Raw genomic sequence first — 57,671 nt, forward strand, 5'->3', positions numbered from 1 at the left:
GCCGGTGCGTTCGCGGGTCTGGAGAAGATCATCCAGGACCGCGTCGGCAAGCGTGGTCTCGGCTTCGGTGCCGAGGTCCGCTCCAAGGCCGAGGTGGAGGCGTCGGACTTCTTCTCCGACTCCATGCCGGAGGACCTGATCAAGTTCGGCCTGATTCCCGAGTTCATCGGGCGTCTGCCGATGGTCGCCTCCGTCACGAACCTCGACAAGCCGTCGCTGGTGATGATCCTCACCGAGCCGAAGAACGCCCTGGTGAAGCAGTACCAGAAGCTGTTCGAGATGGACGGCGTCGAGCTCGAGTTCACCAAGACCGCGCTGGAAGCGGTCGCCGACCAGGCGATCCTGCGCGGCACCGGTGCCCGAGGTCTGCGCGCGATCATGGAAGAGGTCCTGCTCCCGGTGATGTACGACATCCCGAGCCGCACGGACGTCGCCAAGGTCGTCATCACCGAGCAGACGGTGAAGGAGAACGTGAACCCGACGATCGTTGCCCGGCAGCCCTCGCGCCGGGAGCGTCGAGAGAAGTCGGCGTAGCGCGCTCGCGGAGTGCGCTCGCCACGGACATCTCTCACGTGTTGTTCGGGGGACACCCCCGAACCCCCGAGGAAGAAGTCCGCGTAGTTTTTCGATCTCTGAAAGGGCGCCGGTGATCACACCGGCGCCCTTTCGGCGTTCTAAGGTGGAGGCATGTCGTTGCCTCACGTGCTCCTGATCCACGGCTACACCGGTTCCGGCCCCGGCCACTGGCAGCGCTGGCTGGCCCAGACGGTGTCCGAGCACGGCGGCCTCGCCGACATGCCGCACTTCAGCGACCCGGACCAGCCCGACCTCACCACCTGGCTGCGTGAGCTCGACACCCACCTCGAAGCCGCGCCGGCCGACCGTGAACGGGTCGTCGTCGCGCACTCGCTCGGGTGCTACCTCTGGCTGCACCACGCCGCCCGCGAGGGCATCGGGCACGTCGACCGCGTGCTGCTGGTGGCCCCGCCCGCGCTGGACCACCCCGAACCCGCCATCAAGTCGTTCTTCCCCGCCCCACTCGACCCGGCCGGCCTGCGCCGCGCCGCCACCGAGACCCGCCTGATCGCGGGCGAGGGCGACCCGCACTGCTCGATGCCGGCGGCCAAGCAGCTCGCCGAGGCGTTGCGGATCGAGGTCGACGTGCTGCCCGGCGCCGGTCACATCAACATCGACGCGGGCTACGGGGAGTGGCCTTCGGCGCTGAAGTGGGTGCGGTCGAAGACCGTGCCGCTCTCGCCGCGCTAGAACTTCACTTTCTGGGGGGAACGTGAACGAGACAGCCGGATGGCTGCGACGCAGGCTGCCCGAACTCATCGCGGAACACGGTGTCGTCGGCGCTCAGGTGGCCGTGCTGCACGACGGCGAGATCTTCGACGCGACAGCAGGAGTGCTCAACAACGTCACCGGCGAGAAGGTGACCGCGGACGCGATCTTCCAGATCGGGTCGATCACCAAGGTCTGGACGGCGACGCTGGTCCAGGAGCTGGTGAACGAGGGCCTGCTGGACCTCGACCGCCCGGTCCGCGACGTCGTGGAAGAGTTCCGGCTGGCCGACGAGCAGGCCGCGAGCGTCATCACGCCACGCCAACTCCTCTGCCACACGGCGGGGTTCGAGGGTGATCTCTACTACGACACCGGCAACGGCGACGACATGCTGGCGAAGTACCTGGAGCGCATGGCCGGCACGCAGCAGACGACTCCGCCCGGCGAGCTGTACGTGTACTGCAACAGCGGGTACGTGGTGCTGGGCCGGATCGTGGAAGTGTTGCGCGGCAAGCCGTTCAACACTGTTCTGCGCGAACGTCTCATCGACCGGCTCGGCCTTCACGCCGCCACGCGCCATGCCGAGTACGCAGGCCGGCGGTGCGCCTCAGGTCACCTGCGCGAAGACACCGCGCTGAAGCCCGTCGAGGAACAGACGACCGAGGGAGACTCGCCGGCCGGCTCGGTGCTCGCCATGTGCGCGCGGGACCTGCTCGCGTTCGTGCGGATGCACCTGGACACCACCGAGTTCGACGCGATGCGGGAGACCCAGGTCGAGCTGCCCGACTTCGGCTTCGGCGGCAGGCAAGGTCTCGGCTGGCTCCTGCACAACTACGAGAACGGTGTCACCGGGGTGGGGCACGCCGGTCAGACGCCGGGCTTTCAGGCGTACCTGCGGGTGCTTCCGGAGTCCGGCCTCGCTGTGGCGACGCTCACGAACGGGGGAGCGTCCCTCCCCGTCGCGCGGGCGGTGCACGAGAAGGTGCTGGGAGAGCTGACGAACGTCACCTTGCGCAAGCCTCCCAAGCCGCCTGCCGTCCCCGTTCCGATCGACGTCGACAAGGTCGCCGGGGTCTACCGCGCCGTGAGGGCCGCCGTTCACGTCACCGCGAGCGAGCACGGGCGGGTGAGGATGCGGGCAGTGCCCGTGGACGTCAACGCGGCGCCGGCGGTGATCGAGGAGTACGTGGGGTTCCGCGACAACGCGTTGATCGCCGTGGAGGAACAGGACGGCAGCCACGGAGTTGTCGTCCTTTGTGGACGTGATGAGCAAGGGAGAGTCAAGTGGCTGCACTGGGGGAGAGTGGCGGTGCGTCAGTGAACGACTGGATCACGCGCAGGCTGCCGGAGCTGCTCGAAGAGCACGGAATCGTTGGCGCACAAGTAGCTGTGCTGCACAACGGTGAAATCGTTGATGCAGCAGCAGGTGTGCGCAACAACGTCACGAACGAGCCGGTCACCAGCGACACGTTGTTCCAGATCGGGTCGATCACCAAGGTCTGGACTGCCACGCTGATCATGCAGCTGGTGAACGAGGGTCTGCTCGACCTCGACCGGCCGGTGCGCGACGTGCTGCCGGAGTTCCGGACCGCGGACGAGCAGGCGGCGAAGGTGATCACGCCGCGCCAGCTCCTGTGCCACACCGCGGGTTTCGAGGGCGACCTGAAGTTCGAGACGGGCTCTGGCGACGACATGCTGGAGAGGTACGTCGAGCTGCTCGCGGACGCCGGGCAGTTCAGCCCGCCTGGTGAGCTCTACTCGTACTGCAACAGCGGGTACGCGGTGCTGGGCAGGATCGTCGAAGTGTTGCGCGGCAAGACTTTCACGGCAGTTCTGCACGAACGGCTGGTCGATCCGCTCGGTCTGACGAAGGTCGCGGCGGCACGTGTCGACTACGCGGAACACGAGATGGCGGACGGGCACCTGGAAGGCAAGCCCGCGACCCAGCACATGCCGGAGTCGTGGGTGGCAGGTGGTTCGGTGCTCGCGATGCCCGCCCGCGAACTGCTCGAGTTCGTGCGAATGCACTTGGACACCACCGAGTTCGACGCGATGCGGGAACGCCAGGCCACCCACCCGGACTTCGGCACGGGCGAGTGGTGGTGGGGTCTCGGCTGGGAGCTGTCGAACTTCGACGGCGGCGAGGTCATCGGCCACACCGGCATGACCATGGGGTTCGTGTCGATGCTGCGGGTCGTTCCCGCGGCCGGGGTCGCCGTGATCGTGATGGCCAACGGAGGGAAAGCCCTCGGCCCGTTCTTCGCCGGGTTCTTCGATCATCTGCTCAGCGAGCTGGCGGGTGTGAGCAAGCGGAAGCTCCCCGACGTGCCGGCCGACCCGGCGCCGGTGGACCCGGACAAGGTTGTGGGGCTCTACCGCGACTCCGCGCTCGACGTCCACATCACGCCGGGCGAACACGGCACGGTCAAGGTGCGGCTGCTCGGTCGCGATCCACTCACCGCGGCGTTGATCTCCGCCGAGGAAACCGAGTACGTCCACCTGCTTGACGACCTGCTGATCGCCGTGGACAAGAGTTCCACGCTCCCGCTGGGCGGCCGGGACGAGCACGGTCGCGTCGGCTGGGTGCACTGGAGCCGCGCTGCGATGCGGATCTAGACAGCCTTCTTGGCGTACTTGGCGAGGAACTGCACGACGTCGGGCGTCACCTTGCGGTAGAGCCCGTCGTCGTGCCCGCCGCCCTTGACCACGCCCACCTCGGGCCGCACCTCGCGCATGTACCGGCGGGTGCCCTCGATGAACCGGTCGCGGTCGCCGATCCACACGCCGAGTGCGGTCGGGCCGGTCGACTTCGGGTGCCGCAGCGGGTCCAGCGAGGCCCACTCGCCCTCGTTCTTGAACGCCTTGCGCTTGGCCATCTCCGGCCACGTGGTGATCAGGCCGGGGGAGATGGCCGCGGCGGCCGCGATCGGGTCGCCGCGCTCGGCCCGGCGCCGCGCGTACAGCAGTGAACCGAAGCCGCCCATGGACACACCCGTGACCGCGAACGGTTCGCCGTAGCCCCGTTCCTTCAGCCACCGCGGGACCTCGTCGAGCAGCATGGTCATCGGGTCGTCGCCGGGGACGTTCTCGTGCCAGTAGTTGTCGCCGCCGTCGACCGCCACGAAACCGAACGCGGGAACAGAGCCCTTCGCGACGGCGGCGGTCAGGACCTCGGCGAGGTTGCCCACGGCGGCGTGCCTGGCGTCACCGTGCAGGCCGTGCAGCAGGATCGACATCGGCAGGCCGCGGGGGTTCGGGCCGGTCGGGACGTAGAAGGCGAGGGTCACCTCGCGGTGGCGGGCGGCCGAGTACACGCGCTCGAAGCGGATCGTCGGCTTGGCGGCGCCGGTGGCCTGCACGCGGTCCGCCGTGGCGATCTGCCGTTCCGTGGCGGTGGACGGCGACGACACGTACGTCGCGACGCCGGTGGCTGTCGCGATGACCACGCCGATCGCCGCGAGGAGGGTGCGGCGGCTGTACTTCGGATCCCCCATGCTCACCTCATCGCGTGGGTACCGTTCCTCGTTTCCTTCTAGAGGACGGAACGCACGCGTAATGAGGACAGTTCCTCGTCCGAATAGCCCAGCCAGCGCAACACGTGATCATTGTGCGCGCCGAGGGCGGGGACCGCACCCGCTGACCACTCGAAACCGGCGACCGGAGGCGGCAGCATCCGGGCCGTTCCGCCGGGAACCTGCACGTCAACCCACGTGTCGAGCTGCGGGTGCGTGGGCAGTTCGGTGATCGAGCGGGTCACCGCGGCTGGCACGTCGGCTGAGTCCAGAGCGGCCAGCAGATCGGCGGAATTCATGTCCGAAAAGGCCCGTTCAAGCAGTTCCTGCAGCTCGGAACGGTGCTCGACACGAGAGGCCACTGTGGCGAACCTCTCCTCGGCGCCCAGCCCGATCAGCCCGCACAACCGCTGCCACTGACCGTCGTTCTGGACGGCCAGGTGCACGGCCCCGTCCGCGCAGGCCACCGGCCCGTACGGCGCGATGCTCGGGTGGTGCGCGCCCGACCGCGGCGCGGCGGCCCCGGTCCCGGCGGCGTAGAGCATCGGCTGGTGCATCCACTCGGCCATCGCCTCGAACAGCGACAACCGCAGCCGCACACCCTCGCCGGTCCGTGCCTTCTGCAACAACGCCGCCAGCACCGCCGCCTGCAGCTGCACCCCGGCCGCGATGTCCGCCACCGAGATGCCGGCACGGGCCATCACGTCGCCCTCGCCGGTCAGCGACACCAGCCCGGCCTCGGACTGCACCAGCGCGTCGAACGCCTTGCGATCCGCGTACGGGCCGTCCCAGCCGTACCCGGACAACTCGCCGACGATCAACGACGCGGGCAGCTCCAGCCCCAGCCGTTTCCACACCCGCGGCGACAGGTTGCACAGCAGCACGTCAGCGCGAGAGACCAGCCGTTCCAGCACCTCACGGCCGTCCGGGTGGAAGATGTCGAGCGACACCGACTCCTTGCCGACGTTCGTCCACGCGAAGTACGACGACACCTCGCCGCACGACGAGTCGTAGTGCCGGGCGAAGTCGCCGGCGCCGGGCCGTTCGATCTTGATGACGCGTGCCCCGAGGTCGGCCAGCAGCCGCGTCGCGTACGGCACGGCGACGGCCTGCTCCAGGCTCACCACCACGACGCCGTCAAGCGGTCTCAACCACGCGCTCCCCACCGGTGTAGATGTTCATCGAGTCGCCACGCAGGAAGCCGACGAGCGTCATGCCCTGCTCCTCCGCCAGCTCGACGGCGAGCGAGGACGGCGCCGACACCGCGGCGAGCACCGGAATCCCGGCCATCGCGGCCTTCTGCACCAGCTCGAACGACGCCCGCCCGGACACCATCAGCACCGCGCCGCGCAACGGCACGAGGTTCTGCAGCACCGCCCAGCCCAGCACCTTGTCGACGGCGTTGTGCCGGCCCACGTCCTCCCGCACGACCAGCAGCTCGCCGTTCACGAACAGCCCGGCCGCGTGCAGCCCGCCGGTGCTCTCGAAGACCTTCTGCCGTTCCCGCAACGCGTCCGGGAAACCCGTCAGCGTCTCGGGAGTGACCCTGACCTCGTCCAGCGCGGGGGAGTAGCGCGTCTTGAGCTTCACGGCGTCCAGCGCGGCCTTCCCGCACACCCCGCACGACGACGTGGTGTAGAAGTTCCGCTCCACCCCGGTGTCCGGCGGCGGCACACCGTCGGCCAGCGCGACGTCCAGCACGTTGTAGGTGTTCATCCCGTCCGGCCCGGTGCCCTCGCAGAACCGGGCGATCGAGATGTCCCCGGAGTCGCCGATCACGCCCTCGCTGAGCAGGAAGCCGTGCGCGAGCTCGACGTCCTGGCCGGGCGTGCGCATCGTGACGGCCAACGCCTTGCCGTCGACCCGCAGCTCCAGAGGTTCCTCGGCGGCCAGCGCGTCCACCCGGCGCCGCCGACCGTTCGGCGACACCCGTTCGACCGCTCGGCGAACCGTCACTCGGCCCATGTGCACATCTCCTTCGGACCGCTATGTTCCCCACGACCAGGCTACGTGGGAGGGATCTCGGGGCATGGACGACGTCGTGATCGTCGGGGGCGGCCACAACGGGCTGGTGGCGGCCGCGTACCTCGCACGGGCGGGGAAGTCGGTCAGGGTGCTGGAGAAGCTGCCGCACGTCGGCGGCGCGGCCGTGAGCGCGTCACCGTGGGAAGGCGTCGACGCCCGCCTCTCCCGTTTCTCCTACCTCGTGTCGCTCTTACCGGACCAGATCGCCGCTGATCTGGGTCTGAACCTCACTTTGCGGTCCCGTTCCGCGTCGTCGTACACGCCGAACGGCAAGTCCGGGCTGCTGGTCGAACGCTCGCCGGGCGAGGCGACGCTCAGGTCGTTCGAGGCCGTGTGCGGGTCGCTCGACGACTGGGACCGGTGGCAGCGCTGGTACGCCGACCTGGAGTCGATGGCCGCCGCGCTGGCGCCGACTCTTTTGGAACCGTTGGTGTCACGCGAACACCTGCGCGTGCACGTCGACGCGGTGGTGCGCGGACGGCTGTGGGAACAGGTCTTCGAACGCCCGATCGGCGCGACGCTGCAGGAGCTGTTCGACAACAACCTGGTGCGCGGCGTCGTCGCCACCGACGCGTTGATCGGCACCCACTCGTCGCTGCATTCGTTGCGCGCCAACAAGTGCTTCCTCTACCACATCGTCGGCAACGGCACCGGCGAGTGGAAGGTCCCGGTCGGCGGCATGGGTGCCGTCACCGCCGAGCTGGAACGGGTCGCACGCGAGGCCGGTGCGCAGATCGTCACGGGCGCCGAGGTGACGTCCGTCGAGTCCGACGGCAAGACCGCCTCGGTGACGTGTGGTGACTCCGTCTTCGAGGCCAGGTACGTGCTGTCCAACGTGGCGCCTTCCGTGCTGGGACGGTTGCAGGGCAAGGAAGTCCACGACGCGCCCGGCTGCCAGCTGAAGATCAACATGTTGCTGCGCAAGCTGCCGGAGCTGAAGTCCGGAGTAGACGCACGGCTCGCGTTCGCCGGCACGTTCCACCTGGACGAGTCCTACGACCAGCTGGAGACCGCGTACCTGGAGAGCGCCGCCGGCCAGGTGCCGTCGGTGCTGCCGGGCGAGATGTACTGCCACTCGCTGACCGACCCGTCGATCCTCGGGCCGTCGCTGGCGGGCCACGAGACGTTGACGTTGTTCGGCCTGCACCTGCCCGCGTCGTTGTTCGAGGGCCGCAACGAACTGCTGCGCGACGAGCTGGTGCGGCGCTACCTGGACCAGCTCAACGCCCACCTCGTCGAGCCGATCCAGAACTGCCTCGCCGTCGACGCCGCCGGTAAGCCGTGCATCGAAGCCCGCACGCCACTGGACCTGGAGGAAGAGCTCGGACTGCCAGGTGGCAACATCTTCCACGGAGAGCTCGACTGGCCGTTCGCCGAAACCGACGACGAGATCGGCAAGTGGGGCGTGGAGACCGACGTGGACAACGTCTTCGTCTGCGGTGCGGGCTCCCGGCGCGGCGGCGGCGTGAGCGGCATCGGCGGCCACAACGCGGCGCGAGCGGTCCTGGAGCGCATCTGAGGCACATTTCGCTGACATTTATGATGGCACTTCGCGTCATCTCTGGTTACAGTTGACGGCGTGGGGGACTTTTACGGGATCGCGGAAATCGCCGACGCCATGGGGCTCAGTCGGCAACTGGTGGCTGTCTGGCGCAAGAGGCGCTCGCACGGCATCCCCGAGCCCGACGCCGAACTCGCGTCGGGCCCGATCTGGCGTCGTGAGACCGTCGAGCCGTGGATCGAACGCACCCGAGGCCGCTTGGGCCTCGCCGGCGCTCGCGAGTCGGCCAGCAGAAGCCTGCGCCTGCGCACGTGCCGCCGGGTGCTGCGCCTGGCCGCGCTGATGCTGGAGGAACCGCAACGGCCGCGCGTGCTCAACGAGGCGGCGGATCAGTTGCGCGACCTCATCCACGAGGTCGATCAGGCCGCGGACGACGTCGTCGGCGCACTCCTGCGTGAGCTCGTCGAGCCGGTGCGCGACCCGGACGTGCCCGCGGAGTTGCTGCGGGTGCCGGTCATCGAGTCGTTGCCGCTGGTGACCGCCGTCGCGCGAAACTCGCCAGACTGGTGACGAGCGCCCCAAGAGCCGCCAGCGCTATCGCGATCGCCCACTCCGGCAACTCGTAGAGCGCGCTCGTCGCGAGCACGATCTCCAGCGACCGCAACCACTTCTGCCGCAGCACCGCGGTCAGGCACACGCCGTACGCGAAGTGCACGAGCCGCTTCCTGAGCAGCCACAGCGCCATGATCGCCACGGCTGTCAACGAACTGTGCAACGCCTGTTCGGCGGGCCATGGCGGGTTGATCCACGTGACCGCCGCCAACGCCCCGCTTTATATCAGGATTTATATATCAAGGAACCTTGCTAAAGGTTTATTGATGTGGGTACCGTGGTGTCATGACGGACAGTCCGATCACCGACCCCAAAGCTCTCCGGGCGCTCTCGCACCCGTTCCGGTGGAAGCTGATCACGCTGCTCAGCGACGAGGGGCCGAGCACCGCCACCCAGTGTTCGGCAAAGCTGGGGGAGAGCGTTGCCAGCTGCTCGTACCACCTGAACATGCTGGCCAAGTACGGGTTCGTCGAAGAGGTGGAGGGGCCTGGCAGGCAGAAGCCGTGGCGGATCGTCAGCCGCCACCAGTCGATCTCCACGGAAGGGCTTGAAGGGGAAGCCGCGCTGGCCGCCGAGGCTGCCTCGCTCGCCTACCTGGACCAGGAGTACGAGCGGACCCGCGAACGCTTGCGGCAGTACGACCACCTTCCGTACGAGTGGCGTGAGCACGTCGGCTTCACCGGCGCCACGGCGTTCCTGACGCGCGAAGAGCTCAAGCAGGCGCAGGAGGAGTTGCGGGCGGTGCTGCGCCGGTATGAGGAGCGCATGGAGAACGCGGAGCTGCGGCCGGAGGGTTCCAGGCCGGTGCGGTTCTTCCTGAGCGCGACGATTTCACCCGAATAGCAACGAACTGAGGAGGTTCGCCATGTTCCCGCACCACGACGCGTTTGCTATCGCGAAGTATCGGCAGGGCGACTTCGAGGCCGACGCCGCCGCGCGCCGCCTCGCGAAGAAGGCGCAGGAAGTCTCGGCCAAGCCCGAGCGCCGCCGGTTAAGGCTGTTCGTTCGCGTACGACCGGCGTAACGTGTGCACTCGCCGCCGCTGTAAAGGTTTTCACCAACGTTTCACCTCGACCGAGGGGAGAACATCGGTGTTCCGGAGACTCGGCGCGGCGGTTCTAGCGGCCTTGCTCGCCACCACGGTGCTGGCGGAGCCGGCGCAGGCGGCGGTGCACAACGTCAAGGACTACGGCGCGGTCGGCAACGGCAGTGCGAACGACACGGCCGCGATCAACAGGGCGATCACCGCGGCGAACTCGGCCGGCGGCGGGACCGTGCGGTTCCCGTCCGGCACGTACCGCTCGCCCAACTCGATCCACCTGAAGAGCAACGTCACGATCCAGCTCGACTCGGGCGCGACGATCATGGGCGCGTCCGGCACCGGGTACGACCCGCCGGAGGACAACCCGTGGGACGACTACCAGGACTACGGGCACAGCCACTTCCACAACGCGATGATCTGGGGTGACCGGCTCACCAACATCGCGTTCGTGGGCAGCGGCACCATCGACGGCGGCGGGGCGCTCATCACCGGCAACCCGGGCCGGGGTCAGGCCGACAAGATCATCTCGCTGACGCGCTGCGAGAACCTCACGGTCAGCGGTATCAAACTGCGCCGTGGCGGGCACTTCGCGATGCTGATCAACGGCTGCAAGAACGTCACGTCCGACCGGCTGACGATCGACACCGCGAGCGACCGCGACGGCTGGAACGTCATCAGCACCACCAACGTGACGATCACCAACGGCAACTTCGCGGGCAACGACGACGCGCTGGCGTTCAAGAGCGACTACGCGCTCGGGCAGAAGCTCAGCAACGGCAACGTGAAGGTCTACGACACCAAGCTCAGCGCGGGGTGCTGCAACGCGTTGATGTTCGGCTCGGAGACGTGCGGCGACTTCACCGGGTACGACTTCCAGCGCATCGACATCAAGGGTTCCAACAAGTCCGGGCTCGGGCTCGTGTCGATGGACGGCTCGGTCGTCTCCGACGTGCACTACAAGGACATCACCATCAGCGGCGTGCGGTCGCCGATCATGCTCAAGGTCGGCGCTCGCAAACGCTGCGGGAACAGTCCCGGCGTCGGCACCATCAAGAACATCACCTACGACAACGTCACGATCAACGGTGCCTCGCCGTCGTTCAGCCCCACGATCATGGGTGACGTCGACGGTCACATCACCGATGTGACGTTCACCAACGTGAAGATCAACGTGCCCGGCGGCAACGGCACCATGTCGACCAGCCCGCCGAGCAACGAGCGCACCAACTACAACCCGAACAGCATCGGCACCCGGCCCGCGTACGGGTGGTACGTCCGGTACGCCGACCGCATCAAGTGGGTCGGCGGCAGCGCGGTGTCGTTCACCAGCAACGACGGCAGGCCCGCGGTGATCGCCGACAACTCCACCGACCTGACGTTCGACACGTTCGGCTGGGAGCGCGGCAGCAACAGCCCGACGGACTTCCTGTTCCGCAACACCAACGGGTTCTGCGTCCGCAACAGCGGGTCACCGCGGATCCAGAACACCGGCTCGACCGAGAAGTGCGGGGTGAACAACGACTTCAGCCTCGCGGTCGACCCCGCGTCACGCGTCGTCAAGCCGGGCGAGACGGCGTCGTTCACGGTCAGCGCGGCCTCGACGGGCTCGCCGGGGCCGATCAGCCTCGACGCCGACAACGTGCCCGCGGGTGCCGTCGTGCAGTTCAACCCGGCCACGATCAACGCCGGTCAGTCGTCCACGATGACCGTCGCGACCCTGCCGGACACCCCGCACGGCTCGACGAACATCAACGTCATCGGTACGGCGGGCCAGCTCACGAGGTCGGCGGTCGCGATCCTGACCGTCGGCGACCAGCCGGCCGAACTGGAGCTGAGCGGGCTTTCCGTTGCCGACACCGGAAACGCGGGTGACTGGTCGGTGCAAGCCAACCTGCGCACCGGCGTCGCGCAGTACGGCGACCGGGACTTCACGTTCAGCGCGGTGCCGGAGGAGGTCGCGGGCGCGAAGTGGATCCGCACCGCCAACGACTCGAAGTCGGCGACGCAGAACCCGTTGGCGCGCTTCACGATCAACCGCGACGCACTGGTGTACGTCGCGGTCGACACGCGGCTCGGCAAACGCCCGTGGATGGACGCGCTGTGGATCGACAGCGGTCTCCAGCTGGTCAACACCGAAGGGTCCGCGAAGACCTTCCGCCTGTACGCCAAAGGCTTCCGGGCGGGCGAGGTCCAACTAGGACCCAACGGTGGTGCCAGCAATTACAGCGTGATCGTCAAATAGCTTCCAAACGCACGATCACCGACTTGGAGGTCGGCGTTCCCGAGATGTCCGCCTTGGAGTCCAACGGCACCAAGGGATTCGCCTCGGGGAAGTACGTGGCCACGCATCCCCGCGCGGTCGAGTAGGAGACGATCCGGAACGACTCGGCGCGGCGTTCCACAACGCCCGTCGGGTCGTCCTTCCACTCCGAGATGATGTTGACCATCTGACCGTCGGAGAACCCCAGCTCCTTGATGTCGTCGGGGTTCACGAACACCACGCGCCGCCCGTCCTTCACGCCGCGGTAGCGGTCGTCCAGGCCGTAGATCGTGGTGTTGTACTGGTCGTGGCTGCGCAGGGTCTGCATCAGCAGCCGGCCCTCCGGCACTTCCAGCACCGTCAGCTCGTTCGCGGTGAAGTTCGCCTTGCCGGTGGCCGTCGCGAACTGGCGTGAGTCACGCGGCGGGTGCGGCAGCACGAAACCATCCGGCTGACGCACGCGCGTGTTGTAGTCCGCGCATCCCGGCACCACATGGGAGATGTGCTCGCGGATGATGTCGTAGTCCTTCTCGAACGTCTCCCACGCCACGGGGTGCGAGGTGCCGAGCACCTTGCGCGCCATCCGGCAGATGATCGAGACCTCGGACAGCAGCTGGTCGGACGCGGGCGTCAACCGGCCGCGCGAGCGGTGCACGACCGACATCGAGTCCTCGACGGTCACGAACTGCTCGCCCGAGTGCTGCACGTCGCTCTCGGTGCGGCCCAGGACGGGCAGGATCAGCGCGGTGCGGCCGTGGATCACGTGCGAGCGGTTGAGCTTCGTGGAGACGTGGACCGTGAGGGAGCACTGCTCCAGCGCCTTCTCGGTCACCGGGGTGTCCGGGGTGGCGCTGACGAAGTTGCCGCCCATCGCGATGAACACCTTGCCGCGGCCGTGGCGCATGGCGTTGATCGCGTCGACGGTGTCGAAACCGTGCTTGCGCGGCACCGGGATGCCGAACTCGTTCTCCAGCGCCAGCAGGAACTTCTCCGGCATCTTCTCGTAGATGCCCATCGTGCGGTCGCCCTGCACGTTCGAGTGGCCGCGCACCGGGCACAGGCCCGCGCCCGGCTTGCCGATCATGCCGCGCAGGAACATCACGTTCGTGACCTCGCGGATGGTCGGGACGCTGTGCTTGTGCTGCGTGAGACCCATGGCCCAGCAGGCGATCGTGGCCTGCGAGTCGACGAACATGCCGGCCACGCGGGTGATCTGCTCGCGGGTCAGGCCGGTGGCGGTGAGCACGCGCTCCCAGTCGAGCTCGCGCAGGCTCTCCGCGTACTCCTCGAAGCCGTGCGTGACGCTGGAGATGAACTCCTTGTCGATCTTGTCCCACTGCAGCAGCAGGTGCCCGATCGCCTGGAACAGCGCCTGGTCGCCGCCGACCTTGATCTGGACGAACTCGTCGCACAGCGCGGTGCCCCTGCCGACGATGCCGGCGACGTTCTGGGGGTTCTTGAACCGCATCAGGCCCGCTTCCGGCAGCGGGTTGATGGCGATGATCTTCGCGCCGTTCTTCTTGGCGTCCTCCAGCGCGCTGAGCATGCGCGGGTGGTTCGTGCCGGGGTTCTGGCCGACGACCACGATCAGGTCGGCGAGGTCGAAGTCCTTGATCGACACCGAACCCTTGCCGATGCCGATGGTCTCGTTCAGCGCGGCGCCGGAGGACTCGTGGCACATGTTCGAGCAGTCCGGCAGGTTGTTGGTGCCGAACGAGCGGACCAGCAGCTGGTAGAGGAACGCGGCCTCGTTGCTGGTGCGGCCGGAGGTGTAGAAGATCGCCTCGTCCGGTGACGACAACGCTGTCAGCTCGTCGGCGATGAGGCCGAACGCGGCGTCCCAGCTGATCGGCGTGTAGTGCGTGGCGCCGGGCCTGAGCACCATCGGCCCGGTGAGTCTGCCCTGCTGGCCGAGCCAGTAGTCGGTCTTGCTCTGGAGGCTCTCCACCGAGTGCTCGGCGAAGAACTCCGGGCCGATTCGTCGTTTGGTGGCTTCCTCGGCGACGGCCTTGGCGCCGTTCTCGCAGAACTCCGCCATCTTGCGGTGGCCCTGCGGCTCCGGCCACGCGCAACCGGGGCAGTCGAAACCTTCACGCTGGTTGAGCAGACGCAACGTCTTGACGGTCCGGCCGACACCCATCTGCTCGACCGCGCGGTCGAGCGACACGAGCACACCGGGAATACCCGCTGCCCAGGTCTTGGGGGTGCTGACTTCGAGCGCGGACTCGTCGACGTCGTGCTGCGGGGGCTTGCTGCTCATAGCTGCATTCTTCGCTGATCGACGTCGACGCCGCCAGCGCCCCCGAAGAACGCGGCGGCGTCGTCGCACGGGCCCCAAGGGGTTAGACGGTCCGTGATGGACAATTGTGATAGCCGTCACTCCTGCCCGGCACCTCTGAAAGGGTGATCAATCGCAGGTGTTCTCCGAAGGCATGCGTCCGTCCGTGGAGAAGTACTTCCGGTCGTCCTTCGCGACGCCACCACCCGGTTCGGCGGGCTCGGTGAACTGCGGCGCGAGGAACCCGTCCCGCGCCGCCCGGCACGCGATCGAGTACTGGAAGCCCATGGCGTCCGAGGGCCACAGACCCTCCGGGGTGACGGTGAACGTCACCTGCTGACGGCTGGCCGCGACCATCTCCATCTGGTTCGTCAGCTCGGCCGGATCCGGCGGCTCGAACGCGTAGGCGAACACGTAGTCCGTCAGCACGGCCGGGTAGCCGTTCTTCTCGCCCAGCGTCATCTGCCCGGAGACCTTGATCCCCAGGAGCTTGGTGCCGGTCTTGAGCCGCGTGGTCCAGCCGGGCAGATCGCGCGCCACCTCGTCGCGCACGTCCGGCGCGAGCATCGTCAGGAACCTGTCCGGCCGGTGCTCGCTGATCATCACCGGATCCGTCCGCGACGCGATGAGCGCCTGCCGCACCCGCTCGTAGAGAGGGTCGGCGTTCGGCACGCCGATGCCCTTCTCGCCGTCCTGCCACTGCTCGGCAGGCGTGCCGGCGAACGGAATCCGAACGTTCACCCCTGGCGCCCGAGCGCGCTGGCAGAGCCCGAACAGCACCGCGCCGATGATCACCAACGCGATCGCGGACACCACCTTGTTGTTCACGAGAACACCACGTTCGCGGGCTTGATCGGGTTGCCCGGGCCGTTAGCAGGTATCTCGATTCAAGTCGATACCCAAGCCTCCGTAGACTTGACAGCTGTGACTGAACTCGACACCGCAACCCAGCGTCCTGACCTCCCCGCCGCGTGGACCCCGGCGGAGGTAGAGGCGGAGCTGTACCAGCGGTGGCTCGACCGGCGGTACTTCGAGGCGGACGTCAAGAGCGACAAGCCGCCGTTCACGATCGTGCTGCCCCCGCCGAACGTCACCGGCTCGCTGCACATGGGCCACGCCATGAACCACAGCGTGATGGACGCGCTGAGCCGGCGTCGCCGCATGCAGGGCTACGAGGTGCTGTGGCTGCCGGGCATGGACCACGCCGGCATCGCGACCCAGAACGCCGTCGAGCGCGACCTGGCCAAGCAGGGCATGTCCCGGCAGGACCTCGGGCGCGAGAAGTTCGTCGAGCGCGTCTGGGAGTGGAAAGAGGAGTACGGCGGCAAGATCCTCGACCAGATGAAGCGGCTCGGCGACGGCATCGACTGGTCGCGTGAGCGCTTCACCATGGACGAGGGGCTGTCGCGCGCCGTCCAGACGATCTTCAAGAAGATGTACGACGACGGCCTGATCTACCAGGCCGAGCGGATCATCAACTGGTGCCCGCGCTGCCAGACGGCGCTCTCGGACATCGAGGTCGACCACAGCGAGGACGACGGCGAGCTCGTCTCGATCCGCTACGGCGACGGTGACGCGTCGATCGTCGTCGCGACCACGCGCGCCGAGACGATGCTCGGTGACACCGCGGTCGCCGTCCACCCGGACGACGAGCGCTACCGGCACCTCATCGGTACCGAGGTCGAGCTGCCGCTCACCGGCCGCCGCATCCCGATCGTCGCCGACGCGCACGTCGACCCGAAGTTCGGCACCGGCGCCGTCAAGGTCACGCCCGCCCACGATCCGAACGACTTCGAGATCGGCCAGCGCCACGGCCTGCCGAACCTCACGGTCATGGACGGCCGCGCGACGATCACCGCGCACGGCCCGTTCGAGGGGATGGACAGGTTCGAGGCGCGTCCCGCGATCGTCGCGGCACTGCGCGCCGACGGCCGGATCGTCGCGGAGAAGCGGCCGTACGTCCACTCCGTCGGGCACTGCTCGCGGTGCAACACGGTCGTCGAGCCGCGCCTGTCGCTGCAGTGGTGGGTCAAGGTCGAGACCATCGCCGCGGCCGCGTCCGCCGCCGTCCGCGACGGCCGCACCAAGATCCACCCGGCCGAGCTCAACAAGCGGTACTTCGACTGGACCGACAACCTGCACGACTGGTGCATCTCGCGTCAGTTGTGGTGGGGCCACCGGATCCCGGTCTGGTACGGCCCGAACGGCGAGGTCGTCTGCGTCGGACCGGACGACGAGGTTCCTTCCGGCGACGGCTGGCGTCAGGACGAGGACGTCCTCGACACGTGGTTCTCGTCTGGCCTGTGGCCGTTCTCCACGCTGGGCTGGCCGGAGTCCACTGAGGACCTCCGGAAGTTCTATCCGACCAGCGTTCTGTCGACCGGCTACGACATCCTGTTCTTCTGGGTCGTCCGGATGATGATGTTCGGTCTGTACGCGATGGACGAGGTCCAGCCGTTCGACCACGTCTTCCTGCACGGCCTGATCCGCGACCAGTACGGCAAGAAGATGTCGAAGTCCAAGGGCAACGGCATCGACCCGCTGGACTGGATGGAGCGCTACGGCGCGGACGCCACCCGGTTCACGCTGCTGCGCGGCACGAACCCCGGTTCGGACATGGCCGTCGCCGAGGAGTGGGCGGCCGGGTCGCGCAACTTCACCACCAAGCTGTGGAACGCCACGCGGTTCGCGCTGGCCAACGGCGCGACGGTCGCCCGTCCGCTGCCGGCCTGCGACGAGCTGACGGCGGCCGACCGCTGGATCCTCGACGAGCTCGACGCGCTGGTGTCCACTGTGGACTCCAACTTCGAGGCGTTCCAGTTCTCCCGTGCCTGCGAGGCGTTGTACAGCTTCACGTGGGACGAGTTCTGCGACTGGTACCTGGAGATCGCGAAGGTCCAGATCTCGGACGGCCGCGCCGAGGCCACGCAGTCCGTCCTGGGCCACGTCCTCGACGTCCTGCTGCGCCTGCTGCACCCGTCGATCCCGTTCATCACCGAGACGCTGTGGACGTCGCTGACCGGTGGCGAGTCGCTCGTCGTCGCCCAGTGGCCCGAGGTTTCCGGTGCCGAGCGCGACCTCGACGCGAAGGCGGAGATCGAGGGCCTGAAGAAGCTCGCGACCGAGATCCGCCGGTTCCGTTCCGAGCAGGGCCTCAAGCCGGGCCAGAAGGTCGCTGGCAAGGTCCGCGGCGCGTGCTGCGTCGGCCTGACCGACCAGGTCCCGTCGGTCCGCGCGCTGACGCGACTGACCGAGCCGGGCGACGAGTTCACCGTCTCCGCGACGCTCGAGGTCGGCCTGCCCAAGGGCGCGGTGAAGGTCGAGCTGGACCTGTCCGGCACGATCGACGTCGCCGCCGAGCGCAAGCGCCTGGCGAAGGACCTGGCCGTGGCGCAGAAGGAGCTCGAGGGCACGACGAAGAAGCTGGGCAACGAGGCGTTCCTCGCCAAGGCGCCCGCCGAAGTCAAGGCCAAGATCGAGGAGCGCAAGGCCACCGCCGAGTCCGAGATCGCCCGCATCAACGAGCGCCTGGCCGCGCTGCCGGAGGCGTAAGAACCGTGGAAACCAACCTCGACGAGTTCCTCGACGTCGAGAACGAGCTCAACCAGCGGTGGCCCGAGACCAAGCTCGAGCCGTCGCTGGACCGGATCAAGGCGCTCGCTCACGTGCTGGGCGACCCGCAGACGTCGTACCCGGTCGTGCAGCTGACGGGCACGAACGGCAAGACGTCGACGTCACGCATGGTCGATGCGCTGTTCACGCGCATCGGCCTGCGCACCGGCCGGTTCACGAGCCCGCACCTGCAGCTCGCGACCGAGCGGATCAGCCTCGACAACGAGCCGATCTCGCCTGAGCGCTACGTCGAGGTCTACCGCGACATCGAGCCGTACGTCGCGATGGTGGACTCCCAGTCGGAGATCCGGATGAGCAAGTTCGAGGTGCTCACCGGCATGGCGTACGCGGCTTTCGCGGAAGCACCGGCCGACGTCGCCGTGGTCGAGGTCGGCATGGGCGGCACGTGGGACGCGACGTCCATCGTGGACACCCGCGTCGCCGTGCTCACGCCGATCGGCGTCGACCACACCGAGTACCTGGGCAACCGTCCCGAGGACATCGCGGTGGAGAAGTCCGGCATCATCAAGCCCGGCTCGGTCGCGATCGTCGGTGAGCAGACGCCCGAGGTCATGAGGGTGATCCTGGAACGCGTCGCCGAGGTGGACGCGATGGTGGCCCGTTTCGGCAGCGAGTTCGGCGTCGTGTCGAGGTCGGTGGCCGTAGGCGGCCAGATGATCACGCTGCAGGGCCTCGGCGGCCTCTACGAGGACATCTTCCTGCCGCTGCACGGCGAACACCAGGCAGCGAACGCCGCGCTGGCGCTCGCCGCGGTCGAGGCGTTCTTCGGCGCCGGCCCCGAGCGCAAGATCGACATCGAGATGGTCCGCGAGGGCTTCGCCTCGGTCGTGACGCCGGGCCGCCTGGAACGAGTCCGCTCCGCACCCAACGTCTTCGTCGACGCCGCGCACAACCCGCACGGCGCAGCGGCTCTGGCCCGCGCGCTGGAGTCCGAGTTCGGCTTCCGCAAGCTGGTCGCCGTCGTCGCGGTCATGTCCGACAAGGACGCCGAAGGCATCCTGTCGGCGTTGGAACCGGTAGTGCAGGAACTGGTGATCACCACCAACTCCTCACCGCGCGCGATGGACCCGGACGTGCTCGCCGGCCTGGCCGTCCCGATCTTCGGCGAGGACCGCTTCGAGGTGCGTCCCCGCCTGGTCGACGCCATCGAGGAAGCCATCCACCTCATCGAGGACGAGCAGTCCGGCGGCGGCATCATCGTCACCGGCTCCGTGGTCACCGCGGGCGAGGCCCGCGCCCTGTTCGGAAAGGAGCCGGCATGACCTCCCCGGCCCCTCTCAAGAAGGACCCGATGAAGGCGTTCCGGGGCATCATGGCCGGCACGCTGATCCTCGAGGTCATCGTCGTGGCCCTGGCCCTCCCCGTGATCGCCAAACTGCACGGCGGCGTCACCTCCCTAGTCGGCTGGGTCGCCTTCGGCTTCATCGCGGTGTTCATCGCGATGTGCGCCTTCGTCCGCCGCCCCTGGGCCATCGGCGCCGTCGTGGGCCTGCACGTGCTGCTGATCGCGTCGTGGCTGCTGCTGCCCGCGATGGGCGTGATCGGCGTGATCTTCGGCCTGGTGTGGGCTTATCTGCTGTGGCTGCGGAAGGACCTGCTGAAGCGGATGGCGGAAGGTCGCCTGCCCGCGCAACAGCAACAGACAGGCTGATCAGGTCTGGTCGTAGGCCATCAACGCGTCGATGACCACTCGGACGCGTCGTTCGGCGTCCGCGAGATCGGACGTGAACGGCAGCCTCGGGTTGAACTGGCTCCGCTGCATCTCGAGGTTCCACACCGAACCCTGGCCAGGAATCTCGACCGTGTACTGGATGCGGTCAGAGGTGTCATAGCTCAGCTTGTCGTTGCGCACCGCCTTCCGGCCCTTGTACTCGGTGACCTCGCCGAGCTCGTTCGGCTCGACGAACCAGTCGAATGCGGGATTTCCGGGCCGGTAAGGCGACAGGTAAACGTAAAGACTGTTGTAGATTCCGCTCGACTTGTGCCCGCGCACCACTATTTGACAGTAGAACTTGTCGGTGACGACCCGCGCGACATCCGTCGATCCCATTGCGTTCTTGACTACGTCGTCATTCAGCGCGGCGCACCAGTAATAGGGACCCCACTCCAGTTCCTTACCGGTGCCGGCCTCGTCGTTGTTGATCCTCCGGACGTCGAAGAACCCGTGCGGCTCGGGTGCCGCCCATCCCAGACACCGCGTGTCCTCCATCCCGATGAGCTCGGCGCAGTCCGCCTGCGGTCCGATCGCCGGGGCTGGTGGTGCGATCTTCGGGGCGGCCACCGGCCTGGGCGTGGAGCAGGCGGTGAGAAGCATTGCGGCGCTGACGAAAAGCGCCAAAGAACGAAGCATGTCGCACTTCGTACCCGTGCTTGTCGCAATGCCGCGGTGACACTTCGCCTTGTTCACCCGATCGTGCTTTGAAACCACGACGAGGGCCGTGGCCTGGCGCTATGCTGCTAGGCGCACGAATCTGCAAGGAGGGGTACTGGGGATGAGCGGGACCAAGGTCGATCTGGAGACACTGCGCGCCGCGATCAAGGAGTACGAGTCGATCCGCGACGAGCTGATTCAGGCTGAGCAGTCCGGCAAGTTGCTGACCACTGTCCAGGGTGCTGGTCTGGACATGCCGAGCAAGGTCTACGCGAACTACGCGGTCACCGCGGGCCAGATGCATCAGCAGTCGAACAAGCAGCTGCAAACCACGCTGACCACTCGCATTGACAACCTGAAGGCCACCCTGCAGCAGTACGAGCAGACCGAGCAGGGCAACGCGGCCAACCTGAAGCCGAAGGACTGAGCTGTTGCGCATCCGAACCATCGTCGTTGGCGCCGCCGCATTCGCTCTGCTGGCGGGCTGCGGTTCTGGCGGCGGTACCACCGGCACGCCGACCAACGGAACTCAGCCGACCAGCACCAGCAACAGCGGCGGAGCGCCCAAGGTTCAGAACCCGCTCGACGTGAAAGCCTTCGAGGCCGATCCGTGCAGCGCGGTCACCGCGGCTCAGATCCAGGCGTTCGGGCTGCCCGGGGTCAGCGGCAAGGTCAACACCACTTCTCCCGGACCTGCCTGCACCTGGCTGGGTGCGAGCACAGCGGGAAAGATGACTCCTGGGCTGGGGATCCTTCCGGAGGGCACGAACCTCTCCACCATCCTGCCCAACAAGGACGCGACCTATCAGGTGTTCGAGTCGCAGCCTGAGGTGCAGGGCTACCCGGCGTACCTCGCCCTTGCTGTCGACCAGCGCAAGGACGGCGGTTGTGAGGTTCTCGTCGGGGTCTCCGACGAGAAGGCGATCCTCTTCACCTTCTCGAGCTTCAACGGCAGCCCCAAGTTCGCGGATCCGTGCGGCGCGGTCACCGAGTTCGCGAACCTGGCCATGACGACGATCAAGGCAGGTGCGAAATGACACGGCCAGCGCCCAGCTGCTTCACCCAGGACAACACTCGCGCCGACGGGTTCTCCGGGCACGAGATCTACGCCCAGATGACCGGCGGCCCCGGCACCGGATCGGCACAGGCGGCCGCGAACGCCGCCACCGCGTTGGAGCGCGGCTACGCCGGGATCGAGCAGCGGCTCAAGCGGGTCGGCGAGACCCTCGGTGAGACGTGGTCCGGCGCGAGTGCCGACGCCGCCCAGACCGCAGCCAACCCGATCAACCAGGCCATGATCCAGATGCAGGACGCCCTGCGCCAGGCCGACCACTCGTTGTCGAACCAGGTCTACCAGTTCAACTACAACAAGGGTCAGCTCAAGAACATGCCGGAGAAGAAGCCGGAGACGGGCTTCTGGGACGACGTGTCGCCGTGGGACACCGACACCGAGGACGCGGTCAACAGCTACAACTCCGAAGAGTCGCACAACCGCAAGGTCTACAGCGAGTTCCAGAGCGCCAGCAACACCAACCGCGGTGAGCTGCCCAAGGAGTTCCCCGGCGTCACGGCGGACACGCTGAACGTCGAGGTCATCAACACCGGTAGCGGCAACGGTGACGACAACACCACGAACGTCAGCAACACGGGTCGCCCATCCGGCAATCCCACCTTCCCGAGTTCGACCGGCTCGCCGCAGGGGCCGACCGGCACGACCTGGACGCCGCCCGGCACCACGACCGGGACCGGCGACCAGACCACCACCAGTGGCGTCGGCGGCGGTGACGACGGCAGGGGTGTCGTCCGGCCCGGCGACCTCGGTGGCAGTGGTGGTGGCAAGCCTCCCGCCGGCACCGTGATCGACCGGCCGCCGAACACGGGCATCCCGCCCATCGGTGTGCCCGGTGGTCCTGGCCTGGGTGGTCCCGGCGGGACCGGTGGCGGTCGCGGCGGCAGTGGTGGCGGCGCTGGTGGCAAGTTCGGCGGTGGCGGCGGAGCCGGCGGCAAGTTCGGTGGCGGCGGCCTCGGTGGCGTCGGCAGCGGTACTGGCAGCAGCGGCAACGCGGGTCAGCAGCCCGGCGGCAAGTCCGGTGTGTTCGGCGCCATGGGCGAGGGCGGGCCGAACGCCGGGGCGCGCGGTGGTGCCGCGGGTGCGGGTGGCCGGGCTGGTGCCGCCGGTGTGGGCGGTATGGGTGGCCAGGGTCAGAAGGGTCAGGGGGAGGACGACTTGGAGCACAAGTCCGCCGACTACCTGATCACCGAGGAGAACACGAACGAGATCATCGGCGACATGCCGATGGTCGCACCGCCGACGATCGGGGGGTGAGCGTGCTGCGCTCGTCCATTCAGCTGTCCGACCTCGCGTTCGACGTGCTGTGGAAGCAGGAGAAGCTGGGGGAGTACCACCCGGCGCTGCACGTCGACTCTCCCGGCGAGACCGAGGACGAGCGCGCGGTGATCGAGCGCGACGTCATCGGTGAGCTGCGCAGGGTCGGGCTGGACCACCCGGACGTGCGGGGCACGTTGCACCTGATCGCCAAGGCGGAGCAGGACTACTCGGCGTGGATCGCTGTCACGCCGAGCGAGACCAGGCCCGTGGTGGTCGCGGCGAACTCACAGCACGGTGTGCTTGCGGTGCACGACAACGGGTTCGTGCAGCTGCACCCGATCCGGCCGGAGAACGCGCCGGAGGTCCTCGCGATGCAGCTGCCGGACGTGCCGGCCGGTCGTGGCGCGTCGATCAACGTGCACGCGTCGGAGATCAACGTCCACCAGCCGGGCAAGGCGTCGCCGTCGATCTCGCTGCGCCAGTTGCTCGCCCAGCCCCGCAAGGGCACGGCGAAGCTGTACTCGGCGCGGCGCAACGGCGAGGGCAGGCAGCGGGCCAAGACCTTCCTCACCACGATCGACTTCGAGGACGGCCGCTGGCTCGTGGTCAAGTACACCGACCAGAACCACCAGACGTGGGTGCACGCCACGCCCGCGTCCCGGCAGATCATCACGGACTGGCTCAAGCGCCTGTCCTGAACGGGTTCACCGGGCGTCGCGGTCGCGACCGCCCGGTGAAGTTCACTTCGGGTTCTACGGCTGGTCAGAACCGGCGACTAGAAACCGCGCATGACCTTCGACCGTCGCACGTTGTTCAAGGCTGGCGCACTCGGCACGGCCGCGGCGCTGGTGCCCTCCGGCATCGGCCTCGCCAGGACCGACCGCCCGACCCTCACGCACGGCGTCCAGTCCGGCGACGTCACCTGGGACGGCGGCATCGTCTGGACCCGCGCCGACCGTCCGTCCCGGATGCTCGTCGAGGTGTCCAACGACCCGAAGTTCCGCTTCTCCCGCCGCGTTCGCGGTCCGTTGCTCACCCCGGAGACCGGCGGCACCGGGCAGGTCAGGGTCGGCCACCTGCTGCCAGGCCGTCCCGCGTACTACCGCGTCACGGCCGAGGACCTGCACGGCCGTACCTGCAGCGAACCGGTCACCGGCAGCTTCACCACCGCCCCGCTCGGCCGCGACGAGGTGCGGTTCGTGTGGTCCGGTGACGTCGCGGGCCAGGGCTGGGGCATCAACCCGGACATCGGCGGCATGCCGATCTTCAAGGCGATGGCCGACCGCAGGCCCGACTTCTTCATCCACAGCGGCGACAGCGTCTACTCCGACAACCCGCTCAAGGACACCGTCACGCTGCCGGACGGCCGGATCTGGCGCAACCTCGTCACGCCGGAGAAGACCAAGGTCGCCGAGACGCTCGACGAGTACCGCGGCCAGTTCGCCTACAACCTGCTCGACGAGAACCTCAAGCGGTTCGCCGCCCAGGTCCCGATCTTCGCGCAGTGGGACGACCACGAGGTCACCAACAACTGGTATCCCGGCGAGATCCTGGAACTCCCGCAGTACACCGAGAAGCGCGTCGACGTGTTGGCACAGCGCGCTTTCCAGGCGTTCCACGAGTGGATGCCGATCGATCAGAAAGCCGCCGTCGACGGCCGCGTCTACCGGAAGTTCTCCTACGGCCGCAACGTCGAGATCTTCGTGCTCGACATGCGCACCTACAAGGACAAGAACACCTCGCCCAAGGACCAGCCCGGCGTGATCCTCGGCGCGAAGCAGGCGCAGTGGCTCGTCCGCGAACTGGCCCGCAGCACCGCCACGTGGAAGATCATCGCGGCGGATCTGCCGATCGGTCTCACGGTCCCGGACGGTGCCGACATCGAGGGCGTCGCGAACGGCCTGCCGGGTGCGCCCAACGGCCGTGAGCACGAGATCGCCTGGGTGTTGCGGGAGCTCAAGAAGCGCCGCGTCAAGAACACCGTGTGGCTCACCGCGGACGTCCACTACACCGCGGCGCACCACTACTCGCCCGACCGCGCGGCCGTGGGCGACTTCGACCCGTTCTGGGAGTTCGTGTCCGGCCCGCTGCACTCCGGCGCGTTCGGCCCGAACACGCTCGACCCGACGTTCGGCCCGCAGGCCGTGTTCGTGCACGCCCCGCCCGCCGCCAACACCACGCCGCTGGACGGATTCCAGCACTTCGGCGAGGTCAAGGCGGACCGCGACGAGCTCACGGTCTGGCTGCGCGACGCGACAGGCGCCTCACTCTGGTCCAAAACGCTCAAGGCCGTCTGACGATCGCCGTAGTGTCGGTGCGTGCCCATCTCGTTCGACACCACCGGCTTCCGTCAGCTCGACCAGAACACCTGGCAGCATCCCAACGGTGACCAGGCCGATCTGGCCTACTACAACCTGGTGCCAGACCTGCCCGCCGGGCTGGACGACCTGCCCAAGCTCAGGCACGACCTCGCCCTGATCCACGGCGAGACCGGCTGCCTGATCGAGGCGCACGTCGTCCAGCTCGCCGGGGTGCCCGCGCTGCTGCGGATCGTCAAGATGCCGTTGCCGAACCAGCCGAACGGGCAGGTATTCCTCTGCTCCTTCACCATCCCCAAGGCGAACTGCAGCGCTGTCCTGCAACTCGGGGCGTTGGAGCGCGGCATGACGGGCGCGCGTGAGGCCGTGCTGGCGTCCGAGATCGGGTTCGAGCAGTGGGTCAAACCGCACCCCTACGCGCCGGAGCTGCAGGGCGTGCTGCCGTTCCACGCGGGCGACGATCCCCGCTACGACGCGAGGTTCCCCGACCACCCGTTGTCCCGAGTGCGGGCGTGGGCGCACCACGTCGTCCGCACGGCACGGGTGGACCCACCGTTCGCGTCGCTGCCGCCGTTCCAGGTGCAGGCGCCACCACCTCCGGTCGCACCCGGCCAGACCCTCGTCACAGCGCTGCCGAGCCTGCCGGTCAAGGACTTCGTCGGCCTGCAGATCGGTGACCAGACGACGTACTGGCGGACGACCGATCCGAAGCTGAAGGACATGCTCGGCCGCGGTCTCATGGGCCGGTCGCCGCTCACCGACACCCGGTTCCGCGACATGCTCCTCATCGACGTCAACACCGGCGAAGCGATGATCCCCGACCGCTTCACCACCGACGGCAACATGACCGCCCACGGCACGCACCTGGTCCAGGTCACGCTGCCGGAAGCGGACGCCGAGCTCTCCGACGACGACGTCATGAACGCGTTCCGGTGGGCCGGGCGGATGTGCGGCGAGGCTGCGGAGCGAGGGGAGTACCTCTCCCTCGAACCCGTCCAGAGCCAGGGCGAGCAGGCGGATCCGCACGTCCTGCTGGCCGTGCAACAGCGCGAAGGACAGCAGGTCGTCATCGCCCAGTTCTCGCCTCCACCCGTGGAGGGTCCGCTGGCGGGGTCGCCGAGCCGTAGCGCACCGGCGACGCCGGAGTCCGTCGAGGGCATCGGCGTGATCGCCGGAATGGCGGTCAACGAGTGGCGCTCGCACCCGCTCCGTCTAGCGATCACCTACAAGCGCCCGGCGGGCTGATCGCAAATATTTGCAAGCCCCGACGTATTGTTTCCCGCTGTTTGTCGTGGTTTCGTGCAGCAACCCTGCAAGAGTTTGCGACAAGGAGGTCGCGATGCGTCGGGTCGTCGCCGCGCTCGCTGCACTGGTTTTGCTTCCCCTCACACCCGTCCAGGCCGTTGCCGCACCACCGCAACGACTGGCCGTGGGGGAGGTGGTGGACATAGCGCCCGGTGTGCGCGACGGGGACGCGAGACTCGCGTTGCCGCCCAAGCGCGACGACCTGCGGGGCGAGCGCTTCTACTTCGTGATGCCCGACCGGTTCGCGAACGGCGACCAGGGCAACGACCGAGGTCGCTCGAACGCCGCCGAGAACGGGTTCAACCCCGCTGACAAGGGCTTCTACCACGGTGGAGACCTCAAGGGCCTGCACCGGAAGCTCGACTACCTCGACGGCATGGGCATCACGGCGATCTGGATGACGCCGATGTTCCTCAACCGCTGGGTGCAGGGCGATTCAGCCGGCTACCACGGCTACTGGACGCTCGACTTCACCAAGCTGGACCCGCACTTCGGCACCACGCAGGAGATGCGCGAGCTGATCCGCGACGCGCACCGCCGTGGCATCAAGGTCTTCTTCGACATCGTCGCGAACCACACCGCCGACGTGATCAAGTACGCGGAGAACAAGACCCAGTACGTCAGCACGGGCGCGCAGCCGTACCTGGACGCCGACGGCAAGCCGTTCGACATCGCGGACTACGCGGGCCGCAAGGACTTCCCGAAGCTGGATGCGCAGAAGTCCTTCCCGTACACCCCGGTGAAGGACGGGCCGACGAAGTTCCCGTTGTGGCTCAACGACTCCACGCTGTACCACAACCGCGGCGACTCGACGTTCTCCGGCGAGTCGAGCGAGCAGGGCGACTTCTCCGGCCTCGATGACCTGATGACCGAACACCCGCGCGTGGTCAACGGCATGAAGGACATTTTCACCAGCTGGATCGACACGCTCGACATCGACGGCTACCGGGTCGACACCGTCAAGCACGTCAACCTCGAGTTCTGGCAGGCGCTGGCGCCGCACGTGAAGCAGTACGCGAACCGCAAGGGCAAGAAGGACTTCTTCGTGTTCGGCGAGGTCTTCGACTCCTCGCCGGAGAACACCTCGAAGTACACGACGACCGGCAAGATGCAGGCCACGCTGGACTTCCCGTTCCAGAGCAGCGCCGTGAGCTTCTTGTCCGGCAAGGGTTCCCAGCGCCTCGGCGAGGTGCTGCTGGACGACGACCGCTACACCGACGCCGACTCCAACGCGTCGTCACTGCCCACGTTCCTCGGCAACCACGACATGGGCCGGATCGCGTGGATGATCCGCAACGACCGGCCGGGCATCTCGGACGCGGAGCTGCTGGAGCGGCTCAAGCTCGGCAACACCCTGATGTACCTGTGGCGCGGCAACCCCGTCGTCTACTACGGCGACGAGCAGGGTTTCGCGGGCACCGGCGGCGACAAGCTGGCGCGCCAGGACATGTTCGCCTCGAAAACGCCGGAGTACATGGCGGAGAAGCTGATCGGCTCCGACCGCACCGGCGCCCAGGACAACTTCACCACCTCGCACCCGCTCTACCAGCAGCTCAAGGCACTCGCCGCCCAGGTGGACCGCGACCCGGTGTGGCGTGACGGCAACCAGGTGCTCAGGTATGCCGACGCCGATGTGTTCGCCTTCAGCCGCATCCTCGGCCGCGAGCACCTCGTCGTCGCCAACGCCGGCACCTCGCCTGCGACCGTGACCGTGCCGGTGTCTTCCTCGGCTTTCGAGAACGCGCAGGTGCAGAACGGCCGTGTCACGGTGACCGTGCCCGCGCTGTCGACGGTGGTGCTCAAGGGAACCAGCGACGTCGTGAAGTCGAAGCCGTCGCCCGTTCTGGTCGCCCCGGCTGCGGGAACCGTGCTGGACAAGTGGGTCGAACTTCGCGCGGAGGGCATCGGCGCACCCAACGCGGCGGCCACGTTCGCCGCACGGGTCGAGGGCACGCGCGACTGGACCGTGCTCGGCACCGACGACGCTGCGCCGTACCGGGTCTTCGCTGACCTGTCGGCACTTCCTGGCGCCGCGGTGGGCAAGCGCGTCGAGCTGCGGGTGGTGGCGAAGTCCGGCGAGATCGGTGCGGACGGCGCGTTCGTGTCGCTGGTGGCCGCCCCGCCGATCCCGGATCCGGGCACCAAGAACCCGGACTGGCTGGTCGTGCACTACGCACGCGACAACTACGACGGCTGGGGCCTGCACGCCTGGGGCGACGTCGAGACGCCGACCGAGTGGAACGCGCCGCTGCCGTTCGCGGGCGAGGACACCTACGGGCGCTTCGCGTGGATCAAGCTGAAGCCGGGCGCCAAGTCGGTCGGGCTCATCGCGCACAAGGGCGACGAGAAGGACACGTCGATCGACCGGTTCGTCGACCCGAGCGTGACGCCCGAGGTGTGGCTGAAGCAGGGTGACGTCGCTGTGCACCCGTCCGAGCAGGCCGCCACCGGCAAGGCCGTCGTGCACTACGTCGGCGACGCCACCGGAGCCGTCGTGCGTGTTGCCGGACGTGCTGACGTGCCGTTCACCAACGGCGTTGCAGAACTCCCGCCCACCACGGACTTCTCCGTTGTGCGCGGCACGACCGTGGAAGCGACGGGCAAGTTCACGAGTGGCCACTCGTGGGTCGCAGGCGGGAAGGTGCACGCTACGAAAGCCGCGGCCGAGAACCGTGCGGTGATCCACTACAACCGTGCGGACGGTGACTACACGGACTGGACGATGTACCACTGGACCGGGTCCGCGGAGCCCTCACCGGGCTGGAACCAGTCGCGCGTGCCGGACGGCAGGGACGCGTACGGCGTCTACTGGTCGGTGCCGCTGGCCGCCGGTGCGGCGGGCCTGAGCTACATCATCCACCGCGGTGACGCCAAGGATCCCGGGCCCGACCAGTTCCTCGACCTGGGCCAGAAGGGGAACGAGGTGTGGCAGCTGCAGGGCAACGAGACCTACCTGCTGCCGACCAGTGTCGGCCCGGCCGCTGATGACGACCTGACCAAGGCCAAGGCGATCTGGATCGCGAAGGACAAGGTCGTCTGGGACGTGCCTTCGGTGCAGTCCGACGGCTACCGGCTCGAATACGGCTCACGTGTGCTGCGCTTGTCTCCCACGACCGAGGAGGTGCCGGCGCAGTTCCCGCACCTCAAGGGCAAGCCGGTGTTCGCCGTGCGCGGGTTCGTCGACGAAGCGTTGCGGGACAAGCTTTCCGCCGTGCACGTCGACGCGGGCGGCGCGATCCGGCACCGCACGAGCGTGCAGATCGCAGGAGTGCTCGACGACCGTTTTGCCGCTGCGGCAACGAAACTGACGTTCGGGCCGACGTTCGACCACGACCGTGCGTCGATCAGGCTGTGGGCGCCGACCGCTCAGAACGTGAAGCTGCGGCTGTTCGACGAACCTTCGGGTGAGCCGAAGAAGATCGTGCAGCTCAAGCGCGACGACGCCTCGGGCTCGTGGTCCGGCGCGGGCAACTGGAAGAACAAGTACTACCAGTTCGAGATCACCAACTGGCAGCGCACGGTCGTGGTCACAGACCCGTACTCCGTCGCGCTTTCGGTGAACTCGACGCACTCGCAGTTCGCTGACCTCAAGGACGGCAAGTCCATGCCCGCGGGGTGGTCGAAGGACGTCGCTCGCGGGATGGGCAGCGCGATCACCGAACTGCACGTGCGCGACTTCTCGATCAACGACCAGTCGGTGCCTGCTGCTGATCGCGGCACCTACAAGGCGTTCACGCACCGGGATTCGACGGGCATGAAGCACCTCAAGACGTTGGCCGCCGCGGGCATGGACACCGTGCACCTGCTGCCGACGTTCGACATCGCGACGATCCCGGAGAAGCGCTCTGACCAGGCCACGCCCGCGTGTGACCTGGCGTCGCTGCCGGCGGACTCGGACCAGCAGCAGGCTTGTGTCGGTGCGGTGGCCGGTCGTGATGGCTTCAACTGGGGTTACGACCCGTTCCACTACGACGTGCCCGAGGGCTCGTACGCCACGGCGGACGCGCAGAACGGTGTGGCGCGCTCGAAGCAGTACCGCGAGATGGTGAAGTCGTTGCACGACAACGGCAACCGCGTGGTGGTGGATGTCGTCTACAACCACACGGCGGCGTTCGGTGACGCACCGACGTCCGTGCTCGACAAGGTCGTACCCGGCTACTACCAGCGGCTCAACCTCGACGGCTCGGTCGCGAACTCCACCTGCTGCGCGAACACCGCGACCGAGAACGCCATGATGGGCAAGCTCGTCGTGGACTCCGTGGTGCGCTGGGCGCGCAACTACAAGATCGACGGGTTCCGGTTCGACCTGATGGGCCACCACCCGAAGGCGAACATCCTCGCGGTGCGGGCGGCTCTGGACGCGCTGACCGTGGAGAAGGACGGCGTGGACGGGCGCAAGATCGGCGTCTACGGCGAGGGCTGGGACTTCGGCGAGGTCGCCGGCAACGCCCGGTTCGAGCAGGCGACGCAGGCGAACATGGCCGGCACGGGTGTCGGCACGTTCAGCGACAGGTTGCGCGATGCCGTTCGTGGCGGCGGGCCGTTCGACGACGACCCGCGCGTGCAGGGCATCGGCTCTGGTCTGGCCGGTGACGTGAACTCCTCGCCCGCGAACGGTGACGTGGCCGCGCGGCTGGAGAACTACAGCGACCTGGTGAAGCTGGGCATGGCGGGCAACATGGCCTCGTACCAGTTCCGCTCGACGGCCGGGCCGGTGGTTTCCGGACGGGACGTGAAGTACAACGGCTCTGCCGCCGGGTACACCGGTCAGCCGTTGGAGGCGATCACGTACGTCGACGCGCACGACAACGAGACGTTGTTCGATGCGTTGACCTACAAGCTGAAGCCTGAGACGTCCGCCGCGGATCGCGTGAAGATGCAGACCGTGGCGCTGGCACCGGCGTTGCTCGGGCAGGGGCGGCCGTTCGTGCACGCGGGCACCGAGTTCCTGCGATCGAAGTCGTTGGACCGCAACAGTTACGACTCGGGTGACTGGTTCAACGCCTACGACCCGTCGTTGCGCGACAACGGATTCGGTCGCGGGTTGCCGCCCAAGGCCGACAACGAGTCGAAATGGCCGTACGCGAAGCCGTTGCTGGGCATGGCGAAGCCCTCGTCCGCGGACATGAAGGCCGCGCTGGACGCGACCCTGGAGCTGCTGCGGATCCGCCAGTCGTCGCCGCTGTTCTCCCTCGGCAACGCGGACCTGGTGCAGCAGAAGGTGTCGTTCCCGGCCGCGGCGTCCGGAGTGATCGTCATGCACGTCGACGACACGGTCGGGCTGGACGTGGACCCGGCCCGGCGCGGCCTGGTCGTGGTGATCAACCCGTACCCGACGGACCAGGCGGTCGCGCTGCCCGCCGGTGACTGGAAGCCGCTGACCAGGGAGAAGAAGGCAGGAGCCGCGCGTTCGGTCGTCGTGCTGGAGCGATAGTTCCGTAGAGAAATAGTTTTGTTCAAGATTAGTTTGGTACCGTAGTGCTCATGGGCACGACGAGGTGTACTGACCTGATGATGCTGCTGCATCTGACGGGACACGCGCTGGAGACCGAGCTGACGGCGAGGCTCGCGGAGATCGGACTGACTCCGCGAGCCCGCTGCGTGCTGTCCAGCGCCTTGGACGCGGACCGCACGCAGTCCGAGATCGCCGAGATGGCCAGCATCGACAAGACCACGATGGTCGTGACGCTGGACGCGCTCGAAGCCGCTGGTTACGCCGAGCGCAAGCCGTCTGCCGTGGATCGTCGTGCGCGCGTTGTCGTCGTGACCGAACTGGGTCGCGAGATGGTCGCGAAGGGCGATCAGGTCGTGGTCGATGTCTACGAGAGCGTCCTGGGGTCACTGCCGGACGACGAGCGAGATGGCCTGGTCAATGGCCTGACGAGGCTGATGGAAGGCCGGCTGAGCACGCCCATGCCGTGCGAGAAGCCGCCGCGCAAGCGTGCTCTGCGTCATGCCGTTGGATAAAAGATAGTCCCGTACAAAACCATCTGCTACGGTTCCTCTTATGGACTCAGGGGGACCGAAGACGGATTCGCGCTGGCTCGCGCTGATCGTGCTGTGCGCAGGGATGTTGATGATCGTGCTGGACCAGACGATCGTGAACGTCGCGCTGCCCGCGATCGAAGAAGACCTCAAGTTCGGCCAGGCCGGGTTGGCCTGGGTCGTGAACGCGTACCTGATCGCCTACGGCGGTCTGCTGCTGCTCGCCGGACGCCTCGGCGACCTGATCGGGCACAAGAAGGTGTTCCTGATCGGCCTCGGCGTCTTCACCGTCGCCTCGCTGCTGTGCGGGGTGTCGTTCAGCTCCGAGATGCTGATCGTCTCTCGCTTCGTCCAGGGCGCCGGCGGTGCCCTGGCCACGTCCGTCACGCTCGGCATGGTCGTGACGATGTTCCCGAAGCCCGACGAACAGCGCCGCGCCATCGGCGTGTTCAGCTTCGTCGCGGCGGCGGGCGCGTCCCTCGGCCTGCTGCTCGGCGGCGTGCTGACCGACGCCATGTCGTGGCACTGGATCTTCTTCGTGAACATCCCGATCGGCATCGTGGCGGCCATCGCGGCCGTGCGCCTGGTGCCCGACTCGGTTGGTCTTGGCTTGCGTGAAGGCGCGGATGTGCTTGGGGCACTGCTGATCGTCGCCTCGGTGATGCTCGGTGTGTACACGATCGTCAAGGCTGAGCACTACGGCTTCGGCTCCGTGCACACGTTGGGGCTCGGGGCTGTTGCGGTGGCGCTGCTGGTTGGTTTTGTGTGGCGGCAACGGACTGCCGCGAAGCCGTTGCTGCCGTTGCGGGTGTTCCGCTCCCGCAACGTGACCGGCGCGAACCTCGTGCAGATCTCCATGGTCGCCGGCATGTTCGGACTGTTCTTCCTCGGCACGCTCTACATGCAACTCGTGTTGCAGTACACGCCGTTGCAGATCGGTCTGGCGTTCATGCCCGTCGCCGGCGCGATCGCGGTGTTCTCGGTGTCGCTGTCGGCCCGGCTGAACTCGCGGTTCGGCGAGCGGAACATGCTGATCGTGGGCCTGCTGTTCATGCTCGTCGGCATGGTGGTGTTCACGCAGGTGCCGGTGGACGGCTCGTACGTCGCGCACATCCTGCCCGCCGTGGCGCCGCTGGGCATCGGCCTCGGCCTGTCGTTCCCGGCGTTGATGACGCTGGCGATGTCCGGGGCTTCTCCCGACGAGGCCGGGCTGGCGTCCGGGCTGGTCAACACGACCGCGCAGGTCGGTGGGGCGCTGGGGTTGGCTGTGCTGGCCACTACCTCGACCGCGTACACGTCGTCGCTGGTGGCGTCTGGTGTAGGCCGGTTGGAGGCGTTGACGTCGGGCTTCCACCTGGCGTTCTGGATCTCCGCGGTGCTTGTCGCGGTGGCGTTGGGGCTGGCGGTGTTCGTGCTGCGGCAGGTCGCGGTCGCTCGCGACGACGCTCAGCCGGTGCTCGTGCACTAGTGCGAACTGTGGCAGCTGTGGCGTTCGATACTCTGTCGCCACTTCCCGTACCTGTTTGACCTGTTTTGAGGAGTCACACCGTCGTGTCCGAGCGCACCCTGGTTCTGGTTAAGCCCGATGGCGTTGAGCGTGGTCTCGTTGGCGAGGTGATCGCCCGGATCGAGCGCAAGGGGCTCAAGCTCGCTGCTCTGGAGCTGCGCACCGCTGACCGCGCGACTGCTGAGCAGCACTACGCGGAGCACGATGGCAAGTCGTTCTACGCCGACCTGGTGGACTTCATCACCGGTGGGCCGCTGGTCGCGATCGTCGTTGAGGGGACTCGCGCGATTCCGGCGTTCCGTCAGCTGGCCGGTGGGACCGACCCGGTCGAGAAGGCGACGCCGGGCACGATTCGCGGGGACTTCGGGCTTGAGGTCCAGTACAACCTGGTGCACGGGTCGGACTCGGCGGAGTCGGCTGAGCGCGAGATCAAGATCTGGTTCCCGAACCTCTGATTGATCGCGGGCTTGTGCGGTGGTCGGGTTGGCACCGGTCGTTCCTGTCTAGGGATTTCGGGGCTCCGCCCCGGACCCCGCCAATCTGATCAAAGACCAGCCCCACGCCACACGCGGGTTGATGGCACGCCAGTTGCTTTGGGCGGCGGCGCGTTGCGTAGGTGGTGCGGTTCGGGTGGGTGGTCCCGTCACAAGCAGTGCTGTGGCACGACTCGTGACGGGACCACCCCGCCGGAAACGCTCGCTAATTGCTTGTCCGGCGGGGGCTTGAGCCCAGGCCGCCTGGCTTTGCGCCGTTGAGGGTTGTGCCCTCCGGGTAGCCGAGTGGCAGGTACATCGTCACGTCGTCCCAGCGGTCCGTTCCCACGGCGATGGCGTTGGGCATGCGGCCGCATTCGCGGAAGCCGATGGCTTCGTAGAGTTCGATTGCGCCGTGGTTGTTGCCGCGCACGCCGAGCATCAAGATTTCGATGCCTGCCTCGCGGGCGTTGTTCACCAAGCCCCGCACCACTCGCTGGCCCAGTCCCAGGCCGCGTGCTGAGGGATGGGCCATGATCTGCTGGATTTCCGCGCGGTGCTGGAAGACGGCGGTTCCGCCGCGTCGCCACAGGCCGACGGCTCGGACCACGTTGTCGACGGACACCGCCGCGAAGGCCGCGTTGTTGTCGCGGACCTGTTTGAGGACGTTGTCGAGCCAGGACGAGATGCGGTCCAGCGTCGGGGGCTCGTGGTAGCCGACGGCGCCGCCTGCCGCCACTACGTCGTGGACGACGGTGTGGATCTCGGTGCGCAGCTGGTCGGTGGCTTCGGACAGCCATCGCAGTTCGATCTCTGGCATGGGGCGATCGTAATTGCGTCGAGAATTGTCAGACCTGGTCGTTATCGTCGGGCGGGTGGAGAACCTCGTTGAGGCCAAGGCGCTGACCAAGCATTTTGGGACGTTTGAGGCCGTTCGTGGCATCGATGTCGAGGTGCGCAAGGGGGAGGCGTTCGGGTTTCTGGGGCCCAACGGGGCTGGGAAGTCGTCGACCATGCGGATGATCTCGTGCGTGTCCGGGCGGACGGGTGGGGAGCTCAAGGTTCTCGGCATGGATCCGGAGCGGGACGGGCCGAAGATTCGCGCGCGGCTCGGGGTGGTGCCGCAGCTGGACAACCTGGACACGGAGTTGACGGTTCGGCAGAACCTGCAGATTTACGGAAGGTACTTCGGGATGTCGCGGCAGCGGTGTCGCGAGAAGGCCGCCGAGTTGCTGGAGTTCGCGCAGCTCACGGATCGGGCGGACCACGAGGTCGAGCCGTTGTCCGGAGGGATGAAGCGGCGGCTGACGATTGCCCGGTCGTTGGTGAACGATCCGGAGTTGCTGCTGTTGGACGAACCCACTACAGGGCTGGATCCGCAGGCTCGGCATCTGTTGTGGGACAGGCTGTTCCGGTTGAAGCAGGACGGCGTCACGCTGATCATCACGACCCACTACATGGACGAGGCCGAGCAGCTGTGCGACCGGCTGGTGGTGATGGACGGCGGGCGGATCGCGGCTGAGGGGTCGCCCAGTGAGTTGATCAGTCGGTACTCGACGCGGGAAGTGCTGGAGTTGCGGTTCCAGCCTGGGGCGGCGAAGCCGGATCTGGAGCGGTTCGCCGAACGGGTCGAGGTGTTGCCGGATCGGCTGTTGCTTTACACGCAGGATGGCGAGCACACGCTGAACTTGGTGCACGAGCAAGGGGTGCAGCCGGTGCAGAGTTTGGTGCGGCGCAGTTCGCTGGAGGACGTGTTCCTCCGGCTCACGGGTCGGACGTTGGTGGACTGATGCAGACGCTGAGGGCCTCCTGGTTCGGCTTTGAGAAGCATTGGTTGTGGTACCGGCGCAACTGGCGGGCCACGGCGGTGTCGAGTTTCTTGACGCCGGTGTTGTTCCTGGTGGCGCTGGGGCTGGGGTTCGGGTCGCAGGTGCAGTCGACCGCGTTGATCGGTGGCGTGCCGTACCTGCAGTACCTCGCACCGGCGTTGGTGGTGGTCACGGCGTTGCAAGGGGCCACGTTCGAGTCGACGTACGCGATCATGTCGGCGTTCCTGTGGCAGAAGACGTACATCGGGATGGTGGCCACGCCGATCACCCCCGCGCAGGTGCTTTACGGACAGACGTTGTGGATCGGATCGCAGCTGTTCGCACGGGCGGCGGTGTTCGTGGGCATCGCGGCGGTGCTGGGTGCGGTGGTGGGGCCGGGGATGCTGCTGGCCATTCCGTTTGCGACGTTGGCCGGGCTGGCGTTCAGCGCGCCGTTGGTCGCGTACAGCTCCACGTTGGACAAGCCGGACAGTTTCACGACCATTTTTCGGTTCGTGTTGATGCCGATGACGTTGTTCACCGGGGCGTTCTTCCCGGTCAGCCAGTTGCCGTCGTGGTTGTTGCCGGTGGTGTGGCTGACGCCGGCGTGGCACGGCATCGAGCTCGCGAGAGGTGCGGCCTTCGGGACGATGGACCTCTTACCGGCGTTGGGGCACATCGCGTACCTCGTCGCGTTGACGGCCGGCGGCATCGCGCTCGGCGTGAAGTTCTTCCACCGAAGGCTGGCCGTATGACTCAGACCCTTGATCGGACGAATTCGGCGCCTGCCAGCGTGGGGCTGTTGTGGCGCGTGATTCCGCCCGGGTTGTACGGCGGCCGGGCCAGCATGCTCGTGGAACGGGCCGCGCTGGTGAACCGGCGGGCCTGGTTCGTGCTCGTCGGCGGGGCGTTCGAGCCCGTGTTGTTCCTGTGGTCGCTGGGGCTCGGGTTCGGGCAGATGGTGAGCGCGGTGGCCGGGCCGGACGGGCGGCCTATCAGTTATGCGGCGTTCGTGGCGCCCGCGCTGCTGGCGGCGTCCGCGATGAACGGGGCGGTGTACGACGCGACGTTCAACGTGTTCTTCAAGTTCAAGTACGTGAAGCTGTACGACGCGATGCTCACGACGCCGATGGGGCCGATGGACATCGCGATGGGCGAGATCGCCTGGGCGTTGTTGCGCGGCGGGCTGTACTCGGCGGGGTTCCTCGGCGTGATGCTCGGCATGGGGCTGATCGTCTCGCCGTGGGCGTTGCTCGCGCTGCCGACGGCGTTGCTGGTGGCGTTCGCGTTCGCCGCGGTGGGCATGGCGGCGACGACGTTCATGCGGTCGTGGCAGGACTTCGACCTCGTGCAGCTGGCGGTGCTGCCGCTGTTCCTGTTCTCGACCACGTTCTACCCGCTGTCGGTCTACCCGGGCTGGTTGCAGGCGGTGGTGTCGTGGACGCCGCTCTACCACGCGATCGAGCTCATGCGCGGGCTCACGCTGGGCGTTGTCGGCTGGGGCATGCTCGGTCACGTCGCCTACTTCGCGGTGATGGCGGCCGTCGGAACGGTGGTGGCGGCGCGGCGACTGGGCAAGTTGTTGCTGGACTGAACCCACCGGTTCTGGCACGCGATTCGGCGGGCACCGTGAGGGCCGTTACTCTGGTCGTGTGAGTGTCGAGTCTGTTTTCCCCAGGTTGGAGCCACTGCTGCCGCGGATCTCGAAGCCGGTGCAGTACGTCGGCGGGGAGCTCAACGCGACCGTCAAGGACTGGGACGCGGCGTCCGTGCGCTGGGCTTTGATGTACCCCGACGCGTACGAGGTCGGGCTGCCCAACCAGGGTGTCATGATCCTTTACGAAATCCTCAACGAGCTGCCTGACGTGCTCGCCGAGCGCACGTACGCCGTGTGGCCGGACCTCGAAGCGCTCATGCGTGAGCACGAGGTTCCGCAGTTCACGGTGGACGGGCACCGGCCGGTCAAGGCGTTCGACCTGTTCGGCATCAGCTTCGCCACGGAGCTGGGCTACACGAACATGCTCACGGCGCTGGACCTCGCGGGCATCCCGCTGCACGCGGCGGACCGCACCGAAGAGCACCCCATCGTGGTCGCCGGCGGGCACGCGGCGTTCAACCCGGAGCCCATCGCGGACTTCGTGGACGCGGCGGTGCTCGGCGACGGTGAAGAGGCCGTCCTCGAGATCACCGAGATCGTGAGGACCTGGAAGGCCGAAGGCTGCCCTGGCGGCCGCGACGAGGTGCTGACCAGGCTCGCCGAGACCGGTGGCGTGTACATCCCGCGCTTCTACGACGTCGAGTACCTGCCGGACGGCCGCATCCAGCGCGTTGTGCCGAACCGCGACCGCGTGCCGTTCCGCGTGTTCAAGCGGACCACGATGGACCTCGACGCGTGGCCGTACCCGAAGCAGCCGCTGGTGCCTCTCGCCGAGAGCGTGCACGAGCGGATGAGCGTCGAGATCTTCCGCGGCTGCACGCGCGGCTGCCGGTTCTGCCAGGCGGGCATGATCACCCGGCCGGTGCGCGAGCGGTCCATCGAGGGCATCGGCGCCATGGTCCAGAAGGGACTGGAGGCGACCGGCTTCGAAGAGGTCGGCCTGCTGTCGCTGTCGAGTGCCGACCACAGCGAGATCGCCGAGATCACCAAGGGTCTCGCGGACCGCTACGAGGGCACGAACACGGGCTTGAGCCTGCCCAGCACGCGCGTCGACGCGTTCAACATCGACCTCGCGAACGAGCTGTCCCGCAACGGAAGGCGCTCGGGCCTGACCTTCGCGCCCGAGGGCGGCAGCGAGCGGATGCGGCGCGTCATCAACAAGATGGTGTCCGAAGAGGACCTCATCCGGACGGTGTCGGCCGCGTTCTCCAACGGCTGGCGGCAGGTGAAGCTGTACTTCATGTGCGGCCTGCCCACCGAGGAGGACGAGGACGTCCTGCAGATCGCGGAGATGGCGAAGAACGTCATCCGCGCGGGCCGGCAGGCGAGCGGACGCAACGACGTCCGCTGCACCATCTCGATCGGCGGTTTCGTGCCCAAGCCGCACACGCCGTTCCAGTGGGCCGCGCAGTGCGACCCGGACACGGTCGACGACCGGTTGCGCAAGCTCCGCGAGGCCGTGAACTCGGACCGCAGCCTCGGCCGCAACATCGGCATGCGCTATCACGACGGCAAGCCGAGCCTCATCGAAGGCCTGCTCAGCCGAGGTGACCGCCGTATCGGCAAGGTCATCGAGGCCGTGTGGCGCGACGGCGGCCGGTTCGACGGCTGGAGCGAGCACTTCTCCTACGACCGCTGGACCACCAAGGCAGCGGAAGCGCTGGAGCCGCTCGGTGTCGACCTCGCCTGGTTCACCACCCGCGAGCGTGAGGAGCTGGAGGTCCTGCCCTGGGACCACCTCGACTCCGGCCTCGACAAGGAATGGCTCTGGGCCGACTGGCAGGACGCGCTGGACGAGCGCGAGCAGGACGACTGCCGCTGGACCCCGTGCTTCGACTGCGGTGTCTGCCCGGCGATGGGCACGGACATCGAGGTGGGTCCGACCGGTCGGACGCTGCTGCCGATCTCGCCGGTCGGCGTCGGTTCACCGGTGAAGAACTCCGCGCTCACGCCGTAGGGCTTGCTCAGGCCACAACGGTTGCCAGCCCGCCCACCAGCACGCCCGGTCCTGAGGCCGTGGCCGTGATGGTGGCGGGCCGGCCCAGCGAGTCACCCATGTCGACGGCGATGTCCGCGGCCAGATGAGCCGCGAGACACGCCGTGCTGTTGGCGTTCGCGATGTCCTCGGGCACGCCGATGGACGGTGCGAACATCCGCGCCGCGTACCTTCCGTCAGCCTCAGGGCTGTAGACGTAGCACCCCAGCAGGCCGAACTCGTCGGTCGCCGCCCGCAACCGGCGAAAATCCGGCGTCAGAGCCGCAAGTCCGTCGGACAGCTCGACGAGCATCCGCGGCCGCCCGAGCGTCGCGACCACGCACATGCCGCCCGCGCCCAACGCCGCCACGACGGCATCCCGTTCGGCCGTCGTCGCGGCCCTGACCTGCACCGGACCAGGATCGAAGACGCCTTCCACGCCACCAGGAACGCGCCTCGCCGTGCCGCGGAACGTCCGGCCACCGGCCCGAAGCGTGAACTCCTCGCCACCACCGGCGGCCAGAACGGCCAGCGCCGCAACGGTGCCGTGTCCGCAGCCCGGCAATTCACCCTCCGAGGTGAAGAACCTCAGCGCGTTGCCCGGTCCGACGAAGACGGCGTGCGAGGTTCCACATCGCCCTGGCACCGTCTGGCGTTCGGCGTCGGTGAAGTCGCCGTCCCGCACAACCGCGGTCGGACTCCCGCCGCGCCCGTCGCGCAGGCAGGCGTTGACGATCACTTGGTGACGGCGGCCAACGCGTCCACGAGGCCGTGGCCGTAGAAGGAGTTGTACTCGGAGTAGCCCGTGCAGAACGCGTCCTGCACGCCGGTTCCGTTGAGGTCGTAGTCGGCGGGGCACGCGAGGGTCTCTGCCTGGGCGTTCAGCATGCGACCCAGCGACACCGCGTCCGTCTCGGGGTGCGTCGACGCGATCAACGCTGCCACACCGGCCACGTGCGGTGTCGCCATCGAGGTGCCACACGAGTAGTCGTAGCCGGACGGCACGGTGGAGAGCACACAACCCGTGGGTGTCCGGGTGTCACCACCGGGCGCCGTCACGTCGATCGCACCCAGCCCGTACGAGCTGTACCCGGCCTTGGTCTTGGTCGACTCGACGGACGACACGCCGACGACGTTCTTGAGTTGCGCCGGCAGGACCACGCAGGTCGAGTCGACCGGACGGGTTTGCGCGTCGCCGTTCGTCGGCGACAGCGAATCGCGTCCCGGCCGGGACAGGTCCGCCGCGTTGTTGCCGGCGGCCGCGACCGTCAGCACGTTGCGAGAGGTGGCGTAGTCGACGGCACGACGCACGGCCTCGTAGATCACGCGCTGACCGGGCTCGCTCTGGCACGTGAACAGGTACGGGTCGATGAAGTAGCTGTTGTTGGTGATGGTCATACCCTGCGCGGCGGCCCACATGAAGCCGCACACCGCGTACTCGGGGTAGATGAAGCCGTCGTCGTCGACGACCTTCACGGACGCGATGCGCACGCCCGGTGCTACGCCCGTGATGCCCCGGCCGTCGTCCGCGGCGGCGATGGTGCCGGCGACGTGCGTGCCGTGCGCGGAGGTCGTCGGGATCCACGCAGAGGGGGACGTGTCGGGCTTGCCGCTCAAACAGCCGGCGGACAGTTCGGGTGCCAGCGCCCCTGCCAGGTCGGGGTGGCGGGCGTCGACGCCGGAGTCCAGCACGCCCACGACCACGGACTTCGAGCCCGTGCTGATCTCGTGCGCGGCCGGGGCCTTGATGAGATCCATGTCCCACTGCTCGCCGGACCGGGCGCCGGACGGGCGGAACAGTTCGGTGTCGTCCTTCTTGCGCTTCACCGCCTGCTTGGCGAGGCTCTCGGCCTGGGCGCTGTACGCGCGCTGCGGGCCGATCAGCTTGAGGAACGACGGGTCCGGCGACGTGGCCACCGCGACCCCGATCTCGGGGTAGTAGACGGTCGCCGTGCCACAGGCCCCCGCGATCTCCGCGTTCGCCACTTCAGGGGTCGTGAGCTGCGAGAACACCACGAGGTAGCGCAACAGCGGACCCGGCTGGATGCACGTCTGGACGTGCGGCTCCGCACCGGCGGGCATGGCCACCGCCAAACACCCGGCCGCGAGCAGCGCGCTCATCGCCACTGCCCGTGCGCGGTGGAGCAGAGGCACCAGGGACCTCCAGGTTGGCAAGGCGTCCAGTCAGCCGGACCGTAGCCACGCGCAACGATCTAGACAAGCTGAACGTTCTGAATCGGGTTCACGGTACCGTCCTACCGGACGAACAGCCTGCGCCGATGGGACCGCTCACCCGTCGGAACACCCTTGGGGAGCACCACTGAGCCGCAACCTGCCCAACAACCCGTCGGCCGTGGCCGTGCAGAAACTGCGCCTCCGCTACACCAAGCGGGGGAGGTTGCGTTTCACTTCGCACCGCGACATCGCTCGCACGTTCGAGCGCGCGCTGCGCCGAGCCGGCGTACCCATGGCGTACTCGCAGGGCTTCAGCCCTCACCCGAAGGTGTCGTGGGTCGGTGCCGCACCGACCGGCGTCGCCAGCGAGGCGGAGTACGTCGAGGTGTCGGTGGTCCACCAGGTCGACCCGGAGGCGTTGAGGATCGCGCTCGACCAGGCCCTGCCACCGGGCATCGACGTGGTCGACATCGTCCAGGCGCGAGGTGGCAACCTCACCGAGCGCATCGACGCGAGCGAGTGGCGGATCGAACTCGACGGCGTAGAGCCGGAGAGACTCGCCGAGGCGGTGAGCGTCTTCCTCGCGCAGGAGCGGGTGGAGGTCGAGCGTTCCACCAAGGACGGCAAAAGGATCATCGACGTGCGGCCCGCCGTCGTCTCGGCGCTGGTCGAACCCCGTTCGAGCGACGCCGGACACGATGAAGCCGCATTGTCACAACCGTGTGGGATACTCATGACGGTCGTTCGGCAGGTAACGCCTACCGTCCGACCCGACGACGTGCTGAATGCGCTTCGTGTCGTGGCCGATCTCGTGCCGCCGGTACCTGCGAGAGCAACCCGGATGGCGCAGGGAAGGCTCGACGGCGAAGGCAGGCTGGTGGACCCGCTCCAACAGGACAAGGAGTCCTGACGCAGGAGCGCCGGAACGTCACACCTGCTACGCAAACAGGAGGAGCGACGCTGCCAGTGGCGTCGTCGTGGGACCTGCGCAAGCGTGCGCCCAGAGAGGCGCCACGCAGCTGCGCGCGAGGCAAGGATTCCCGCCGCGAGCAGCGGTGGAGAGAGACAAGAGAGGCCCCTGCGCGGCCGCGTCCTCACGGGACGCGCCCGGGGGTGGAGGAGCTGCATGTCGAACAAGGACAAGCCTGCCGGTGGTACCGGCGGGCAGGGCGTGGTTGCCGCACGCCCTGAACTGGCGGACCTGCCGGACAAGTTGCGGGTCCACGCTCTGGCGAAGCTGCTGGACGTCAGCAGCAAGGACGTGATGACAGCGCTGGCCGACCTCGGTGAGGTCGCCCGCAGTGCGCAGTCGAGCGTGAGCCGGGACGTGGCCCTGAAGGTGGCGGAGACGCTGCTGGACTGGGACGACGTCGTCACCGGCGAGGTCACCGAGGACTACGAGGCCCCCGCGGTCCCGGCGTTCGAGGCACCGGCGCTCGCACCGCTCTTCGCGGCCCCGACGGCGGTGTTCATGCCGCCGCAGCCGATCGAACGGCCGAAGGTCCAGCCGGTCTTCGCCGTGCCGGAGGAGCCCGTCGCCGTCGTCGACGACGAGAAGTCGGTCGGCGAGATCGCCGCGGACGAGCTCGACGCCGCCGAGGTGGAGGGCGAGGACGAGGCGGAAGGCCGTCGCCGCCGTCGCCGTGGCCGTCGTGGCCGTGGCCGCGGCAAGGGCACCGACGCCGAGTCGGACTCCGAGGAGACCGACGAGCCCCAGACCGAGGACGCCGAGGCTCCTGCCGAGAGCGCCGAGGCCGAGGCCGACGACACGGACGACGAGGGTGACGAGGGCTCGACCCGCCGCCGTCGCCGTCGCCGCCGTCGCAAGACCGGCACGGACGAGGAAGCGGTCTCCGAGGACGACCCGCCGAACACCGTCGTGCACGTCCGCGAGTCCCGTGACGCGCGGGACGACAAGGCCGACTCCGAGGCCGCGCAGAACGAGGTGCGCAGCATCCGGGGCTCCACCCGCCTGGAGGCCAAGCGCCAGCGCCGTCGTGACGGTCGCGAGGCCGGCCGCCGCCGTGCCCCGGTGCTGACCGAGGCCGAGTTCCTGGCCCGCCGCGAGGCCGTGGCCCGCACGATGGTCGTCCGCGAGCGCGGCGACCGCACCCAGATCGGCGTGCTGGAAGACGGCGTGCTGGTCGAGCACTTCGTCACGTCGTCGGGCTCCGGCTCGATCGTGGGCAACGTCTACCTCGGCCGCGTGCAGAACGTGCTGCCGAGCATGGAAGCCGCGTTCATCGACATCGGCCGCGGCCGCAACGCCGTGCTGTACGCCGGTGAGGTCGACTGGGACGCCGCCGGTCTCGAGGGCAAGTCCCGCAAGATCGAGCAGGCTCTCTCGAGCGGCGACTCCGTGCTCGTCCAGGTCACCAAGGACCCGGTCGGTCACAAGGGCGCCCGCCTCACCACCCAGATCAGCCTTCCCGGCCGCTTCCTGGTCTACGTGCCGGGCGGCGGTGCCACCGGCATCAGCCGCAAGCTGCCGGACAACGAGCGCAAGCGCCTCAAGGACATCCTGAAGCGCGTCGTCCCCGAGGACGCCGGCGTGATCATCCGCACGGCCTCCGAGGGCATCGCCGAGGAGGAGCTGGGCCGCGACGTCACGCGTCTGCAGGCTCAGTGGAAGGTCATCAAGGAGAAGTCCGCGAGCACCTCCACCAAGGCGCCGACGCTGCTCTACGAAGAGCCGGACCTGCTGGTGAAGGTCGTCCGCGACCTGTTCACCGAGGACTTCGCCCAGCTCGTCGTCCAGGGTGACGAGGCGTGGGAGGTCATCGACTCCTACGTCCGCCACGTGGCGCCGGACCTGCAGGACCGCCTGAAGAAGCACGTCGGCAACAACGACGCGTTCGTCGAGTACCGCATCGACGAGCAGCTGATGAAGGCTCTGGACCGCAAGGTCTGGCTGCCCTCGGGTGGCTATCTGATCATCGACCGCACCGAGGCGATGACGGTCATCGACGTCAACACCGGCAAGTTCACCGGTTCCGGCGGCAACCTCGAGGAGACCGTCACCAGGAACAACCTGGAGTCGGCCGAGGAGATCGTCCGCCAGCTCCGGCTGCGCGACATCGGCGGCATCATCGTCATCGACTTCATCGACATGGTCCTGGAGTCGAACCGCGACCTGGTGCTGCGCCGCCTGACCGAGTGCCTCGGCCGCGACCGCACGCGTCACCAGGTCGCCGAGGTCACCTCGCTGGGTCTCGTGCAGATGACCCGCAAGCGGGTCGGCACCGGCCTGCTGGAGGCGTTCAGCCAGACGTGTGAGCACTGCCGCGGCCGTGGCGTCGTCGTGTCCACCGAGCCCATGCACTCGCACGGCGGTGGCAACGGTGGCGGCCAGCAGCAGCCTCAGGGCGGTGGCCGCAAGTCGCGCCGCAACAAGGGTGGTGGCGAGCAGGCCGCCGAGGTCGTCGAGGCCGTCGTCGAAGCGCCGGAGGCTCCCGTCGAGCCCGAGGTCGTGGAGCCGGGCGAGCCCGAGGACACCTCGGAGTCGTTCGTCGCCGCCGACCAGGACCACGACGGTCACGGCGGACGTCGTCGCCGGCGTCGTCGTCGCGACAAGGAGCCGCAGACGCCCGTCGAAGCGGTGGTGGACGCGGTCGTGGTCGAGGAGCAGGCGCTCAACGGTCACGTTCCGGACGACACCGTCGACGCTGTCGAGGACCCGGCGCCGATCGAGCTCGAGCCGGTCACCGAGGCCGCTCCCGAAGTGATCACCGAGGCCGCCGAGGAGCTCGTCGAGCCCGTGACGGTGGCCGAAGAGGTCGCCGAGACGGCCGAGGAGGTCGCGGAAGAGGCCGCAGAGGTGGCCGAGGAGGTCGCTGAGGCTGTCGCAGCCGTGGAGACGCCCGCGGTGACCGAGGAACCAGCCCCGGTCGTCGCTGAGACTCCTGCGGCCCGTCCGCGCCGTCGTGCCGCCAAGCGCGCCGCCGGTGCGCCGCTCGCGATCGAGACGCCCGCTCCGGTGGTCGTCGAGGTGCCGAAGCAGCCAGAGGTCCAGATGCCCGCTCCGGTGGTCACCACCACCCGCAGGCGCCGCGCCGTGTCGCGGCCCGCGGGACCGCCGGTCCAGGAGGACTGACGCGAATGCGCGAGACCGGGGTCGCCTGCGGGCGGCCCCGGTTTTGCGTTGTGAGGGACCGCACAGCCTGCGGGAACGCGATCAGGGCACCCCGGTTTGCTACTGCAGTACCCACTCCCGTAACCTTGTGGACGGCCCGCCATCCGACGGGTCCTGTCGTGTGCCCCCTCTGCTGGTTCTTCAGTGGAAACACTGTTTCGCAGATCGGTGGGCGCATGGCCCGTCACCATCGAGTAGCAGGAGACTTCCGTCCTGATGTACGCGATCGTCAAGACCGGCGGCAAGCAGTACAAGGTCGCTGTCGGCGACATCGTCGAGGTCGAGAAGCTCGAGGGCGAGCCGGGCACCGAAATCTCCCTCCAGGCGCTGCTCGTGGTCGACGGCACTGACGTCACCGCAGACGCGGCGGCCCTGGCGAAGTTCTCGGTTACCGGCAAGCTGGTCGAGCACACCAAGGGCCCGAAGATTCGCATCCACAAGTTCAAGAACAAGACCGGCTACCACAAGCGACAGGGTCACAGGCAGAAGCTGACCCGTGTCGAGGTCACCGGCATCACCGGTAAGTGAGGACCTGACTTCTCATGGCACACAAAAAGGGTGCGTCCAGTTCCCGCAACGGCCGTGACTCCAACCCCCAGTACCTGGGTGTGAAGCGGTTCGGCGGTCAGGTCGTCAAGGCCGGCGAGATCCTGATCCGCCAGCGCGGCACCAAGTTCCACCCCGGCGTCGGCGTCGGCATCGGCAAGGACGACACGCTGTTCGCCCTGCTGCCCGGTGCGGTGGAGTTCGGTATGAAGCGCGGTCGCAAGACCGTCAACATCGTTGCGGTCGAGGTTCCGGCTGCGGTCTGAGAAGACCGCTCCGCAGCACGACTGAACGACTGTTAGAACGATCGATCGAGCGACGTGCGCCCGCGGAATGCGCGGGCCACGTCGCTCGTTTGTTTCACCAGGTGGTCGACGGGGCGTAGTGACCGGTCATCCGGCACCGCCCCTCGTTGCTTGTTCAAGACTCTTGAGAGGACGTAGTTCCGTGGCTCGTTTTGTTGACCGGGTGGTGATCCACGCTGCCGCCGGCAACGGGGGCAACGGCTGCGCTTCCGTGCATCGCGAGAAGTTCAAGCCGCTCGGCGGCCCGGACGGCGGCAACGGCGGGAGCGGCGGCAACGTCGTGCTCGTCGTCGACTCGCAGGTGCACACCCTGCTGGACTTCCACTTCCGCCCGCACGCCTCCGCCACCAGCGGCAAGGCCGGCGCGGGAGCGAACCGCGACGGTGCGAACGGCGAGGACCTGATCCTGCGCGTGCCCGACGGCACCGTGGTGATGACCGAGGCCGGCGACGTCATCGCGGACCTGGTCGGCGAAGGCACCCAGCTGATCGCCGCCGCCGGTGGCCGTGGTGGCCTGGGCAACGCCTCGCTGGCGTCCAAGGCCCGCAAGGCGCCCGGTTTCGCGTTGCTCGGTGAGCCGGGCGAGACGCGTGACCTGGTGCTGGAGCTCAAGTCCGTCGCGGACGTGGGCCTGCTCGGCTTCCCGTCGGCCGGCAAGTCGTCGCTGATCTCGGTGCTCTCCGCCGCGAAGCCGAAGATCGCCGACTACCCGTTCACCACGCTGGTGCCGAACCTCGGCGTGATCACCGCGGGCGAGACCATCTTCACGATGGCCGACGTCCCCGGCCTGATCCCCGGCGCGTCGCAGGGCAAGGGCCTCGGCCTCGACTTCCTGCGCCACATCGAGCGCACCGCCGTGCTCGCCCACGTCGTCGACTGCGCGACGTACGAGCCCGGCCGCGACCCGATCGCGGACATCGACGCGCTGGAGAACGAGCTGGCGGAGTACACCCCGTCGCTCGGCGGCAACTTCGAGGACCGCCCGCGCGTGGTGATCCTGAACAAGATCGACATCCCGGACGCCAAGGACCTGGCCGACATCGTCCGCCCGGAGATCGAGGCCCGCGGCCTGCCGGTCTTCGAGGTGTCGACGGTGTCCCGCGAGGGACTGCGCGAACTCTCCTTCAAGCTCGCCGAGGTGGTGCGCGAGTACCGCGCCGCCCAGCCGAAGAAGGAATCGACCCGAATCGTGCTGCGGCCGACCGCCGTGGACGACGAGGGCTTCACCGTGACCGAGGACCCCTCGGTCGAGGGTGGCTTCATCGTCAAGGGCGACCGCCCCGAGCGCTGGATCCGCCAGACCGACTTCTCCAACGACGAAGCCGTCGGTTACCTCGCGGACCGCCTGCAAAGGCTGGGTGTCGAGGACAAGCTCGTGAAGATGGGCGCCATCCCCGGCTGCCAGGTCACCATCGGCGACCTGGTGTTCGACTGGGAGCCGACCACGCCAGCCGGCATCGCGATGACGATGACCGGACGTGGCACGGACATCCGTCTCGAGCGCAACGACCGCATCGGCGCCCACGACCGCAAGGCCCTGAAGAAGGCCCGGCGCGCTCCCGGCGACTACGGCGACAACTTCGACGAGGAGTAACTCGTGACGGCCCCCGTGGTCTCACAATCTCGCAACGCGGTCGCTTCGGCGAATCGCATCGTGGTGAAGGTCGGTTCTTCTTCTCTGACGACGGCCGAGGGCGGACTCGACCCGGCACGTCTCGACGCGCTGGTCGACGCCCTCGCCGCCCGGTCCGCCGCGGGCAGCCAGGTCGTGCTGGTCTCGTCCGGCGCGATCGCCGCGGGCCTGGCGCCGTTGAAGATCTCCCGGCGCCCGCGCGACCTCGCCACCCAGCAGGCCGCGGCGAGCGTCGGCCAGCTGACGTTGGCGCACGCCTACGCGAACTCGTTCGGCCGCTACGCCCTGACCGTCGGCCAGGTCCTGCTGACCGCCGACGACGTGGTGCGCCGCGCCCACTACCGCAACGCCCAGCGCACGTTCGATCGTCTGCTGGCCTTGGGCGCCGTGCCGGTCGTCAACGAGAACGACACCGTTGCCACCGAGGAAATCCGCTTCGGCGACAACGACCGTCTCGCCGCCCTGGTAGCGCACCTGGTCGGCGCCGACGCGTTGTTCCTGCTGTCCGACGTGGACGCCCTCTACTCCGGCGACCCGCGCAAACCCGGTGCTGTCCGCATCTCCGAGGTGGCCGGCGCGTCCGATGTGGACGGTGTGAAGGCCGGAACCGCCGGCGCCTCCGGCCTCGGCACCGGCGGCATGGCCTCGAAGCTGGCCGCCGCACGGCTGGCCTCCTCCGCGGGCATCCCGGTCCTGCTGGCCGGCGCCTCGGACGCGTCCCGAGCGCTGACCGCGGCCGACGTGGGCACCGCCTTCGCCGCCACGGGCTCACGTCTCACCGCCCGCCGCTTCTGGCTCGGCTACGCCACCGACGCGAACGGCCGCCTGCACCTCGACGACGGCGCGGTCGCCGCCGTGGTCGGCCGCCGCAGGTCCTTGCTGGCAGCCGGAATCACGGGCGTGGACGGCGACTTCGAAGCCGGTGACGTCGTGGAACTGGTCAGCCTGGCGGGCGACGTCGTGGCCCGCGGCGTGGTCGGCTACGACTCGGCGGAGCTGCCGTCGTTGATCGGCCGCAAGTCCCACGACCTGCCGGAAGAACAGCGCCGCGAGGTCGTGCACGCCGATGACCTGGTGCCGCTGCACCGCTAACCTCGGCCGCATGGCCCGGATGCACGACGTCGTCATCGACTGCGCCCATCCCGCGTCGCTCGCCCGGTTCTGGGCGGAGGCGCTCGACGACCACGAGATCGCGCCGTACGACGACGTGGAACTGTCCCGGTTGCGCAGCATCGGGATCGACGATCCCGAGGACGACCCGTCTGTGCTGCTCGACGGGTCGCCGCGGTTCTTCTTCAACCGCGTGCCGGAGCCCAAGACGGTGAAGAACCGCGTCCACGTTGATCTGTGGTGCGACGACGTCGAGGCAGAGGTGGCACGGCTCGTCGGCCTGGGTGCGTCGGTGGTGAGTCAGGACGGCATCTGGTTCGTGCTGGCCGACCCGGAGGGCAACGAGTTCTGCCTCAGCTCAACCGAACACCCTTTGTCTCCGGAAGCGTCAGAGTGACCAGGAACGTGATCACCGCGGCCACCGCGACGTACCAGAAGAAGACCGTGCCGCCCACGGCCTGAATGACCAGCGGTGCGGTCCCGCCGAACAGCGCGACCGTGAGGTTGTACCAAGCGCCGATGCCGAGTCCGCGCAGCTCGGTCGGGAAGAGCTCGCTCATGATCGCGGGCGCGATGGACGTGATCGCCGTGTACAGGCCGAGCCCGACGCAGAAGACGATGACCAGGTTGGCCAGGCCTGGTTTGACCAGGCTGGACAGAGGTACCACCAGCAGGGCCATCGCGCCGGACCACACGAGCATCTGCGGTTTGCGGCCGTATCGGTCGGCGAGCCAGCCCATCGGGTACTGCAGTGCGATGAACACCATCGTTCCGATCGACAGCGCCAGGAACACGTCGATGTCGTTGGCGCCCTTGGTCTTCACCGCGAACGGTGTCAGTGCCGAGAAGAACGTGTAGAAGCTCAGCGTCGAGAGCAGTGTGATGCCGATGAGCTGCCCGACCGCTTTCGGGTGTTCCTTGAGCGTCATCATCAACGGATTGCGCAGGCTCTCTGCCTTCGCCTTGTTCTCCTCGAACTGGTCGGTCTCCTTCAGCGCCCGCCGAAGCCACAGCCCGATCAGGCCGAGCACTCCGCCGATCAGGAACGGCACGCGCCAGCCGTAGGACGCCATCGCGGCCTTGTCGAGGTTGCGGGAAAGGAAGAACCCGAGCAGCGACGCGATCAGCACCGCCGCACCGGTCGAGATGTAGAAGAACGACGAGTACCGGCCGCGATGGGCGGCGGGCGCGATCTCGGCGAGGTACGCCGATGCGTTGGACACCTCGCCGCCGAGCGCCATGCCCTGCGCGATGCGGGCGAGCACCAGCAGCGCCGGTGAGAGCCAACCGACCTGCTCGAACGTCGGCAGCAGGCCGATCACGACCGAACCGCCGGACATCAACACGATCGTCAGCAACATCGCGGTGCGGCGGCCTTTGAGGTCCGCGAACCGGCCGAGCAGGTAGCCACCGAGCGGGCGGAAGAAGAAGGCGAGCGCGAACGTGGCGAACGTGCTCAGCAGGGCAGCGGTTTCGTTGCCGGAGGGGAAGATCTGCGTCGCGAAATAGATGCTGAACGCGGTGTAGATCCCCCAATCAAACCATTCAACTGCGTTGCCCGCCGACGAGGCGACGAGCGTGCGCACGGGCAGTCGATGCGTTTCCGAAGTAACCGCCATAGACGCACCCAATCACATACGGCGACGAATCGGAGCGTACGTCTCAACTGGTTCATTGGTCAGGAAGTCAACGATCATCGCGTTGCACAGAGCGGGTTTCTCGTGCAGCAGGCCGTGTGAGGTGCCGGGAACGACGGCCAGTTCGGCGTTCGGGAGCGCCCGGTACATGGCAGTGGCGTGTTCCAGTGTCACCTCGTCGTCATCGCCGATCATGACCAGCGTTCGGTTGTTCAGCTTCGCCAGGTCCTGTTCGGTCAGTGCGGGACTGCGGCGGTGCATCGGCGTGAGTTCCGTGGCCGGGTCCCAGCCGTTGTGGTGGAAAACGCCGCACACGACCACGAGCCGTTGCACCAGATCGGGTCTGAGCACGGCGGTCAGCAACGCGACCGTGGCGCCGTCGCTGCACCCGAGCAGGTGAGCGGGCCCGGTCTTCTCCAGGAACGCGATGGTGTCCCGCGCCATCTCGGTGTGGTCCTGAGTCGCCTGGTCGACGCGATGTGGGGCGTGCAAAGCGAAGTCGGCGAGTGCGTCGAACTGGGGGCCGAACGCGGATGGGTCGGCTCCGCCGGGGTGCAGGAGTACGAGTGAGTCAGCCATGTGTGGATGGACCTTCCCGGGAGGTGATACTCATCGGCGTGGGATCTGTTGGTTTGGTGACGTTGGTGGTCCGCGACTACGACGAGGCGATCCGCTTCTACGTGGGGGGACTCGGGTTCACGCTGGTCGAGGACACGCCGCAGGGTGACAAGCGCTGGGTCGTGGTGTCGGCGGGAGAGGGGGCGTCGCTGTTGCTGGCACAGGCTGACACGAGCGAGCAGTCCGCACGAGTCGGTGACCAGACCGGTGGCCGCGTCGGGTTCTTCCTCAACACCGACGACTTCGACCGCGACCACGCGCGCATGACCGAGTTCGGCGTGCGCTTCCTGGAGACGCCGCGCGAGGAGGTCTACGGCAAGGTCGCCGTGTTCGAAGACCTCTACGGCAACCGCTGGGACCTGCTTCAGCCCGCCCGCGCCTGACCGGGGGAGACACCGACGATCCGTTTGAACGCACGGCTGAACGCGGCCTCCGACTCGTATCCGAGGCCGCGTGCGATCTCGCTGACCGTCGTGTCGCGGTCTTTGAGGCGGTTCATCGCGACGTGCATGCGCCACCGCGTGACGTACCGCATCGCCGGTTCGCCGACCAGGTCCGTGAACCGCGCCGCGAACGCCGAGCGGGACATCGCGGTCTGGTGCGCGAGGCGTTCGACGGTCCACGGCTGCGCGGGGTCGCGGTGGATCAACGCCAGCGCCTGCCCGATCTGCTGGTCCTGCAACGCACCCAGCCAGCCGGTGCGCGCGGCCGGGTCGTTGGCGAGCCACGAGCGGATCGTCTGGATCACCAGCACGTCCGCGAGCCTGGTGATGACCGCTTCGCCGCCGGGGCGCAGGTTCCTCGCCTCGGCGGCCATCAGGTCGATCGTGGCGCGCATGTCGTCGGCGCGCCGCACGTACACCACGTGCGGCAACACGTTGATGAGGTGCTTCGCGGCCGGGTGGTCGAACTTCACCGCACCACACACGAGATGCGTCACGGCACCGCTACCGCCGTGCCGCAGGATCGCGTAGTTGTCCGTTTCGAACGTGTGCGGCAACGTCGTGACAACTGGCGATTCCGCGTCACCGTGGAACAGCCGGTGGCCCTGCCCTCCGGGTACGAGCAGCACGTCGCCGGGTTCGAGCGTCGTGATCTCGCCGTCGACCTCGATGTCGCAGCGACCGCTGGTGAGCACGTGGAACCACAGGCAGTCGACCATGTCGGGCATCGTCAGCCCCCACGGCGCGGTGAGCTCGTTCCGGCAGTAGAAGGTGCCGGACATCCGCAGCAGGTGCAGTGCCTCGCCCAACGCGTCCGTCATGCCACCAGTCTGGACGAACGAGCAAGCTTGCGCGATGAAATGTCATTGAGAGTCCGGCGCTGACCAGACAAAGTGAGCGCCATGGGGATAATCACGCTGATCGCAGTCGCCGCGTCCGGCCTGATGGCCGGCCTGTTCTTCGCGTTCTCCACCGCCGTCATGCCGGGCCTCGCAGATCTGCCCGCCGAGCAGGCCCGCGATGTCATGCGCCGGATCAACGTGCGCATTCAGAACCCGTTGTTCCTGCTGGTGTTCCTCGGCACCGCCGTTCTGTGCGGCATCGAGGTCTTCCAGGGCAGGATCGTCGGAGGCCTGCATTACATCGTCGGCTGCTTCGTGCTCACGATGGCCGTCAACGTGCCGATGAACAACCGCCTCGAACGGGCCGACGACGCCTACTGGCCCGAGTACCTGCGCAAGTGGACGCTCTGGAACCACGTCCGCGCCGTCGCCTGCCTCGCCTCGACGGTCACCCTGCTGCTCGGATTCTGAGGCCGTGCTTCGGGCGCATCGCGGCGACGCTGGTCGGCGTGATGCGCTGGGGGAGCAGCTCAGGCTTCGGCCGCTGCAACAACGACTTCAGCATCACGGTCAGCTCCGTCGTGGCAAGCCCGGCGCCGATGCACCGGTGCGGCCCACCACCGAACGGCAGGAACTCGTGCGGCGCCGGCTTGCGCTCCCACCGGTCCGGGTCGAACCGCAGCGGATCCGGCCACACCTCTGCCAGCCGATGCGTGACGTACGGGCTGTACAGCAGGAACGTGCCCTGCTTGATCTTCTTTCCGGCGAACTCGAACGGCTGCGCCGCCACCCGAGCCGAGACCACCGCGGGCGGATACAGCCTCAACGTCTCGTTGACGACGTTGGCCAGGTAGTCGTCGTCCTCCTGCGCACGTTCCCAAACCCCGTTGTGCCGCAACAGGTTGAACACCGCCCACGCCATCGCGCCACTGGTCGTCTCATAACCCGCCGCGATCAGCGTGACGACCTGATCGCGCACTTCGAGGTCACTCAGCCCATCGCTCTGCACAAGAGAGGTGAGCACGTCTCCAGCCGTGTCGCCCTGACGCGTCTCCTCGATCGCCTTGTAAACCCGCGCGTCAACAGCCCTGCGCGCCCTCATCGCGTTGCGCCACGCCGGTGCCTTCATCGTCCGCAGCAACGTGACCACCGCCGGGTTGCGGTCGATCAGGTTGATCAGCACCTGCAGGTGCGCCCCGAAGAACTCCGCGTCCTGCGCCAGCTTCTCGCCGAACAACGCGTGGATCGTGCTGCGCCGGATGGCCCGCCGGAACTCCTGGTAGACGTCGACCGTCTGGCCAGGCCGCCACGCGTCGAGCGTCTCCTCCGCATTGGCCCGCATGACCGGCACGTAGTTGGCAATCTGCCGATGCACCAACGCAGGCTGCACGAGCCGACGCCGCCGCTTGTGGTCCTCACCGTCGCTGACGATCAACGACGTGGGCCCGTCCACCGGCACCAACGACTGGAACGCCCGCTCGACCTCGAACAGTTCGGAGTTGGCGAACACGAACCGATTCGCCTCCGCTCCGAGCAGGTAGGTGTACGGCCCCATCCGCACCACCGGCCCGAACCTCCGGTGCAGGGCGCCGAGAAGATCGGCCTGCCGGAACCGCACGACGTCCGGAATCATGGCCAAGACAGTGCCACACCGCACCGGGCGACGGTCCGCAATGCGAGCGAGGGTTTCAGTTCGTCACGGCCAGCGCGAACGGCAGCACCGCGGGCACCCCCTCCTTCCGGAGCATCCGAGCCGCCACGGTCATCGTCCACCCGGTGTCGATGTGGTCGTCGATCAGCAGGACCGGACCGTCCACACCGGACACGTCCGGGGTCTCGCCGGCCCGCACGAGCCCAGCCAGGCGTTGCGCGCTGTTGGCTCGGTGCGTCGACTCGCCGAGCCACACCGTGCCGAGGAAGGGCAGCCGGCCGATGGACGCGATCCGCTGGCCGAAGCTGCCGACCAGCGTCGGGCGCCTGCGGGAACCGACCGTCACGACACCGACCGGGCGGTCGTCCCAGCCCCACGCCGTCAGCACCTTCACACAGGCCGCGAACACGTCCTCCGGGATCTCGCGGTCGGCGCCGTCGGCGAGCAGGTCGCGCAGCCGGGTGCCCCAGCCGATGTCGGTGAGGCGGCCGAGTGCCCGGCCTGTCGCCGCGATCTCCGCCGGCGGGATCTTGCCGGACAACGGCACGCCGATCGCGGACATGCCGGTCGGCCACATCTTGCGCGGCGCCACGTCCAGGCCCGGACGCAGCAGGCGTTCGCGAGCCGCACCTGCCGCGGTCTCGGACACCTCGACCGACAGCCGTTCACCGGTGCAGTTGTCGCAGCGGCCGCAGTCGTGCGAGGTCGGGTCGTCCAGCTGGTCCTGCAGGAACTTCATCCGGCAGGCCGACGTGCGCTGGTAATCGATCATCACCTGCTGTTCGGCCTTACGCGCTTCCGCGATGCGCGCATACCGTTCGCCGTCGTACTCCCACGGCCGTCCGGTCGATTCCCAGCCGCCGCGCACCCGCCGGACCGCGCCGTCGACGTCCAGCACCTTCAGCACCACTTCGAGCCTGCTGCGGGACAGTTCGACCATCGGTTCCAGCGCGGCCGTCGAGAGGGGTTTGCTCGCCCCGTCGAGTGCGGACAGCACCTGTCGCACCACCACCTCGGCGGGGAAGGCCAAGGACGCGAAGTACGCCCAGATGTCCCGGTCCTCGTGGCCTGGCAGCAGGATCACCTCGGCGCGTTCGACGCCGCGGCCCGCCCTGCCGATCTGCTGGTAGTAGGCGATCGGGGAGGAAGGCGCGCCCACGTGGACCACGAAGCCCAGGTCCGGCTTGTCGAAGCCCATGCCGAGGGCGGAGGTGGCGACCAGCGCCTTCACCCGGTTGTTCAGGAGGTCTTCTTCGGCGCGCTCGCGTTCGGCTGGCTCGGTCTTGCCCGAGTAGGCGGCCACCGCGAAGCCGCGGTCGGACAGGAACGCCGCGATGTCGTCCGCCGCGGCGACGGTGAGCGTGTAGATGATTCCGGAGCCCGGCAGGCGGGTGAGCTGTTCCGCGAGCCAGCCCAGGCGGGACTCGGCGGTCGGCAGCAGCGCGACGTTCAACCGCAGGCTGTCGCGGTCGAGAGGTCCGCGCAGGACCAGCGTGCCCTCGTCGGCACCGAGACCCAGCTGCTCGGTGACGTCGTGCACCACCCTGTCGTTGGCCGTCGCCGTCGTCGCCAGCACCGGGACGCCCGGTGGCAGTTCGGTCAGCAGCGTTCGCAGCCTGCGGTAGTCCGGGCGGAAGTCGTGGCCCCAGTCCGAGATGCAGTGCGCCTCGTCGACGACGAGCATGCCCGCGGACGCCGTCAGGGAGGGAAGCACGGTGTCCCGGAAGTCGGGGTTGTTCAGCCGTTCCGGACTCACCAGGAGCACGTCGACGTCGCCCGCGGCGACCTGCTCTTGCACGGCGTCCCACTCGTCGGTGTTCGCCGAGTTGATGGTGACCGCGTGCACGCCTGCTCGTGCCGCTGCGTCGACCTGGTTGCGCATCAACGCGAGCAACGGCGAGACGATGACCGTGGGCCCCTCGCCGAGCTCACGCAGCAACGCCGTCGCGATGAAGTAGACAGCCGACTTGCCCCAGCCGGTGCGTTGCACCACGAGAGCTCTGCGGCGGCCGGCCACGAGGGCGTGGATCGCGGCCCACTGGTCGTCGCGCAGCACCGCCTCCGGGCCCGCCAGTGCCCGGAGCCGTTCGTCGGCCAGTTCCCGCAACGCGATCTCGTCCACGTGGAGCAGCATGCCAGGCGGCTCTGACAATGCCCTTGGCCGCTGCTCCGCAGACGGCGGCGAGTTCGTCTGGAAGTCGGTCGTCCGGCCGAATCGCTCGCACCGAATTGGGCTCCGCCGAATTCGGCGCGAGCGGTTGACCGGACGACCGACACGAACTCGCGGGCCGTGGGAAACCCGGTCTCGGGTATCCAGCCGCAGGTCGTAAGGTGTGAAGGTGACTGATGACCTGCGCGACCAGGTGCACGCCGCAGCCCGCCGCGCCCGCGTCGCCGCCGACGAACTCGTCCTCGCCACCCGTGAGCGCAAGGACACCGCGCTGCACGAGATGGCCGCCGCGCTCCGCAAGCGCGCGCCGGAGATCATCGAGGCCAACAAGAAGGACCTCGAAGCGGGCAAGGCCGCTGGACTCCCGGACGGCATCCTGGACCGGCTCGCGCTGAACGAAGCTCGGATCGAAGGCGTGGCCAAGGGCCTCGAAACCGTTGCGGGACAGGCCGATCCAGTCGGCGAGGTGCTGCGCGGCGGCATCCTCCCGAACGGGCTGGAGCTCAAGCAGGTCCGCGTCCCGATGGGCGTCGT

The 57,671-nt window shown here is 68.0% G+C and carries 51 protein-coding genes (2 of these 51 running past the window's edge); 36 read left to right on the plus strand and 15 right to left on the minus strand.

Annotation, left to right across the window (positions count from 1 at the left end):
* From clpX to SK803_RS22765, 4 genes are all read left to right on the plus strand, one after another.
* Positions 1–534: the 3' end of an ATP-dependent Clp protease ATP-binding subunit ClpX gene (clpX, locus tag SK803_RS22750; protein ID WP_319968073.1), read on the plus strand. The gene continues 747 nt to the left of window position 1, outside the view; the window shows 534 of its 1,281 coding nt (coding positions 748–1,281); its start codon lies off the left edge, out of view; the stop codon is at positions 532–534.
* Between the two features lie 153 nt (positions 535–687).
* Positions 688–1,266 carry an RBBP9/YdeN family alpha/beta hydrolase gene (locus SK803_RS22755; protein WP_319968074.1) on the plus strand — a complete coding sequence of 193 codons (579 nt, stop codon included), beginning with the start codon at positions 688–690 and terminating at the stop codon, positions 1,264–1,266.
* Positions 1,267–1,288: 22 nt separating this feature from the next.
* On the plus strand, positions 1,289–2,605 hold the full coding sequence (locus SK803_RS22760; protein ID WP_319968075.1) for a serine hydrolase domain-containing protein: 1,317 nt from the start codon (positions 1,289–1,291) through the stop codon (positions 2,603–2,605).
* Positions 2,602–3,900: a serine hydrolase domain-containing protein gene (locus SK803_RS22765; protein ID WP_319968076.1), complete on the plus strand. Its 1,299-nt coding sequence runs from the start codon at positions 2,602–2,604 to the stop codon at positions 3,898–3,900. Before SK803_RS22760 ends, SK803_RS22765 begins: the two co-directional genes overlap by 4 nt.
* On the opposite strand, the gene SK803_RS22770 is transcribed toward SK803_RS22765, so the two are convergent.
* Genes SK803_RS22770 through fdhD form a run of 3 tightly spaced genes read right to left on the minus strand, consistent with a single transcriptional unit; the run spans position 3,897 to position 6,761 of the window.
* Complete coding sequence (locus SK803_RS22770; RefSeq protein ID WP_319968077.1) at positions 3,897–4,778, minus strand: alpha/beta hydrolase; 882 nt, start codon at positions 4,776–4,778, stop codon at positions 3,897–3,899. The genes SK803_RS22765 and SK803_RS22770 overlap by 4 nt on opposite strands.
* Positions 4,779–4,816: 38 nt before the next feature.
* Positions 4,817–5,947, minus strand: a complete 1,131-nt coding sequence (locus SK803_RS22775; RefSeq protein ID WP_319968078.1) for a CaiB/BaiF CoA transferase family protein — start codon at positions 5,945–5,947, stop codon at positions 4,817–4,819.
* On the minus strand, positions 5,934–6,761 hold the full coding sequence (gene fdhD, locus SK803_RS22780; RefSeq protein WP_319968079.1) for a formate dehydrogenase accessory sulfurtransferase FdhD: 828 nt from the start codon (positions 6,759–6,761) through the stop codon (positions 5,934–5,936). Before fdhD ends, SK803_RS22775 begins: the two co-directional genes overlap by 14 nt.
* 64 nt (positions 6,762–6,825) lie before the next feature.
* Here fdhD and SK803_RS22785 point away from each other — a divergent pair, with 64 nt between their 5' ends.
* Entirely contained in the window at positions 6,826–8,340 is a 1,515-nt protein-coding gene (locus SK803_RS22785) for a phytoene desaturase family protein (RefSeq protein WP_319968080.1), read from the plus strand.
* 60 nt (positions 8,341–8,400) lie between these two features.
* Entirely contained in the window at positions 8,401–8,892 is a 492-nt protein-coding gene (locus tag SK803_RS22790; RefSeq protein ID WP_167970530.1) for a hypothetical protein, read from the plus strand.
* On the opposite strand, the gene SK803_RS22795 is transcribed toward SK803_RS22790, so the two are convergent.
* Entirely contained in the window at positions 8,837–9,145 is a 309-nt protein-coding gene (locus tag SK803_RS22795) for a hypothetical protein (protein ID WP_319968081.1), read from the minus strand. The genes SK803_RS22790 and SK803_RS22795 overlap by 56 nt on opposite strands.
* Before the next feature lie 74 nt (positions 9,146–9,219).
* Here SK803_RS22795 and SK803_RS22800 point away from each other — a divergent pair, with 74 nt between their 5' ends.
* The 3 genes from SK803_RS22800 (at position 9,220) to SK803_RS22810 (ending at position 12,218) form a co-directional block, all read left to right on the plus strand.
* Positions 9,220–9,777: an ArsR/SmtB family transcription factor gene (locus SK803_RS22800; protein ID WP_319968082.1), complete on the plus strand. Its 558-nt coding sequence runs from the start codon at positions 9,220–9,222 to the stop codon at positions 9,775–9,777.
* Positions 9,778–9,799: 22 nt separating this feature from the next.
* Positions 9,800–9,958, plus strand: coding sequence for a hypothetical protein (locus SK803_RS22805; protein WP_319968083.1), 159 nt, complete (start codon positions 9,800–9,802; stop codon positions 9,956–9,958).
* A 67-nt stretch (positions 9,959–10,025) separates the two neighbouring features.
* Positions 10,026–12,218, plus strand: a complete 2,193-nt coding sequence (locus tag SK803_RS22810; RefSeq protein WP_319968084.1) for a glycosyl hydrolase family 28 protein — start codon at positions 10,026–10,028, stop codon at positions 12,216–12,218.
* On the opposite strand, the gene SK803_RS22815 is transcribed toward SK803_RS22810, so the two are convergent.
* Together SK803_RS22815 and SK803_RS22820 are read right to left on the minus strand one after the other, a co-directional pair.
* Positions 12,211–14,496, minus strand: coding sequence for an FdhF/YdeP family oxidoreductase (locus tag SK803_RS22815; RefSeq protein ID WP_319968085.1), 2,286 nt, complete (start codon positions 14,494–14,496; stop codon positions 12,211–12,213). The genes SK803_RS22810 and SK803_RS22815 overlap by 8 nt on opposite strands.
* A gap of 147 nt (positions 14,497–14,643) precedes the next feature.
* Positions 14,644–15,342, minus strand: a complete 699-nt coding sequence (locus SK803_RS22820; RefSeq protein WP_319968086.1) for a hypothetical protein — start codon at positions 15,340–15,342, stop codon at positions 14,644–14,646.
* Positions 15,343–15,438: 96 nt separating this feature from the next.
* On the opposite strand from SK803_RS22820, the gene SK803_RS22825 reads away from it, so the two are divergent.
* From SK803_RS22825 to SK803_RS22835, 3 genes are read left to right on the plus strand one after another with little or no spacing between them, the layout of a single operon-like run.
* The gene (locus SK803_RS22825) at positions 15,439–18,066 is read left to right on the plus strand and encodes a valine--tRNA ligase (RefSeq protein ID WP_319968087.1); all 2,628 of its coding nucleotides are present in this window, start codon (positions 15,439–15,441) and stop codon (positions 18,064–18,066) included.
* A gap of 5 nt (positions 18,067–18,071) precedes the next feature.
* A complete protein-coding gene (gene folC / locus SK803_RS22830; RefSeq protein ID WP_319968088.1) occupies positions 18,072–19,409 on the plus strand; it encodes a bifunctional tetrahydrofolate synthase/dihydrofolate synthase in 1,338 nt (445 codons plus the stop codon).
* Complete coding sequence (locus SK803_RS22835; RefSeq protein WP_319968089.1) at positions 19,406–19,798, plus strand: DUF4233 domain-containing protein; 393 nt, start codon at positions 19,406–19,408, stop codon at positions 19,796–19,798. The genes folC and SK803_RS22835 overlap by 4 nt, the downstream gene beginning before the upstream one ends.
* Here the strand turns inward: SK803_RS22835 and SK803_RS22840 are convergent, their stop codons facing one another.
* Positions 19,799–20,497, minus strand: coding sequence for a hypothetical protein (locus SK803_RS22840; protein ID WP_319968090.1), 699 nt, complete (start codon positions 20,495–20,497; stop codon positions 19,799–19,801).
* A gap of 142 nt (positions 20,498–20,639) precedes the next feature.
* Here SK803_RS22840 and SK803_RS22845 point away from each other — a divergent pair, with 142 nt between their 5' ends.
* From SK803_RS22845 to ndk, 10 genes are all read left to right on the plus strand, one after another.
* Positions 20,640–20,945 carry a PE domain-containing protein gene (locus SK803_RS22845; protein WP_319968091.1) on the plus strand — a complete coding sequence of 102 codons (306 nt, stop codon included), beginning with the start codon at positions 20,640–20,642 and terminating at the stop codon, positions 20,943–20,945.
* Positions 20,946–20,949: 4 nt separating this feature from the next.
* Complete coding sequence (locus SK803_RS22850; RefSeq protein ID WP_319968092.1) at positions 20,950–21,555, plus strand: DUF3558 domain-containing protein; 606 nt, start codon at positions 20,950–20,952, stop codon at positions 21,553–21,555.
* Complete coding sequence (locus SK803_RS22855; protein WP_319968093.1) at positions 21,552–22,844, plus strand: WXG100 family type VII secretion target; 1,293 nt, start codon at positions 21,552–21,554, stop codon at positions 22,842–22,844. Before SK803_RS22850 ends, SK803_RS22855 begins: the two co-directional genes overlap by 4 nt.
* The gene (locus SK803_RS22860) at positions 22,841–23,545 is read left to right on the plus strand and encodes an ESX secretion-associated protein EspG (protein WP_319968094.1); all 705 of its coding nucleotides are present in this window, start codon (positions 22,841–22,843) and stop codon (positions 23,543–23,545) included. The genes SK803_RS22855 and SK803_RS22860 overlap by 4 nt, the downstream gene beginning before the upstream one ends.
* 90 nt (positions 23,546–23,635) lie before the next feature.
* Entirely contained in the window at positions 23,636–25,144 is a 1,509-nt protein-coding gene (locus tag SK803_RS22865; RefSeq protein ID WP_319968095.1) for an alkaline phosphatase D family protein, read from the plus strand.
* Positions 25,145–25,165: 21 nt separating this feature from the next.
* On the plus strand, positions 25,166–26,410 hold the full coding sequence (locus SK803_RS22870; protein ID WP_319968096.1) for a hypothetical protein: 1,245 nt from the start codon (positions 25,166–25,168) through the stop codon (positions 26,408–26,410).
* A 94-nt stretch (positions 26,411–26,504) separates the two neighbouring features.
* Positions 26,505–31,904 (plus strand): pullulanase-type alpha-1,6-glucosidase, encoded by a 5,400-nt coding sequence (gene pulA, locus SK803_RS22875; RefSeq protein ID WP_319968097.1) that lies wholly within the window; start codon positions 26,505–26,507, stop codon positions 31,902–31,904.
* Positions 31,905–31,954: 50 nt separating this feature from the next.
* Positions 31,955–32,437: a MarR family winged helix-turn-helix transcriptional regulator gene (locus tag SK803_RS22880; protein WP_319968098.1), complete on the plus strand. Its 483-nt coding sequence runs from the start codon at positions 31,955–31,957 to the stop codon at positions 32,435–32,437.
* A 40-nt stretch (positions 32,438–32,477) separates the two neighbouring features.
* A complete protein-coding gene (locus tag SK803_RS22885; RefSeq protein ID WP_319968099.1) occupies positions 32,478–33,923 on the plus strand; it encodes a DHA2 family efflux MFS transporter permease subunit in 1,446 nt (481 codons plus the stop codon).
* Between the two features lie 83 nt (positions 33,924–34,006).
* A complete protein-coding gene (ndk, locus tag SK803_RS22890) occupies positions 34,007–34,417 on the plus strand; it encodes a nucleoside-diphosphate kinase (protein WP_319968100.1) in 411 nt (136 codons plus the stop codon).
* A gap of 244 nt (positions 34,418–34,661) precedes the next feature.
* Here ndk and SK803_RS22895 read toward each other — a convergent pair whose 3' ends face one another.
* The gene (locus SK803_RS22895; protein ID WP_319968101.1) at positions 34,662–35,255 is read right to left on the minus strand and encodes a GNAT family N-acetyltransferase; all 594 of its coding nucleotides are present in this window, start codon (positions 35,253–35,255) and stop codon (positions 34,662–34,664) included.
* A gap of 55 nt (positions 35,256–35,310) precedes the next feature.
* Between SK803_RS22895 and SK803_RS22900 the strand changes: the two genes are divergently transcribed.
* The 4 genes from SK803_RS22900 to SK803_RS22915 are packed head-to-tail and all read left to right on the plus strand — an operon-like array spanning position 35,311 to position 39,857.
* Positions 35,311–36,225 carry an ABC transporter ATP-binding protein gene (locus SK803_RS22900; protein ID WP_319968102.1) on the plus strand — a complete coding sequence of 305 codons (915 nt, stop codon included), beginning with the start codon at positions 35,311–35,313 and terminating at the stop codon, positions 36,223–36,225.
* Positions 36,225–36,998, plus strand: coding sequence for an ABC transporter permease (locus tag SK803_RS22905; protein WP_319968103.1), 774 nt, complete (start codon positions 36,225–36,227; stop codon positions 36,996–36,998). Before SK803_RS22900 ends, SK803_RS22905 begins: the two co-directional genes overlap by 1 nt.
* The gene (locus tag SK803_RS22910) at positions 36,995–37,837 is read left to right on the plus strand and encodes an ABC transporter permease (protein ID WP_319968104.1); all 843 of its coding nucleotides are present in this window, start codon (positions 36,995–36,997) and stop codon (positions 37,835–37,837) included. The genes SK803_RS22905 and SK803_RS22910 overlap by 4 nt, the downstream gene beginning before the upstream one ends.
* 58 nt (positions 37,838–37,895) lie before the next feature.
* Positions 37,896–39,857, plus strand: coding sequence for a TIGR03960 family B12-binding radical SAM protein (locus SK803_RS22915; protein WP_319968105.1), 1,962 nt, complete (start codon positions 37,896–37,898; stop codon positions 39,855–39,857).
* Positions 39,858–39,864: 7 nt separating this feature from the next.
* On the opposite strand, the gene SK803_RS22920 is transcribed toward SK803_RS22915, so the two are convergent.
* Together SK803_RS22920 and SK803_RS22925 are read right to left on the minus strand one after the other, a co-directional pair.
* Positions 39,865–40,614: a PhzF family phenazine biosynthesis protein gene (locus tag SK803_RS22920; RefSeq protein ID WP_319968106.1), complete on the minus strand. Its 750-nt coding sequence runs from the start codon at positions 40,612–40,614 to the stop codon at positions 39,865–39,867.
* The gene (locus SK803_RS22925; protein WP_319968107.1) at positions 40,611–42,029 is read right to left on the minus strand and encodes a S8 family peptidase; all 1,419 of its coding nucleotides are present in this window, start codon (positions 42,027–42,029) and stop codon (positions 40,611–40,613) included. The genes SK803_RS22920 and SK803_RS22925 overlap by 4 nt, the downstream gene beginning before the upstream one ends.
* A gap of 205 nt (positions 42,030–42,234) precedes the next feature.
* On the opposite strand from SK803_RS22925, the gene SK803_RS22930 reads away from it, so the two are divergent.
* From SK803_RS22930 to SK803_RS22960, 7 genes are all read left to right on the plus strand, one after another.
* A complete protein-coding gene (locus tag SK803_RS22930; RefSeq protein ID WP_319968146.1) occupies positions 42,235–42,960 on the plus strand; it encodes a TIGR03936 family radical SAM-associated protein in 726 nt (241 codons plus the stop codon).
* Positions 42,961–43,176: 216 nt separating this feature from the next.
* Positions 43,177–46,143 (plus strand): translation initiation factor IF-2 N-terminal domain-containing protein, encoded by a 2,967-nt coding sequence (locus SK803_RS22935; RefSeq protein ID WP_319968108.1) that lies wholly within the window; start codon positions 43,177–43,179, stop codon positions 46,141–46,143.
* Positions 46,144–46,398: 255 nt separating this feature from the next.
* The gene (rplU, locus tag SK803_RS22940) at positions 46,399–46,710 is read left to right on the plus strand and encodes a 50S ribosomal protein L21 (RefSeq protein ID WP_030479431.1); all 312 of its coding nucleotides are present in this window, start codon (positions 46,399–46,401) and stop codon (positions 46,708–46,710) included.
* Between the two features lie 14 nt (positions 46,711–46,724).
* Positions 46,725–46,994 (plus strand): 50S ribosomal protein L27, encoded by a 270-nt coding sequence (gene rpmA, locus SK803_RS22945; RefSeq protein WP_319968109.1) that lies wholly within the window; start codon positions 46,725–46,727, stop codon positions 46,992–46,994.
* A 181-nt stretch (positions 46,995–47,175) separates the two neighbouring features.
* Positions 47,176–48,627, plus strand: coding sequence for a GTPase ObgE (gene obgE / locus SK803_RS22950; protein WP_319968110.1), 1,452 nt, complete (start codon positions 47,176–47,178; stop codon positions 48,625–48,627).
* Positions 48,628–48,630: 3 nt separating this feature from the next.
* Positions 48,631–49,758, plus strand: coding sequence for a glutamate 5-kinase (proB, locus tag SK803_RS22955; RefSeq protein ID WP_319968111.1), 1,128 nt, complete (start codon positions 48,631–48,633; stop codon positions 49,756–49,758).
* 10 nt (positions 49,759–49,768) lie between these two features.
* Positions 49,769–50,173 carry a VOC family protein gene (locus SK803_RS22960; RefSeq protein ID WP_319968112.1) on the plus strand — a complete coding sequence of 135 codons (405 nt, stop codon included), beginning with the start codon at positions 49,769–49,771 and terminating at the stop codon, positions 50,171–50,173.
* Here SK803_RS22960 and SK803_RS22965 read toward each other — a convergent pair.
* Complete coding sequence (locus tag SK803_RS22965; RefSeq protein ID WP_319968113.1) at positions 50,130–51,395, minus strand: MFS transporter; 1,266 nt, start codon at positions 51,393–51,395, stop codon at positions 50,130–50,132. The genes SK803_RS22960 and SK803_RS22965 overlap by 44 nt on opposite strands.
* A 12-nt stretch (positions 51,396–51,407) precedes the next feature.
* Positions 51,408–51,992, minus strand: coding sequence for an alpha/beta fold hydrolase (locus SK803_RS22970; RefSeq protein ID WP_319968114.1), 585 nt, complete (start codon positions 51,990–51,992; stop codon positions 51,408–51,410).
* A gap of 38 nt (positions 51,993–52,030) precedes the next feature.
* Here SK803_RS22970 and SK803_RS22975 point away from each other — a divergent pair, with 38 nt between their 5' ends.
* Positions 52,031–52,414, plus strand: a complete 384-nt coding sequence (locus SK803_RS22975) for a VOC family protein (protein ID WP_319968115.1) — start codon at positions 52,031–52,033, stop codon at positions 52,412–52,414.
* Here the strand turns inward: SK803_RS22975 and SK803_RS22980 are convergent.
* Positions 52,396–53,295: an AraC family transcriptional regulator gene (locus SK803_RS22980; RefSeq protein WP_319968116.1), complete on the minus strand. Its 900-nt coding sequence runs from the start codon at positions 53,293–53,295 to the stop codon at positions 52,396–52,398. The genes SK803_RS22975 and SK803_RS22980 overlap by 19 nt on opposite strands.
* A gap of 81 nt (positions 53,296–53,376) precedes the next feature.
* On the opposite strand from SK803_RS22980, the gene SK803_RS22985 reads away from it, so the two are divergent.
* Positions 53,377–53,787: an anthrone oxygenase family protein gene (locus tag SK803_RS22985; RefSeq protein WP_319968117.1), complete on the plus strand. Its 411-nt coding sequence runs from the start codon at positions 53,377–53,379 to the stop codon at positions 53,785–53,787.
* Here the strand turns inward: SK803_RS22985 and SK803_RS22990 are convergent.
* Both SK803_RS22990 and SK803_RS22995 read right to left on the minus strand, forming a co-directional pair.
* The gene (locus SK803_RS22990; RefSeq protein WP_319968118.1) at positions 53,765–54,949 is read right to left on the minus strand and encodes a cytochrome P450; all 1,185 of its coding nucleotides are present in this window, start codon (positions 54,947–54,949) and stop codon (positions 53,765–53,767) included. The genes SK803_RS22985 and SK803_RS22990 overlap by 23 nt on opposite strands.
* A 55-nt stretch (positions 54,950–55,004) precedes the next feature.
* Positions 55,005–57,089, minus strand: a complete 2,085-nt coding sequence (locus tag SK803_RS22995; RefSeq protein ID WP_455032247.1) for a RecQ family ATP-dependent DNA helicase — start codon at positions 57,087–57,089, stop codon at positions 55,005–55,007.
* 217 nt (positions 57,090–57,306) lie between these two features.
* On the opposite strand from SK803_RS22995, the gene SK803_RS23000 reads away from it, so the two are divergent.
* Positions 57,307–57,671, plus strand: the start of a protein-coding gene (locus SK803_RS23000) for a glutamate-5-semialdehyde dehydrogenase (protein ID WP_319968120.1). It continues 901 nt past the right edge of the window; only the first 365 of its 1,266 coding nucleotides appear in the window; it begins with the start codon at positions 57,307–57,309; the stop codon falls past the right edge of the window.

Source organism: Lentzea miocenica (assembly GCF_033949945.1).
GTDB lineage: Bacteria > Actinomycetota > Actinomycetes > Mycobacteriales > Pseudonocardiaceae > Lentzea > Lentzea miocenica.

Coding starts and splice junctions, on each gene's coding strand:
- SK803_RS22840 (WP_319968090.1), bottom strand. CDS start 20,497: ATGCTTCGTTCTTTGGCGCTTTTCGTCAGCGCCGCAATGCTTCTCACC.
- SK803_RS22905 (WP_319968103.1), top strand. CDS start 36,225: ATGCAGACGCTGAGGGCCTCCTGGTTCGGCTTTGAGAAGCATTGGTTG.
- pulA (WP_319968097.1), top strand. CDS start 26,505: ATGCGTCGGGTCGTCGCCGCGCTCGCTGCACTGGTTTTGCTTCCCCTC.
- SK803_RS22855 (WP_319968093.1), top strand. CDS start 21,552: ATGACACGGCCAGCGCCCAGCTGCTTCACCCAGGACAACACTCGCGCC.
- SK803_RS22980 (WP_319968116.1), bottom strand. CDS start 53,295: ATGACGGACGCGTTGGGCGAGGCACTGCACCTGCTGCGGATGTCCGGC.
- SK803_RS22910 (WP_319968104.1), top strand. CDS start 36,995: ATGACTCAGACCCTTGATCGGACGAATTCGGCGCCTGCCAGCGTGGGG.
- SK803_RS22800 (WP_319968082.1), top strand. CDS start 9,220: ATGACGGACAGTCCGATCACCGACCCCAAAGCTCTCCGGGCGCTCTCG.
- SK803_RS22985 (WP_319968117.1), top strand. CDS start 53,377: ATGGGGATAATCACGCTGATCGCAGTCGCCGCGTCCGGCCTGATGGCC.
- SK803_RS22755 (WP_319968074.1), top strand. CDS start 688: ATGTCGTTGCCTCACGTGCTCCTGATCCACGGCTACACCGGTTCCGGC.
- SK803_RS22785 (WP_319968080.1), top strand. CDS start 6,826: ATGGACGACGTCGTGATCGTCGGGGGCGGCCACAACGGGCTGGTGGCG.
- SK803_RS22880 (WP_319968098.1), top strand. CDS start 31,955: ATGGGCACGACGAGGTGTACTGACCTGATGATGCTGCTGCATCTGACG.
- SK803_RS22970 (WP_319968114.1), bottom strand. CDS start 51,992: ATGGCTGACTCACTCGTACTCCTGCACCCCGGCGGAGCCGACCCATCC.
- SK803_RS22885 (WP_319968099.1), top strand. CDS start 32,478: ATGGACTCAGGGGGACCGAAGACGGATTCGCGCTGGCTCGCGCTGATC.
- SK803_RS22895 (WP_319968101.1), bottom strand. CDS start 35,255: ATGCCAGAGATCGAACTGCGATGGCTGTCCGAAGCCACCGACCAGCTG.
- rplU (WP_030479431.1), top strand. CDS start 46,399: ATGTACGCGATCGTCAAGACCGGCGGCAAGCAGTACAAGGTCGCTGTC.
- SK803_RS22935 (WP_319968108.1), top strand. CDS start 43,177: ATGTCGAACAAGGACAAGCCTGCCGGTGGTACCGGCGGGCAGGGCGTG.
- SK803_RS22990 (WP_319968118.1), bottom strand. CDS start 54,949: ATGATTCCGGACGTCGTGCGGTTCCGGCAGGCCGATCTTCTCGGCGCC.
- SK803_RS22965 (WP_319968113.1), bottom strand. CDS start 51,395: ATGGCGGTTACTTCGGAAACGCATCGACTGCCCGTGCGCACGCTCGTC.
- SK803_RS22845 (WP_319968091.1), top strand. CDS start 20,640: ATGAGCGGGACCAAGGTCGATCTGGAGACACTGCGCGCCGCGATCAAG.
- SK803_RS22865 (WP_319968095.1), top strand. CDS start 23,636: ATGACCTTCGACCGTCGCACGTTGTTCAAGGCTGGCGCACTCGGCACG.
- SK803_RS22805 (WP_319968083.1), top strand. CDS start 9,800: ATGTTCCCGCACCACGACGCGTTTGCTATCGCGAAGTATCGGCAGGGC.
- SK803_RS22960 (WP_319968112.1), top strand. CDS start 49,769: ATGGCCCGGATGCACGACGTCGTCATCGACTGCGCCCATCCCGCGTCG.
- fdhD (WP_319968079.1), bottom strand. CDS start 6,761: ATGGGCCGAGTGACGGTTCGCCGAGCGGTCGAACGGGTGTCGCCGAAC.
- SK803_RS22770 (WP_319968077.1), bottom strand. CDS start 4,778: ATGGGGGATCCGAAGTACAGCCGCCGCACCCTCCTCGCGGCGATCGGC.
- SK803_RS22815 (WP_319968085.1), bottom strand. CDS start 14,496: ATGAGCAGCAAGCCCCCGCAGCACGACGTCGACGAGTCCGCGCTCGAA.
- SK803_RS22835 (WP_319968089.1), top strand. CDS start 19,406: ATGACCTCCCCGGCCCCTCTCAAGAAGGACCCGATGAAGGCGTTCCGG.
- rpmA (WP_319968109.1), top strand. CDS start 46,725: ATGGCACACAAAAAGGGTGCGTCCAGTTCCCGCAACGGCCGTGACTCC.